Origin of the sequence: Mangrovibacterium diazotrophicum, assembly GCF_003610535.1 — a bacterium.
GTDB classification, from domain to species: domain Bacteria; phylum Bacteroidota; class Bacteroidia; order Bacteroidales; family Prolixibacteraceae; genus Mangrovibacterium; species Mangrovibacterium diazotrophicum.
Window position 1 is genome coordinate 1,211,101 of the sequence record NZ_RAPN01000001.1, and the last position, 57,671, is coordinate 1,268,771.

44 protein-coding genes (2 of these 44 only partly in view) are annotated in these 57,671 nt (G+C 44.1%); 12 read left to right on the forward strand and 32 right to left on the reverse strand.

What is annotated here, in order from left to right; genetic code table 11:
• The 5 genes from BC643_RS04885 to BC643_RS04905 form a co-directional block, all read right to left on the reverse strand.
• Positions 1 to 453: the start of an acetylxylan esterase gene (locus BC643_RS04885; protein WP_120274148.1), read on the reverse strand. The gene continues 1,311 nt to the left of window position 1, outside the view; only the first 453 of its 1,764 coding nucleotides appear in the window; the start codon lies at positions 451 to 453; the stop codon falls past the left edge of the window.
• A 102-nt stretch (positions 454 to 555) separates the two neighbouring features.
• Positions 556 to 1,149: a DUF4369 domain-containing protein gene (locus BC643_RS04890; RefSeq protein ID WP_120272033.1), complete on the reverse strand. Its 594-nt coding sequence runs from the start codon at positions 1,147 to 1,149 to the stop codon at positions 556 to 558.
• Positions 1,150 to 1,215: 66 nt separating this feature from the next.
• Positions 1,216 to 2,091, reverse strand: a complete 876-nt coding sequence (locus BC643_RS04895) for a hypothetical protein (protein WP_120272034.1) — start codon at positions 2,089 to 2,091, stop codon at positions 1,216 to 1,218.
• A gap of 43 nt (positions 2,092 to 2,134) precedes the next feature.
• Positions 2,135 to 3,781 (reverse strand): RagB/SusD family nutrient uptake outer membrane protein, encoded by a 1,647-nt coding sequence (locus tag BC643_RS04900; protein ID WP_120272035.1) that lies wholly within the window; start codon positions 3,779 to 3,781, stop codon positions 2,135 to 2,137.
• Between the two features lie 18 nt (positions 3,782 to 3,799).
• Positions 3,800 to 6,943 (reverse strand): SusC/RagA family TonB-linked outer membrane protein, encoded by a 3,144-nt coding sequence (locus BC643_RS04905; protein WP_120272036.1) that lies wholly within the window; start codon positions 6,941 to 6,943, stop codon positions 3,800 to 3,802.
• A gap of 338 nt (positions 6,944 to 7,281) precedes the next feature.
• Here BC643_RS04905 and BC643_RS04910 point away from each other — a divergent pair, with 338 nt between their 5' ends.
• The gene (locus BC643_RS04910; protein ID WP_120272037.1) at positions 7,282 to 8,160 is read left to right on the forward strand and encodes an AraC family transcriptional regulator; all 879 of its coding nucleotides are present in this window, start codon (positions 7,282 to 7,284) and stop codon (positions 8,158 to 8,160) included.
• 65 nt (positions 8,161 to 8,225) lie between these two features.
• On the opposite strand, the gene BC643_RS04915 is transcribed toward BC643_RS04910, so the two are convergent.
• Complete coding sequence (locus BC643_RS04915; RefSeq protein WP_120272038.1) at positions 8,226 to 10,301, reverse strand: beta-galactosidase; 2,076 nt, start codon at positions 10,299 to 10,301, stop codon at positions 8,226 to 8,228.
• A gap of 104 nt (positions 10,302 to 10,405) precedes the next feature.
• Positions 10,406 to 11,944 (reverse strand): rhamnogalacturonidase, encoded by a 1,539-nt coding sequence (locus BC643_RS04920; protein ID WP_120272039.1) that lies wholly within the window; start codon positions 11,942 to 11,944, stop codon positions 10,406 to 10,408.
• Between the two features lie 227 nt (positions 11,945 to 12,171).
• Here BC643_RS04920 and BC643_RS04925 point away from each other — a divergent pair, with 227 nt between their 5' ends.
• From BC643_RS04925 to BC643_RS04940, 4 genes are all read left to right on the forward strand, one after another.
• The gene (locus BC643_RS04925; RefSeq protein ID WP_120272040.1) at positions 12,172 to 12,795 is read left to right on the forward strand and encodes a TetR/AcrR family transcriptional regulator; all 624 of its coding nucleotides are present in this window, start codon (positions 12,172 to 12,174) and stop codon (positions 12,793 to 12,795) included.
• Positions 12,796 to 12,797: 2 nt separating this feature from the next.
• The gene (locus BC643_RS04930; protein WP_120272041.1) at positions 12,798 to 14,156 is read left to right on the forward strand and encodes a TolC family protein; all 1,359 of its coding nucleotides are present in this window, start codon (positions 12,798 to 12,800) and stop codon (positions 14,154 to 14,156) included.
• 63 nt (positions 14,157 to 14,219) lie between these two features.
• The gene (locus BC643_RS04935; protein WP_120272042.1) at positions 14,220 to 15,320 is read left to right on the forward strand and encodes an HlyD family secretion protein; all 1,101 of its coding nucleotides are present in this window, start codon (positions 14,220 to 14,222) and stop codon (positions 15,318 to 15,320) included.
• Between the two features lie 22 nt (positions 15,321 to 15,342).
• Positions 15,343 to 16,920, forward strand: coding sequence for a DHA2 family efflux MFS transporter permease subunit (locus tag BC643_RS04940; RefSeq protein WP_120272043.1), 1,578 nt, complete (start codon positions 15,343 to 15,345; stop codon positions 16,918 to 16,920).
• Positions 16,921 to 17,014: 94 nt separating this feature from the next.
• On the opposite strand, the gene BC643_RS04945 is transcribed toward BC643_RS04940, so the two are convergent.
• Entirely contained in the window at positions 17,015 to 17,509 is a 495-nt protein-coding gene (locus BC643_RS04945; protein ID WP_120272044.1) for a hypothetical protein, read from the reverse strand.
• A gap of 299 nt (positions 17,510 to 17,808) precedes the next feature.
• Here BC643_RS04945 and BC643_RS04950 point away from each other — a divergent pair, with 299 nt between their 5' ends.
• Positions 17,809 to 18,123 (forward strand): DUF2878 family protein, encoded by a 315-nt coding sequence (locus tag BC643_RS04950; protein WP_120272045.1) that lies wholly within the window; start codon positions 17,809 to 17,811, stop codon positions 18,121 to 18,123.
• A gap of 472 nt (positions 18,124 to 18,595) precedes the next feature.
• Here BC643_RS04950 and BC643_RS04955 read toward each other — a convergent pair whose 3' ends face one another.
• From BC643_RS04955 to BC643_RS04965, 3 genes are read right to left on the reverse strand one after another with little or no spacing between them, the layout of a single operon-like run.
• Complete coding sequence (locus BC643_RS04955) at positions 18,596 to 19,168, reverse strand: hypothetical protein (protein WP_147377145.1); 573 nt, start codon at positions 19,166 to 19,168, stop codon at positions 18,596 to 18,598.
• A gap of 31 nt (positions 19,169 to 19,199) precedes the next feature.
• Positions 19,200 to 19,748, reverse strand: coding sequence for a hypothetical protein (locus BC643_RS04960; RefSeq protein ID WP_120272047.1), 549 nt, complete (start codon positions 19,746 to 19,748; stop codon positions 19,200 to 19,202).
• A gap of 57 nt (positions 19,749 to 19,805) precedes the next feature.
• Positions 19,806 to 20,288 carry a hypothetical protein gene (locus BC643_RS04965; protein ID WP_120272048.1) on the reverse strand — a complete coding sequence of 161 codons (483 nt, stop codon included), beginning with the start codon at positions 20,286 to 20,288 and terminating at the stop codon, positions 19,806 to 19,808.
• Between the two features lie 1,009 nt (positions 20,289 to 21,297).
• On the opposite strand from BC643_RS04965, the gene BC643_RS04970 reads away from it, so the two are divergent.
• Positions 21,298 to 23,700: a T9SS type A sorting domain-containing protein gene (locus BC643_RS04970; protein ID WP_120272049.1), complete on the forward strand. Its 2,403-nt coding sequence runs from the start codon at positions 21,298 to 21,300 to the stop codon at positions 23,698 to 23,700.
• 62 nt (positions 23,701 to 23,762) lie between these two features.
• Here BC643_RS04970 and BC643_RS04975 read toward each other — a convergent pair whose 3' ends face one another.
• The 10 genes from BC643_RS04975 to BC643_RS05020 form a co-directional block, all read right to left on the reverse strand.
• Entirely contained in the window at positions 23,763 to 25,109 is a 1,347-nt protein-coding gene (locus BC643_RS04975; protein WP_120272050.1) for a glycoside hydrolase family 88/105 protein, read from the reverse strand.
• A gap of 31 nt (positions 25,110 to 25,140) precedes the next feature.
• Complete coding sequence (locus tag BC643_RS04980) at positions 25,141 to 26,508, reverse strand: glycoside hydrolase family 28 protein (RefSeq protein WP_120272051.1); 1,368 nt, start codon at positions 26,506 to 26,508, stop codon at positions 25,141 to 25,143.
• Positions 26,509 to 26,865: 357 nt separating this feature from the next.
• Positions 26,866 to 28,818, reverse strand: a complete 1,953-nt coding sequence (locus tag BC643_RS04985) for a RagB/SusD family nutrient uptake outer membrane protein (RefSeq protein WP_120272052.1) — start codon at positions 28,816 to 28,818, stop codon at positions 26,866 to 26,868.
• Between the two features lie 30 nt (positions 28,819 to 28,848).
• Entirely contained in the window at positions 28,849 to 32,226 is a 3,378-nt protein-coding gene (locus BC643_RS04990) for a TonB-dependent receptor (RefSeq protein ID WP_170154454.1), read from the reverse strand.
• A gap of 172 nt (positions 32,227 to 32,398) precedes the next feature.
• A complete protein-coding gene (locus tag BC643_RS04995; RefSeq protein ID WP_120272054.1) occupies positions 32,399 to 33,418 on the reverse strand; it encodes a FecR family protein in 1,020 nt (339 codons plus the stop codon).
• Between the two features lie 67 nt (positions 33,419 to 33,485).
• On the reverse strand, positions 33,486 to 34,079 hold the full coding sequence (locus BC643_RS05000) for an RNA polymerase sigma factor (RefSeq protein WP_120272055.1): 594 nt from the start codon (positions 34,077 to 34,079) through the stop codon (positions 33,486 to 33,488).
• 128 nt (positions 34,080 to 34,207) lie between these two features.
• On the reverse strand, positions 34,208 to 35,203 hold the full coding sequence (locus BC643_RS05005) for an ATP-binding cassette domain-containing protein (RefSeq protein ID WP_211337987.1): 996 nt from the start codon (positions 35,201 to 35,203) through the stop codon (positions 34,208 to 34,210).
• Positions 35,200 to 35,895, reverse strand: coding sequence for a GTP-binding protein (locus BC643_RS05010; protein ID WP_211337988.1), 696 nt, complete (start codon positions 35,893 to 35,895; stop codon positions 35,200 to 35,202). Before BC643_RS05010 ends, BC643_RS05005 begins: the two co-directional genes overlap by 4 nt.
• 10 nt (positions 35,896 to 35,905) lie before the next feature.
• A complete protein-coding gene (gene tsaA, locus BC643_RS05015) occupies positions 35,906 to 36,409 on the reverse strand; it encodes a tRNA (N6-threonylcarbamoyladenosine(37)-N6)-methyltransferase TrmO (RefSeq protein ID WP_120272056.1) in 504 nt (167 codons plus the stop codon).
• The gene (locus tag BC643_RS05020; RefSeq protein ID WP_120272057.1) at positions 36,406 to 37,608 is read right to left on the reverse strand and encodes an ABC transporter substrate-binding protein; all 1,203 of its coding nucleotides are present in this window, start codon (positions 37,606 to 37,608) and stop codon (positions 36,406 to 36,408) included. Before BC643_RS05020 ends, tsaA begins: the two co-directional genes overlap by 4 nt.
• 452 nt (positions 37,609 to 38,060) lie before the next feature.
• Here BC643_RS05020 and BC643_RS05025 point away from each other — a divergent pair, with 452 nt between their 5' ends.
• The gene (locus BC643_RS05025) at positions 38,061 to 39,650 is read left to right on the forward strand and encodes a purple acid phosphatase family protein (RefSeq protein WP_120272058.1); all 1,590 of its coding nucleotides are present in this window, start codon (positions 38,061 to 38,063) and stop codon (positions 39,648 to 39,650) included.
• A gap of 207 nt (positions 39,651 to 39,857) precedes the next feature.
• Here BC643_RS05025 and BC643_RS05030 read toward each other — a convergent pair whose 3' ends face one another.
• A complete protein-coding gene (locus tag BC643_RS05030; protein ID WP_120272059.1) occupies positions 39,858 to 40,277 on the reverse strand; it encodes a TOBE domain-containing protein in 420 nt (139 codons plus the stop codon).
• 115 nt (positions 40,278 to 40,392) lie between these two features.
• Positions 40,393 to 41,109, reverse strand: coding sequence for a hypothetical protein (locus tag BC643_RS05035; protein WP_120272060.1), 717 nt, complete (start codon positions 41,107 to 41,109; stop codon positions 40,393 to 40,395).
• Between the two features lie 125 nt (positions 41,110 to 41,234).
• Between BC643_RS05035 and BC643_RS05040 the strand changes: the two genes are divergently transcribed.
• The gene (locus tag BC643_RS05040; protein WP_120272061.1) at positions 41,235 to 41,717 is read left to right on the forward strand and encodes a hypothetical protein; all 483 of its coding nucleotides are present in this window, start codon (positions 41,235 to 41,237) and stop codon (positions 41,715 to 41,717) included.
• Positions 41,718 to 41,756: 39 nt separating this feature from the next.
• On the opposite strand, the gene BC643_RS05045 is transcribed toward BC643_RS05040, so the two are convergent.
• The 8 genes from BC643_RS05045 to BC643_RS05080 form a co-directional block, all read right to left on the reverse strand.
• Entirely contained in the window at positions 41,757 to 43,085 is a 1,329-nt protein-coding gene (locus BC643_RS05045) for a BNR repeat-containing protein (protein WP_120272062.1), read from the reverse strand.
• A gap of 28 nt (positions 43,086 to 43,113) precedes the next feature.
• Positions 43,114 to 44,322: a glycoside hydrolase family 88 protein gene (locus BC643_RS05050; protein WP_120272063.1), complete on the reverse strand. Its 1,209-nt coding sequence runs from the start codon at positions 44,320 to 44,322 to the stop codon at positions 43,114 to 43,116.
• 42 nt (positions 44,323 to 44,364) lie between these two features.
• Positions 44,365 to 46,395, reverse strand: a complete 2,031-nt coding sequence (locus BC643_RS05055) for a BNR repeat-containing protein (RefSeq protein ID WP_211337989.1) — start codon at positions 46,393 to 46,395, stop codon at positions 44,365 to 44,367.
• A gap of 60 nt (positions 46,396 to 46,455) precedes the next feature.
• Positions 46,456 to 48,030: a glycoside hydrolase gene (locus BC643_RS05060; protein ID WP_120272064.1), complete on the reverse strand. Its 1,575-nt coding sequence runs from the start codon at positions 48,028 to 48,030 to the stop codon at positions 46,456 to 46,458.
• Positions 48,031 to 48,270: 240 nt separating this feature from the next.
• Positions 48,271 to 49,953, reverse strand: a complete 1,683-nt coding sequence (locus BC643_RS05065) for a RagB/SusD family nutrient uptake outer membrane protein (protein WP_120272065.1) — start codon at positions 49,951 to 49,953, stop codon at positions 48,271 to 48,273.
• 12 nt (positions 49,954 to 49,965) lie between these two features.
• Complete coding sequence (locus tag BC643_RS05070) at positions 49,966 to 53,145, reverse strand: TonB-dependent receptor (RefSeq protein WP_170154455.1); 3,180 nt, start codon at positions 53,143 to 53,145, stop codon at positions 49,966 to 49,968.
• Between the two features lie 337 nt (positions 53,146 to 53,482).
• Complete coding sequence (locus BC643_RS05075) at positions 53,483 to 54,487, reverse strand: FecR family protein (protein ID WP_120272067.1); 1,005 nt, start codon at positions 54,485 to 54,487, stop codon at positions 53,483 to 53,485.
• A gap of 87 nt (positions 54,488 to 54,574) precedes the next feature.
• Positions 54,575 to 55,165, reverse strand: coding sequence for an RNA polymerase sigma-70 factor (locus tag BC643_RS05080; RefSeq protein WP_170154456.1), 591 nt, complete (start codon positions 55,163 to 55,165; stop codon positions 54,575 to 54,577).
• A gap of 200 nt (positions 55,166 to 55,365) precedes the next feature.
• Between BC643_RS05080 and trhA the strand changes: the two genes are divergently transcribed.
• The 3 genes from trhA to BC643_RS05095 all read left to right on the forward strand — a co-directional run bounded on the left by trhA (position 55,366) and on the right by BC643_RS05095 (position 57,043).
• On the forward strand, positions 55,366 to 56,013 hold the full coding sequence (gene trhA, locus BC643_RS05085) for a PAQR family membrane homeostasis protein TrhA (protein WP_120272069.1): 648 nt from the start codon (positions 55,366 to 55,368) through the stop codon (positions 56,011 to 56,013).
• A gap of 149 nt (positions 56,014 to 56,162) precedes the next feature.
• Entirely contained in the window at positions 56,163 to 56,534 is a 372-nt protein-coding gene (locus BC643_RS05090; protein ID WP_120274152.1) for a methionine-R-sulfoxide reductase, read from the forward strand.
• A gap of 152 nt (positions 56,535 to 56,686) precedes the next feature.
• Entirely contained in the window at positions 56,687 to 57,043 is a 357-nt protein-coding gene (locus tag BC643_RS05095) for a NifB/NifX family molybdenum-iron cluster-binding protein (RefSeq protein WP_120272070.1), read from the forward strand.
• Here the strand turns inward: BC643_RS05095 and BC643_RS05100 are convergent, their stop codons facing one another.
• Positions 57,044 to 57,671: the 3' portion of a tRNA dihydrouridine synthase gene (locus tag BC643_RS05100; RefSeq protein WP_120272071.1), read on the reverse strand. It continues 368 nt past the right edge of the window; only the last 628 of its 996 coding nucleotides appear in the window; the start codon falls outside the window, past its right edge; it ends in the stop codon at positions 57,044 to 57,046.

Here is a 57,671-nt window from a genome sequence, read left to right on the forward strand (position 1 = left end):
TTTCACCAAACGTCCGTCGACAAAATAGTTTCGTTCTTCGTCGTGGTAACCTTTGTAGTCGGGCGGAAAACTGCTTGTTTTCCCAATAAGCTGCCCGTTAAAATAAACTTCGTCGGAACCTCCAAAACGTCCCAGGTGCAGCATTAATGCACCGGCCGACTCAAAAGCGTTTTTCAAACTATCCGACAAAACCACAGTTTGACGGTACCAGCCAAACGAATTCTCAGTTGTTTTACCCTGTTCCTTTAATTGTTTAAACGATGATACCGTATCCCAGGCTAAATCATTGTATTCAGAACTGGCCCACAGGCTATCCTTGCCCTCTCCAGGATTAAACATCCATTGTTCCGGGAGCGGTTGTGAAACAACCTTTTCATCTACTTTTACAAGATTCGTCTTGCAGGAAAACAGCATTGTGCTGATAACGATTGTGAACAAAAACAGTCTTGTCATTTTTTCTTCTTTTTTCGTTCGTTGCGCCGACATTTAGACGCAAAGAGTTCCGGTACTCCACAATATGGAGTAAAATCTAGATTCAGCCAAAAGGTTTCATCCTCAGAATCCGTCCTGAGCAACTGCCTTTTCGCCAAGCATATTTTTCAGTAGTTCGCCAAACGTATTCTCTTCATTCCGTTTAGCCGTTGCCAAATGAAACGCCCGCGTAGCTGTAATCAGAGAATCGAGTCTCTCGGTTGCCCTTTCACCTTCTGGTCCCGTTAATTGTCTTTTGGCTATTTGCAGGTTGTAAATTTCTTCGTCTAGTTTTTCTTTCTGGACCTTCCAGGCCTGTATTGAATCATTGGTTGGGGTACCGCCTACAAAGCTTCGGTCCCCAAGAGCCACCCATGCTTTCCCTTCCTCTTTAGCTACGATTGTTTCCTGAATTTTTACGCGCAGGGCGATCCGGGTCCGAAGAATATAAATTTGGGCCGAATCCGCTTTACCCTCAAAATGAAACGCTCCTCCCAAAATTGTGCACGAATCAACATTATCCGGAGTTGCACCAACCATTGGTACGAGATAAATTTGTTCTCCATCGTATTGACCTTCGGCAAACTTTCCGTCGATGCGGTAATGAAACTTTGAATTGCATCCGGCGGCTAACAACAAAATCAGGAAAATCAGACCAGGATAAAATTGTCTCATCATACACTTTTTAGGTTGAAAGAGAAACCACCTTTAAGGTGGCTTCTCTTTTGGGAGATAAACTGAGGTTTAATAGGTATATCCTTTGCGTTTAAACATATAGAACCAAGCAGTTCCCCAGGCCCAGGTGACACCCGGTTCGGGGAAAGCCAGCTGCAATTCGTCTTCCGTCAATTTCAGGATGTCGAATTTGTAATGCAATGGTTTTCCGGAGCTGTTTGGCTCGAAGCCAAGAGGAATTGTGTGGTTTGTGAAGACCATCTTTCCGTACGACCAAACTGCTGAACCGTCAGAGTTCATCAAATGGTTGTCATCGCCCAACGACATGTTGAAGGTACCGCTTCCATTGCCGGGAACAGGATCTTCCGCGTTCATTCCGGTCACTGCGAAGTTTAATCCTTCATTCAAGTCGAAGGTGATTTCGTCGGTTGCCGAACCACCTTGACCGGCGACATCAGCGATTCCCAGGGCCCACCATTCCGGTTTTAAACTGGCCAGATAACCACCATTACCCCATATTTTTCCACCGGGGATGTCGGTTGCCCAAACCCATGATTTTCCTTCGGTACCATTGGTCAGCATGTTCCAAAACGGATCGGCGAAATATTCAGGGTCATTTTCAGCAATTGTAAATTCTTTGGTTGCTGTAACCGGACCACCGGCACAATACGCGATCAGCGTTGCGGTGTAAGTTTTAGCAACCGGAATATAGAAATCAACAGAATTGGCATTCATCTGCTGACCAAAATCTGTTTTCCAGAATGAAATCACGCCCGGAGCATTATTGGTGCAGGTTGCCACGTTACCGTTCACCGTGACATCCATATAATTCAGCAATTCCGCCTCGGTGAGAACCTCACCTGCATCGTTGCGGTCTTCAATGGGGTCGCAAGCCGTAAACATCAGCGTGACTGCGACTACCAGATATACTATTTTGTTTTTCATTGTTGACTTAATTTAAAGTTTTAACATACAACTGTAAAACAGATTATTCCCAACCCGGATTTTGAACCAGGTTACCTTGCGATACTCTGATTTGTGATTCAGGAAGCGGAAGGAAAACACGGTCAGAATCGAAGGTGATCTTGTAAGTTGTATCCACGTTATCTGTTTTTACAGGAACTCCGTTGCTGGCATTGATCGCTGTTTCAGCATCTCCCCAACGCAGCAGGTCAAACCAACGAATACCTTCCAATGCAAACTCGTGACGGCGTTCCGCCTTCAATGCAGTCAGTGAATAAGTTACTGAAGGCAAACCAACACGGTCGCGTACATCATCCAGGTGGGTTTGAGAATTACTTCCCAGCTCAGCAGCCATTAACAAAACATCCGAGAAACGAATGATGATGTCATCCTGCATATTCCACAATTGCATGTTGTTAGTTCCACCGTAAAGGTCGTAATACATTCCGGTGTAAGTTCCGTCGCCATCAACATCACGAATAACAGCTGAATATTTTTTATTCCACAAACCGGTTTCGTCGCGGCAGTTCCATCCAGCCCAATTGTAGTTGTCGCCGTAAGTTGGTTCGTTCGAATCTTCGTTATCAATTACGGTTGACGTTTTACGTGGGTCGTTTGCTTCGAAACTGTCGCGCAATTCCGGGTTAACCGATCCGATACCCCATCCGAAACCGAAGGGAGGATAGTCGTAAGCACGAGGGCTTGTATACAAAACATACTCGTTGGCATAAGCCAAACGGCCTGTATTACCCCAGTCGCCCTGGTTGGTATATTGAACAGCAAAAACGGTTTCGGCACAACCATCACCAGCCCAGGTCACATTTTGCGCATAATAGTATCCGTCATCGTGATCATCATCGCTCAGGGAAGAGAATGGCCAGATGCTGGCGTAGTCAGTCAGCAACATGTGACCGCTATTTGAAATACAATCTTCCAACCAGGTTACCACATTCGCTTGTGTAATCGCTGTTCCTTCATTTGTTGGAAGTTCCGATTTTCCGTAGAAACCAGTGTAGAACAGGTAAACACGTCCCATCAATGCTTCAGCAGCCCATTTGGTTGCGCGGCCTGATTCGATATTCGTATATGTAACAGAACTCATACTGTCGATAGCCATTTTCAAATCGCTGGCAATCTGCGCATAGATTTCATCGGTAGATGCTTTGGGAAGATATTCCAATGTTGAAGACATATCCAAAGGAACTTCACCGAAGAACTCAGCCAGGCGGAAATAGAAGTACCCGCGCAGAAAGTAGGCTTCACCACGTGCTTGCTTGCGTGCAGTTGCATCGTCGTACGAGGCTTGGTCGAAGTGCTCCAGCAAACTGTTCAAAATAAAGATACCTTCGTAATTTCTTTTGTAGAATTCCAGGTACAAATCTTCGTGAGGATTCTCGAATTTGTCGGTACCACCTACTTCGATGTCATTAGTACCACCACCGCTGAAACAGTCGTCGCTCAAAAGGTTTGCCATCATAATCGGGTGGTTGGCACCACCATCAACAGCCAAACAGGAATAAGCTCCGATCAACGCTTCATTAACATCCGTCTCGTTGCGGTAATAGTTTTCCAAGTCTTTCTCGAACAGGTTTTTCTGATCGAGGAATTTGTCGCCACAGCCCGACAGGAGAGCCAGTATGCCAAACAAACTTATATAGATTATTCTTTTCATTGTTATTCAGATTTTGAATTAAAATTTCAGGCTTACTCCAATCAAATAAGTTCTTGCACTTGGGTACAAGCCCAGGTCGATACCAGATGCCCAGCTGTAGTCGAAACCATAACCGATTTCCGGATCCATACCGTCATACTTGGTAAAAGTGTACAGGTTTTTAGCCGTGAAGTAAATTTTGGCTTCGCTGAGGAATAGTTTTGTAACCAGTTTCTTCAGGTCGTAACCGACAGTCAGGTTGCTGATACGCAGGTAGTCGCCATCCTGGATGTACAGGTCAGACAAATTTTGGCTGTTGCGGTGAGGTGATGACAACAAACGTGGATACTTGTTTGAAGTACCTTCGCCATGCCAGCGTTTGAAAACGTCGGTGGTGTAGTTGTTTTTATAGCTGTCGGCAAATGAGCGGTACGATTTCGCGATCTGTTGTCCGAAAGCACCGTTAGCCGTTGCATTTAAGAATACTCCTTTGTAATCGAAGTTTAACTGGATACCCAAAATATAATCCGGGTTTGGATCACCAATCTGTACTTTATCCAATTCGCTGATCACACCGTCTTCGTTTTGGTCAACCCAACGCAGGTCACCGGCTTGTTGGTCGTCGAAATATTTAGCACCCGTTGGACCAACCCAAGCAGCAGCTTCTTCGTCATTTTGAATCACACCATCCGTTTGGTATCCCCAGAAATAACCGATTGGGTAACCAACCTGAGCCCGGAAAATTTCACCGGTACCCTGGCTAAGCACGTTGCTCGGGCCATGTACTATTCCTTCAGAGTTGGCAATTGCTGTTACCTCGTTTTTGTTGTGTGCTACCGATACGGTTGCGCCGTAGCTGAAATCACCTTTGCGATCATGCCAGCCTAAAGCCAACTCAACCCCTTTGTTTGTTACATTACCACCATTGATGGTCATACCATCCTGCCCGTTGTGAGAAGGAATCGGAGTCCATACCAACCAGTCCTTGGTGTCCTTTTTATACCAGTCGAAGTTGATGCTCAAGCGTGATGCCAACAAGTTTGCGTCGAAACCAATGTTCAACTGTTCTGAAGTTTCCCAACCAATGTCGGGATTGGGAATACGAGCTGGTTTTGAACCGATATCGCGCATAGTTTTATCATCGCCAAAACCGTACGACCAATTGTAGAAATTGTTTCCGCTATCCAGGTAGCCCATTGTTGAAGAATACAGGAAGGAAGAAATACGTTCGTTACCTACCTGTCCCCAGCTGGCGCGAAGTTTCAAAAAGTCAATCACTGTGCTGGTAGAAGACATGAAAGACTCATTGGTCATTACCCAACCGGCAGAAACTGAAGGGAAGTACCCCCAACGGTTGTCTTCAGGGAAACGTGAAGAAGCATCGCCACGCAACATCGCCGAAAACAACAAGGTTTCTTTGTAGTTATAGCTCAAACGGCCGAAATAAGACATCATTGACCAACCGAAGTCGTCGCGGCCACCAATTGAAGTGTTACCGGTTGAAGCTTCAGGCGTGTTGTCGATGTAGGCATGATCCCAATCTTCGAACAAACTGCTTTTGTTACTTAAACTCAGGTTCACGCTTTGAACTGTGCGTTCGATGCTGTTACCCACCATACCTTCAAAAGAGTGCTCTCCTATTTTATAACTGTAAGTCAACACGTTGTCCTGGATAATATTTCTACCGGTCCAGGCACTTTGCGAAACCTGATCTTTGTCTGTCACATAGCGAGGTCCGAGGTTGTAATTCGGTGTCCAGGCGCGGTTATTTCCCCAATACATATTGAAGCCCAGGCTGGAACGCAATCTCAAGTTTTTAATCGGTTCAACAACCAGATAGAAAGAACCAACCAATTGGTTGTTATCATTTTCACCGTACTTGGTTTGGTATTCCATCATCGCAACCGGGTTCGGGTCTGATGAGTTCCATTCGATTGTTTTGTGGTAGTCACCGTTTTCATCGTAAACCGGAAGGAACGGACTTGAAACAAGCGCGTTGTGCACGTCGTTCCAGTAGATATTCCCCTGGCGGATGGCGTTGCTGTTGCTGTTTGTGTAAGTCAGGTTTTCGCCAAAAGTCAAAATGTTATTGCCATTTTCTTTAATCAGAATGTGCTCTGAGTTCATGCGAACGTTCAAACGTTTGTAGAACGAGTTTGACTGTTTACCCACGATACCTTCCTGGTCGAGGTAAGAAACACCAAAGCTGTAGTTAGACTGAGCTGTACCGCCGGTGATACCAACGGCGTGACTTTGCACCGGTGCATCGTCAACCATCATTTCTTTAAACCAATTGGTCCCTTTCCACTCACCGCTTTGGATTTTATCCCAGTCGGGAACCAGGTTTGCATAGTTGTGAGGTGCGTTACCTGAGTTCACCAATGCTTCGTCCAAAATATTGGCATATTCCTGCGCATTCAGCAGGTCAGGTAATTTGTAAACGTTTTGAACACCATAGTAACCGTCATAAGTGATCACCGGTTTCATGTTGGCCTGGCCCTTTTTAGTGGTTACCAGGATAACACCGTTCGCACCACGAGAACCGTAAATAGCTGCAGAAGCAGCATCTTTCAATACGTCAATTGATTCAATATCGTTTGGACTCAGGTAATCAATACCATCCTGAACAACACCATCCACGATATAAAGCGGACGTGAGTCACCGGTAGTACCGATACCACGAATACTAATTTTGCTTGAAGCTCCCGGCTGACCGTTGTTTTGAGTAATTGACACCCCTGGCGTAACACCTTTCAAGGCGTCCATCGCCGTAGTTGTGTTCAATGCCTGGATGTCTTCACCTTTCACGTTGGTGTTGGCCCCGGTGAGCAACTTTTTCTTTTGCACACCATAACCAATCGCAACGACTTCTTCCAAGCCAATAGATTCTTCTTTGAGAGTTACATTGATTACGCTTTGGTTGGCAACGGGAACTTCCACCATTTCCATCCCTACGAACGAGATGACCAACACGGCGTCCGAAGGTACTTCGTTGATTGTATACCGACCATCCAGGTCAGTCACAGTACCTATTGTTGTTCCTTTAATAACAACCGTTGCTCCCGGCAAACCATTATTGCCCGAGTCGTAGACTGTACCGCTTACCGAACGCTGTTGCCCTTGGGCAATTACGCTAATAGTAAGCATGAACAGTGTGAGAAAAAAGAGCAGACTTTTTTTCATAAATACGCTGTTTTAGTTAAGTTTAATAAATTGTTGAATCTTGAATTCACCTAAATGAATTCGGATCAAAAGTACCCACCATTGCTATCACAACACAAATACTATTCTATCATTTTCGTGTATTTTTTCATCACAAAAGCAATACAACCGATTGCGCAAAACAAAAGACAAAAACATACTAAATACACATAAGGCTATACTACAATTACTTACACTACGTATTCAAAACAATAAGATCCTTAAAGAAACACCATATACTATTGTAAAGCATAAAACCATATTTTTAGTCATCATTCTTGACTTATCTTATAATATCTTTTAATTTTGAAAAGAAAAAAATGACTGCTCAGATCCACCGTGAAATAACTCCGTTGAACAATAACGATTGTTTCCTGGTCTTCGACAGGCAACGAATCGGCTTCAACTTCCCAATCCATTTTCACCCTGAATTTGAAATCAACTTTATACAGAATGCAGCAGGAGCCAAGCGTGTTGTTGGCGATCATATCAGCAAAATTGGTGACCGGGAGTTAGTATTGGTGGGCCCCAACCTTTACCATGGTTGGGAAAACTCACAGAATTCGATGTCGGAAACGATGCATGAGATAACGATCCAGTTTCCTCCCGATCTCTTTTCTGAAAGTTATCTGAATAAAAACATTTTGAAACCTGTCCAGGAGCTGCTAAAACACGCTTACAGGGGAGTTTCGTTTTCGGAAGATACCATTAAAGTTGTCGAAAGTAAACTGCTCTCACTGAGTTCGAAAAGAGGCTTCGACAGCTTCCTCGAATTTCAAAGTATCCTCTACGATCTGGCAGTCTCGAGAGGACAAAAGACGCTTACCAATATTTCGTTTTCCACGAAGGATAGTTTTGCGAACAGCGAAAAAATTAAGAAAGTTTATAATTACATACAGGCCAACTATAGTAAGAAGATAAAAGTTGAAGAAGTTGCCGAGCTGGTTGATTTGTCAGTTGTTTCCTTCAGTCGGTTGATCAAGCAGCGAACCGGAAAAACCTTTGTTGATTTTGTGAACGAACTGCGTTTGGGATACGCCACACGGTTGTTAATTGAATCGAACAAGACCGTGACCGAAATCTGTTATGAGTGTGGTTTTAACAACATCTCCAACTTCAACCGGATCTTCAAAAAGAGCCAGGGGCGCACGCCATCTGAGTTCCGTGAAAGCTACTCCGGCACTAAAAAAGTTATTTAAAAATCACTTCAGCTATAAAAAACAAAAGCCGCTTCGTGCGGCTTTTGTTAACCTTCTGGTTTCAATTACTTCAATTTCCAAACCAGCACGCCAGCTGTCGGGATTTGCTGTTCTCCAACCAGGATTTCAGCTCCCGCGGGTAATTGCATCTCATAAGGTTCATCAGCATAATTCATCGCAATACCAAAACCATCGCGATATTCCACAACAATACCTTTCGGATAATTCTCCACCGCGATTCCCAATTTCGTATAAAGTTTGGTCAAAACGGTCTGTTCCAGATCTCCTGAATTGCTGTCGGGACCAACATAGGTAACCGTGCCCTTTCCTAATTTATGGAAAGTTACAGCAGACTCGCCTGCGTAAAAATCATCTGCATAAGTCCCCCAGCTTTCCGTGCCGGCATTCGGCTTTAACACATCGCCCCAGCTTGTCCAGGCAAATTTCTGGCCGTCCACAACAACTGTGTCCGGGGCATAAGGGCGAAGCATATCGTAAAATTCTATTTCACCACCGATCAATGGCCAGATGGGTTCGGCATGTTTGGCTTCCCACAAATGTCCAAACTCATCCTGATGACCGGTTCGACAGGACATCACCAGGTTTCCGCCGTTTTCAACATAGCGGGTCAGCTTCGCAATCAGTTCACGGCTCATTTGCTGGTATGCCGGAGCAATAAGCACCGGGTATTTTGCAAAGTCCATGGTGTCGCGAATAAAGTCAACCGGCGCACCGAAGGACTTCAGCGGTTTGTAATATTTCAGCACGTGCTGCTCGGTATCCCAAACGGTTGTTTGCTTATTTTGATTGATCGCCACGGTGTTATCGGGATCGTACAAAATAGCTGTTTTGCGCTTCAGGTAATCAGCTGGGACAGTTGACGAAGCGTGCTTATCCCTCAACATTTTGACTTCTTCGATAAACTTCTGGTACTCCAAACCGCCGCGCGTTGGCGTCACTCCATCGGGGCCTAAAATGCCGTAGTGGTATTGCTCGTAACCATAAATCGGCGCGCGGAACCGGTAGGTACAGGTAAATTTGCTGCCACCGGCAAACACATGCCACAACCACAAGTGCACCGCACCCGGCAAGGGCTGCGAGTTAATGGTTCCCCAGTTTACTTGCCCGGGCTGTAGCTCCATACAACCGTATAGTGGTGAAAGCGGACGGAAATAATCGTTCGCCATGGCTATGCGCGAATACTCTCCCACGCGATAACCTTCACGACCAATTCCGGTGTGCTCGCCATAAACCATGTAACGGGTGTAGCTGATGAAGTCGAGTTCGCGACTGTCACCTACGTAACGGGCATCGTAGTAAGGAATATAGTTGGTCGTAATCCATTGATTCGGGCTGGCGTATTGACGGATTGTACGCGCTTGCTCATCCAGAAAAGTCGCCGTTTCCGAATCGCAAAAGCGACTGAAATCCAATCGCTGGTAAAGGTTCATCCCCCATTGCGAAACCTGCGGAATATCTATTTGATCAAAGTCGGTATAAGTGCCACTCCAGAAATTGGTTCCCCAGGCTTTATTCAGCGCATCGATCGTTTGGTATTTTTCCTTCAGGAAAGAACGGTAACGCTTTTGAGCATCGGCACCGTAATCCACATTGCTGGCCGGTTCATTGTCAAGCTGCCATCCAATAACGCGCGAATCGTTGCCATAATGTTTGGCTAATTCTGCAATCATCTTTTGGGAATAGGCGCGGTAATATTCATTCGAAAAAGAAGCGTGCTGCCGTGAACCGTGATCCATCTGTGTTCCATCTTCACGCATTTTCAGCACATCGGGATGTTTCCGAACCAGCCAAACCGGCGGCGTTGCGGTGGAGGTACACAAGATGACTTTTAAGTTGTGCTTGGCGGCCAATGCAACAGCGCGATCCAGCCAGGCAAAATCGTATTTGCCTTCTTCCGGTTCCAATTGCGCCCAGGCAAACTCCGCAAAATGCGTGAACTCAAAGCCCATATCCGCCATTTTTTTCAGGTCTCGATCCCATTGCAACTCATCCCAATGTTCGGGGTAATAGTAAGCACCAACAGTGGTTAATTCTTCGTTGGGAAACCATGTTTCCGGGCTTTGTGCTGCGCAATTAAAAGCCCAAGCCAACAAGAGTGCAATCGTAAATAGTTTTCTCATTTGGTTCGTTTTATTCTTGTTTTTAGTTTGATTTCGATAAAAAAACAGGCCGCTCCCGTCCTATTCAGAATTCTCGGTTGATATTATTATGCATTATCTTTTAATCACAATTGTAGGCTTTTCACCTCTTCCAACTGCTGATCTTCGATCTGATTTACGCGATGCAGGTCGAAGTTCGTAACGTCTTTCAGCTGAAAAGTCGGCACACCATCGGCCGGTTGAGCTTGAATATCGGAGAAGCTCGCACCCTTAACATCTTCCAGAATGAAAACAGGGCGGAAATCCGGCACATCAAACTCCAGGTTGATGTTGCTCATTCGAATATTCTTCGCATGACGGATGTAAAATCCCCACGCCGGGATATCGCCAAACTCCTGCGGATCGGGGTATTTCGTTTCCAGCTCGGGAACCTCAACCGACGCTTGTTCAGCCGGGGCACCGCCTTTTACTTTGATCCAAATATTCGAGAAGACGATATCTTCCACATCGTAGCCGGGAATCCCCATCAACATTGAGCCGTATTGCGGATTCGAAGCTGTGACAACAACATTGTCGACCAGCACCCGCCTGAATGAACCAACAGCCATGGTTTCGGGCCCTCGCATTCTCCGCCCCAAACGAAAAAAGAAAGGCGCATTCAGAATGTCGGTCATCACGATATTCGAGACCGTGATATTCTCCAGGTTCGAACCGTCGACTGTTTCCAAAGCCAATCCGCGGCAATGCTCAAAAGTACAATTGGAAATCGTGATATTCCGAAAATCGCCGTTCGACTCGGTTCCCAACTTGATGCGCCCGGTAACAACGCCTTTGTCCGGCGCTGCAACTTGGGTAGTTTGGTACGTACCATCCAGAAAAGTTCCCTCGTCAAAACCAAACACAGCGCAATTGGTAATGGTCACATTTTCACACGGTGCAGCATAGCCCAACGCGTAAGAAGCTTTTAGAACCAGCGCATCGTCATTCGGCGAATTCAAAGAGCAATTTGAGACGCGCACATGTCGGCAACAGTCAATATCAATGGCATCGCGGTTGGTATCAATTTTTAAATTATCGATGGTCAAATTATCAACTCCGGTGGTTATAATTGCAAAATGCCCTCCATGCAAAATTGAAAAATCACGTAAAATCACATTGCGGCACTTTTTCAATGCAATGGCTTTGTTTCCCAAACCGGGCGTCGGCCTGCCCCACTTCTGCAATCCGTTGCCATAGATCAAACCCGATCCGGTAATTGACACATCCTCCAATCCGTCACCCCAAATCAGGCTGTTGTGAAAATGACTGTGTCCAAAATCCTGGTAGTGCAACGAGTCGCCCCACATATTCGGCTCCGGATCATCATATTTCCCGTCGTGCTCCTCCATATTTGCGGCGACAATGGTTGCCCCGGCATTAATTTGCAGGTTGATATGGCTTTTTAGTCGAATCGAGAAGCACAAGTATTCGCCAGCCGGCACAACAACGGTTCCACCACCAGCATTCGACGCCGCATCGATAGCTGCGTTAATGGCGTCAGAGTCCAGTTGAACGCCATCTCCTTTAGCTCCAAAATCTTTGACATCATACATTCCGGCTTGTTGTGCCAAAATCGGATTCGAAAAAAATAACAGGGACAAGAGAATCAGCGAATTTCGTAGCATGGTTTGGTTGATTTGAGTTGCAGTTAATTGAGACTCACAAGTATAGTGACTTAGCGCTATTTCTGCAAGCTTTGCACCGGTTCTTACGTCTCAATCTTCTATTCAGATATTCAGACATGAATGTCTAATGTTAAGTATTTTCGGCTCAATGTTAAGTTTAAACAATTGTTTAAGTTTATTAATTAAACGCTTGTTTAAGTTCGATTTTTTTTACAAAACTTTGTGGTATGGAAACAAAAGACAAGAAACTCATCATCGTTGAAAAGGCAGAAGAGCTTTTCGCCAGCCAGGGTTTTTCGGGAACCTCAGTCCGCGAAATTGCCAAAGCTGCCGATGTCAATGTAGCCATGATTTCGTATTACTTCGGCAGCAAAGAACAGCTACTGATGGAAATATTACGGTACCGCTCGGATTATTTGCAAACGAAGGTCGACGATTTATTGAATAGTGCGACACTGAGTTGGTGGGATAAGATGGACATTCACATTGACTACTATGTGGAAAAGATGCGGGATAACCAGCACTTGCATCGAATCATCGTCCGCGAAGTCGACATGAATTCGGGATCAGAAATGTCGGAATTCATTCTTCAGCGAAAAAAAGCACATTTCGACCGGTTCTGCGATTTTATCAAACAAGGACAGGAAGCAGGTGTTTTTGCAACGGACGTTGACCTTTTGGGACTGTACACGCTCCTACCCGGGGTATCAAAACACATCCTGTTCAACCAGGACTTTATGCGTGTCATCATTGAAGAAAGAACGGGCAATACGCCTACGAAAGATGACATGCTTGACTTCGCTAAAGAATTCCTAAAAAAACTATTTAGAAAAAATCTGGAGATAATTTAAGTATGAGAACATTACGCAATGGTGTAGTAGCCATAGCTTTTACACTATGTTCCATCTCAGTCCTGCAGGCGCAGGATAGTAAATCGCTATCGCTCGATGAAACGATTGGATTGGGATTGGAGAACAGTAAACAACTGAAAGTAGCCTTATCAAAAAGCAAGGAAGCAGAGTTTGCCGTGCAGGGAAAGAAAATTGCGGTGGCGCCCGATCTGGACTTATCCGGGCAATACATGATGATCAACGAGCCCAACATCAGCCTGGGATCTGCATTGGCAGGCGACGGCTCCGACTCGGAAGGATCAGGCATGGGAGTTGCTCCAAAATACCTGGCGCTGGGAATGGCAACCGCCAAAATGCCTCTTTTTGCGGGCTTAAGAACACATAACGATATCCGATCGGCCGAATACCTTGAAAAAGCCGCACAATTGGATGTTGAAGATCAGAAAAGCGAAGTCATTCTCAACCTGGTGAATGCCTACGTTAACCTGTACAAAGCGCAGGAGACGGTTAAACTGGTTGAAGAAGATTTACAGGAAGCGAAAAAGCGTGTGAAGGATTTCACGAGCATGGAACAAAACGGCATTCTGGCCATGAACGACTTGCTGAAAGCACAGCTGCAGGAGTCGAACACTTCACTGGCTTTGCTGGACGCACAAAACAACCAACGCGTGGCCAACTACAATATGAACCTGCTGCTAGGGCTGAATGAGCAAACACAGCTACTTCTTGACAGCATCAACATTGACCAATTGCAACAGTTGCTTTCTGTATCCGACTTGCACGACAAAGCACTTACAGACCGGAAAGATTTGCAGGCGATCGACCAGCGTGAACAAGCCAGCGAAACAGCCATCAAAATTGCCAAAGGTGCCTATTGGCCATCAGTTGCGGTGTCAGGCGGCTATGCTGCGCTCGACATTGACGAAGTAGCAACTGTGAGCAACGCGTGGAACGTAGGACTGGGCGTTTCGTTCAACCTGGGCGAACTGTATAAAAACGGCTCGCATGTCAAACAGGCCAAGGAATCATACACTCAAACGCAGTTGATGCACCAGCAATTGACCGACCAAGTGAAGAGCGAAGTATTTCAATCTTTCAGCAACTACCAGGAAAGCCGTCAACGCATGGATGTGTATGAAAAAGCAGAACAACAGGCAGCCGAAAATTACCGCATTGTGAAGGACAAACACACCAACAGCTTAGCCACAACAACCGACTTACTGGACGCCGACATCGACCGTCTTCAGGCTGAGTTGAACCTGCGCTTCTCGAAAGCCGACATGCTAGCAGCCTACTGCAAACTTCTACAAGTAAGCGGCCAGCTGGACGTTCCGACCATTGAAGCACTTAACGCAAACTAAGCGGACAATTAACCAAACAGATACAACGAAGAAATTAACACAGAGCAAGAAAATCACACGACAATGAACGCAACAAAAGAAAAAAATACAGCCAAACAAAAGAAGAATAAACGATTCGGGGTGGTATTGGCAATCATACTGGTAGTTGGGGGTGCTGCCGGTGTTTACTTTTACGAACATGCCCTTCACCACGAAGAAACAGAAAACGCACAGGTAAAAGCCGACGTCAGCCAGGTCATTTCCCGGGTATCGGGTTATGTGAAACGCGTGATGGTACAAGACAACCAGGACGTGAAAGCCGGCGACACGTTGGTGGTGATCGACGAGCGCGACTACATCGTTAAAGTGAAAGAAGCCGAAGCGGCTCTGGCCGTTGCCAAAAGCAACCTCGAAGTGGCCCGCCACGGTGTGAACGTAGGTAAAAACGAGGTTGATGCGGCACAAGCCAATGTGTTGGCTGCCGACGCCAGCATTGAAGAAGCCAAAGTTCGCCAATGGCGCGCACAACGCGACTTCGAGCGCTACGAGAACTTGTGGAAAGACCACACCATTACCGAGCAGCAGTACGAGCAGGCTTTAGCCGAAAAACAAGCTGCCGACCGTCAATTAGAGCTGCTGCAAAAGCAACGTGAAATTGCCCAACGCCAAACGAAAACCAGTAATGCGCAAAGCACTGTTACCAGCTCACGCGTAGCTGTTGCAGAAGCAACGGTTGAACAATGTGAAGCGGCATTGGAAGCAGCAAAACTTAGCTTGTCGTACACAGCCATCATCGCCCCTTACGATGGCCAGCTGTCGGCAATTGATCTGGAACCCGGACAAATGATCCAGGCAGGCCAATCGCTGTTCAACCTGGTAAATACCGAAAGCTACTGGGTAGTGGCCAACTTCAAGGAAACGCAGCTCGAACGCATGGAAGTCGGCCAAAATGTAGAGATCGTTGTTGACGCTTTCCCAAGCCATGATTTCGAAGCTGAAGTAAGCTCAATCTCTCCGGCAACCGGCAACACCTTCGCCTTGCTTCCGGCCGACAATGCCACCGGAAACTTTGTAAAAGTGGTTCAGAAGATCCCGGTAAAAATTGTGTTCAAAAACTCGCAAGACCCATTCCTGAAGAAAATTAAAGCAGGAATGAATGCTGAAGTCGACGTTCACATCAATTAATTCATAGTAAGAAAAAGACTTTATGAGCGATTCTGATTCTCTGGTAGAATATGGATGGAAGCGGGCAATTATTACAATTACCGCCATCCTCTGTGCGCTGCTGGAAATTATAGATACCACAATTGTTAACGTGGCCCTCAACGATATGCAGGGTAACCTCGGTGCCACGCTGAGCGAGCTGGGCTGGGTGATCACTGCCTACGCGATTGCCAACGTTATCATTGTGCCCATGACAAGCTGGTTGTCGCAGCAGTTTGGTCGCCGCAATTACTTTGCTGCCTCCATCCTCATCTTCACCATCTCGTCATTTTTATGCGGAAATGCCACCAATATCTGGGAACTGGTCTTTTTCCGGTTTATTCAGGGTTTGGGTGGTGGTGCCTTGCTGGTAACGGCGCAAACCATTATCACCGAGACCTACCCGCCCGAAAAGCGTGGTATGGCGCAAGCCCTGTACGGCATGGGTGTGATCGTTGGCCCAACACTGGGACCTCCGCTGGGTGGTTATTTTGTCGATAACTACTCGTGGCCCTACATCTTCTATATTAACATTCCGGTGGGTATTGCTGCTTTTCTACTGACACTGCAATTTGTGAAAAGTCCGAAATACAGTAATAAGAAATCGGTTAAAGAGGTCGACTGGTGGGGAATTCTGTTCCTGTGCATGGCCGTTGGTTCGCTGCAGTATGTGTTGGAAAAAGGACAGGAAGACAACTGGTTCGAAAGTACCGCTATTGTTATTTGCAGTGTCACCGCATTTATGGGCACGTACCTTTTCTTTTGGCGGGAACTGACCTACGAGCACCCGATAGTAAACCTGCGGGTATTGCGGAATAATAACCTGGCAATCGGGACCATCATGACTTTCGTACTCGGCTTCGGTTTGTTCGGTTCAACCTTTATCATTCCGTTGTACACCCAGTCCATCATGGGATGGACTGCCACGCAGGCCGGTTTGTTGTTGATTCCAAGCTCGCTGACAACCGGTTTGATGATGCCGATTATCGGGCAATTGCTGCAGCGCGGCGTGCCTCAAAAATACCTGGTTGCCCTGGGCTTCCTGATCTTCTTCGGGTACAGCCTCGGAAGCTACCTGATCCTGACACCAAGCACCGGTGAGGAACACTTCTTCTGGTTACTGATCATCCGCGGTGTTGGTTTGGGATTACTGTTCGTACCGATTACAACCCTTTCACTGTCTACATTGAAAGGAAAAGAAATTGGCGACGGCGCTGCCTTCACCGGTATGATGCGCCAACTGGGTGGTTCATTCGGGATTGCACTGATCACCACTTATATTTCGCGCCACAACATGTTACACCGCGCCGATTTGGTTTCGCACCTCGACCCGACTAAACCGGAAGTACAAAGCCGACTTGAAGGTCTGACGCAAATGTTTATGGGAAAAGGTTCGGCCTACAATGTAGCACATGAGCAAGCCCTGCAAATGCTGGATTTGTCGGTAACCAAACAAGCCGTGGTACTCTCGTACATGGATGTGTTCCTCGGTATCGGACTGGTATTCCTGGTGTGTGTGCCTTTTGTACTGCTCATTAAAAAAGGTGCCGGAAAGGTGAAAGCCGATATGGCCGCGCACTAACAAAACAGAAAGCCGTTTCAAGTAAACAATAATTCAGGAAACACTGATTTTAAGGTCGAAGCCCGCAACCGTGATGTTTGCGGGCTTTGTATTTTTACAGGGAAGTAGAATCCTTTATTTGCTGTCGGGCTATTTTAAGCACACTTTGCAAATCGGCCTTGCTGACCGAAACACAAAAACGTTCTGTTGAATTATCGCGGTAAGTAACTTTCAACCGACTCGACGTATCAACATTTCCTCCAGGTGCCAGGAATTCCATGATCTCCGCTTTCTTTTTGTGTAAACCTGTAATCCGGATGTTCTTGATTTCGGATAATTTTAGCTTGCGGCTTCGCGACAAAAAGGGGATTAGCGAAACATCGCGGATGTACAAATATACGCTATCAACAGCAACCTCCTGTTTGGGAATAAACAGCAACAGGATGACAGTTGCCAGGGCGATGGCATGTCGCAGCCACTCGTAATGGAAGTGACCTCCGGGATACAAATTCACGGCTAAAAGAACAAACAAAAATAAAGCGACCCGCTTCATCCACGTCCATGGTTTATGGAGGTTGTCGGTTTGATAAAGGATACTATCGGTATTCATAATGGTTTGTTTTATTGGTTCTCAATGTATTCTGAGCCAGCAGCGATCCCTGCATTCTTCAGCTAAAAACTCAATCTCATCTTTCGTAATTAACGAAATCAAAATTTACCAATTGATAAGCAGCAAACCAAATAATTCCCCCTTCAATCGCCCCCTCAAATCAGGTTCTTCAGCAGCTTATTGCTTCTTTTCCGTTTCAAACAAGTCCGAACATCCTCAATTCTGTTGATTTCGTTGATAACTTTATTTTTGGATTTGCGCGTTTGTGTGTATCATCGTGTGATCATTAAATTTACCGAATGAAAACGACACTGGTTGCCGCTCTTGCCCTGACATTGACTTGTATACTTTACCCCTACCCTTACCTCTTGGCGGCTTTACTTGCTGCACTGTCGGCGGTATTCCTGTTTTTGCATAAAAAGACGGCTTACTGGTATGTATTCGGTATTGCGGCTGTTGCAGGACCTCTGGCCGAAGCAATTGCCATTCATTTTGGTGTGTGGTCCTATGCTTTTCCCCAGTTTGTCGGTGTTCCGGTTTGGCTACCGATGGTTTGGGGACTGACCGGCGTCATTGTTGTTCGAATCTCGAATCGAGTAAACCGGGTTGGATAATTCACGCGAAAGACTTCACAAATCAGAAAGCACTGCCCACTCTATGCATGAAGTAACTCACGATAATGCATAACCAGGCATCAATAACCAAAGCCAAAGTATTGCCCAAACAAGTCCAATAGAATTGACAATTCGCAACCCGATGCTCCTATTTAGTTTGTTCGTTAAACTCAGGCAGGAAGTTACAAGTAATAAGTTTATGGAGACAGATACTGGCAAAACCAGGATACCAAAGCCCATCGGACCTCCGCTATTCTGAATGATGGTAAAACTTAACGGCACAAAATACAGATTCGTTAATGCAAGCAGGATTGCTATTAGCCAATTTGTTATTTTCAATTTTAGCACTCGTTTCGAATTGTTATTACCTGACTTTTAAAATTCCGGCTATTTCATCCGACATCATTAACATTCGCCCTTCCAGGAACATATTCACAAGATAAAGGAACAAGGAGGTTAAAGCGTCCACTCTCTACGATCGTATTGACAACAAATCTAACAACTTCATGAATTCCCGAGGATCAATCAGTCTGTCGTATTCAATTGTCATATTCCGCTTTTTGAGCGATATCTTTTGTAGGCCATTTACTTGATCAATTGCTTTTAAATGATTTTCGGAAATCGGCATACTAACTTTTCTCTGACCAAGAGGGCTGCAAACCAAGAAATTTGTATTGAAAGGTAGTTCTGATGTGTGTTTTCCGATATTCATAAAAAAACGATTGATTTTAGTCGGTTTATTAATATACCAATTACTCATTGTACTCTCCCAATTCGCGATATTGATTTTAGTTGATTCTGCGATAAATAAATGGTTATCTAAACAGCTACTAAAATGTGGATCGACTTGCCTTTTCCCATACACAACAACCAATCGGCTGCTGTAGTTAAATTCCATCTTGAATTCAATTACGAATCGATTCAAAATTCCGTTAATTTGTGCATCGAGTTTAGACGACAAACCCTCCCAAGGTTCAATGATTTCTTCATGAATCAGATAGTGCCTGTGTTTTTCTTCTCCTGTTACAATTACTCTTTCAATCATTTTTATTGTAGGAATAACGTTTGAATCTGTTTCATCGCAATACATCAATCCTTATTTTCCGATTTAGTTTCGGCCAATCTTTGACCAATTCTTTCAGCTCGTTATAATCATCAATCGAACCGACGTAAAATTCAAATTTATACTCGGATTGGTTAAAAGCAAATTGGAGTCTATTCCCTAATCCATTTAACGGATTCGAGTTGGGCAAGTATGCCGTTGCTATTACTTCTCTCGAGTCAACAAACCGGTTTTGCCCATCGAACCCGATAAGCTTTAAACTCAAATTATCAATATCCCTGATCAGGATCTCACGTTTCTCCCTCAATGTGTTTTCGATAATTAATCTGTCGGGGCAGAAGTCAATAAGTCCCAGACTAACGTGCTTTTTGATGGATAGATTAGGCACAATTTTAAACGCGACGAATAAAATTCCGGCAATGACAAATAAAAGTACAATCGCGAAACTTTCTTTCGGAATTTCACCCCAGGCAATAACGGATAAAGACAATACAAGTAATCCGATCAAACCGTAAATCAGTACTTCGATATAGGTTTTCTTTGCAATCTCAAATTTGGGCATTTTGTCAATATTATATTTCTCAGACTGTTCTAATTAGTATACCGCACCATCATAATTTCATATCCTATCCTTTTTTGACCGCCGCTTTTTTCGATTAACTTTCTCAACCAGTTGTTCAAGAGGCATTATTTGGTCTTTCTTTTTGTCTATCCTTCCATGAACAACTCCATTTTTCAACGGAAGGTAAGTGCATCCACACATACTGAAGACAAAGTCAGTATTCAACAGAAGCACATAGTCCGTATTGAATTTCAAACTAGACAAAAACTCGCGGCAATCAGTACCAACTCCAGCTATAATCTCAATTTCAGAAGTTTCAATCTCACCCTTTAGAACTTGCTGAACTCTAAATTTGCCTTTTAATCCGATTTTCCCGTAAAGTGGAACGGAATCAACCTCTGTTATTTTTACCAGTTGCCCGATAACTGCATATTCTGAGTATTTCAATGTTTTCAAAAAGTGCTTCAGATGCAAACAATCACAAGAAGACCCGCTATATACAAATCCTAAAAATATTAGTATGACTGCTAGTTTTTTCATTTCAAAATTCGGAATAACACCTGTTGTTTTATTTTTTCAATTTTCAATTTAGCATATCCAAACTAAACATATAACAAACGCACCGTAAACTTATTAACAATGGTTCAACATTTAGTTGCATAGCTAACTGGTTTTCAATCGACACTGATGACATTCAAAATGACTAGCCGCCAATAGTTGAAATGCCGTGACTATTTAGTTACGGGCTCCCTGAGCGTTGGGGAAGCTTTAACTATTTAGTCATGCCTCCACCAATGCGTTGGACAGACTTTAACTACTTTGTTACGCGTTCCCTGACGGTTGGGCGAGCTTTAACTATTTAGTTACGACTCCACCAAAACGTTGGACGAGCTTTAACTATTTAGTCACGCCTTCCCTGAGCGTTTGGCGGGCCTTAACTATTTAGTCACGGGTCTGTGTATACCCCATTCTTGAAATCTGAAGCAAATCAACATACACTAATAATCGTTTCTCAAAATTTGTACTCCCAAAATCTCCGATTACACTGCGGCTGAATTGATATTTATATTTAATTCCTCGAATCAATTTTACAATATGTGAAAACAGGCGTTTGCTAAATCTCACAAATCTGCAATCATAAAACCAAACATAAATTCATAACGACACAAGATTATTCATTAACTTGCATTTAAACGGCATTGACAAAGCCGTTACCAGGAGTACAGAAAGCCGCTGATCACAATCTATTTTTTATTTCTCTTTTCTAACTTTTAAAACTCTTATCTCGAATCTTCTCAGAAACAAAAAAATTTCTTCTGATAATTGCATTATTCGGATGCTGATGGAAATTTGCTTTTATCCAATTCTATTTGATCGGAAATCGACTTCCGTGCCATTCCCATTGTCCGCAGTATCCGAGATCCAAGAGAAAATGCTGGCCTAAATTCGAAAATATACGGTTTGAATATTTAAAAAGCAACAGCTGACAATCGCCTATAAAGCTTATTGACTCAGCAGCCAATTAAAAAAACCTAAAACCGTAAGAATTATGAAAAAAGCTACATTTTACAAAGCATTTTGTTTGCTAGTATTGACTATACTTACAAGTCAGTCTTTACGATCTCAAGTATATTATCGTAGTTTAACTCTTTCTTCTCAAGCTCAAGTTGATACTTTGTCTCCTTTCGATGTTGGTAGCTTAATAATTTCTGGAGATGATATTGATGATTTAACCCCGTTAAACTTCTTAACATCTGTAAGAAATCTGAGGATTTCCCAAAATAAGGCTTTAACCAGCTTATCTGGCTTAAATAACCTACACACTGTGGAAGAGAATTTGGTTATCACTGAAAACGCTTCATTGACCAGACTAACAGGATTGTCAAATTTGACTTTCATCAAAGACGACTTGACAATTAAAGGCAATCCCTCCCTTGAGTCCTTATCTGGTTTGGATCATATTGTAGATATTGGTGGAAGTTTCACAATATCAGACAACGACGGACTGACTAATTTATCCGGATTAAACAACATCACCTCTATTGGAGAATATTTAATTATTTCGGACAATAATGCATTGAGAAGGCTATCCGGATTGGAAAAACTAAAGTCAATCAAAGGACAACTAAATATCGCTAATAATGTCATATTGAGACGACTATCGGGATTGGATAATCTCAGGTCTATAGGTCGTACAACAGGAATCATTACCGGAGGTCACCAGCATTATTACACCTGGAAAGCCATAGATATCACAAATAACGATGCATTATATGATTTAACAGGACTGAATAACCTAGTAACCGTGAACGGGACAATAAACATTTCAAACAATGATGCATTGACCAACCTATCAGCTTTAAGTAGCTTAACTATGGTAAGCAACAATTTAGAAATTACCCAAAATTACTCGTTAAACAATTTTTGTGGAATATATCCTCTCTTTAGCAACGATGGACTGAAAGGAAGACATTTCACTAATAATCGCAATGCCTTAAATCCAACCACACGAGAAATTATCGAAAATGGAGCGTGTATTCCTGAACCTACGGAATATGTGTTTGAGCTTATCACTATTGGAGAACATTTGTACATCTTTACTAATGATACACTCCCAAGCTTATCTGAACTAAACAGCCCTTCAAATTTACGTAAATATCTAAAAAGCAACCCCATAAAAGCCCTATTAAAATTAAATAACATTACCGAAATCCAAGAGTTTTTAGATGATACTGCTCTACCTGACCTATCAAAACTAAACAACCTTAATGCTTTGCTAAAGTTTTTAGCGAATACTTCCTTGACTAGTATTTCAAAACTGGATAGCCTCTATCCATTGAAAAATTATTTGGCAAAAACCTCCCCCCAACTCTTGCTGGAACAGAATAACCTCTCCGCTTTAAGAGACTTTTTAACGGACAATTCCCTAAGTAGCCTTACAAAATTCGATAGTCTCACTTTTATCGGCGGAAATTTATATTTTCTCAATGATGCTATTTTAAACAAATTATTCGCTTATGAGACCCCTAACTCTATCGGAGACTTTGCGCTTATTTCGTCCCAAAATTCCTTAGCCAATACTTCCCAATTAGACAAACTACAGTCTATAACAGGGCATTTTTACATACTTACAGTTGACGAAGCGGCCAAAGTAAATAAACTTATAAATTTGCCATGTTGGTACCACCTTGGTTCACCCGATGTATTTAAATATTCGTCAGATATTTCGATCCGAAGGGCTATGCCGGTTACCGCAGTCCAGCCAGGTTCAATAGAGAGTATTTCCATTTACCAAAATGGGGGCACCGGGATCTTGAGATTAGGAGTATACGACGATGCATCTGGGGTGCCGGGGAAACTGCTTACGTTAACTCCGACCGTAACTACGAACCATAAAGCGGGATGGCAAACTGTTAATTTAGATAGCACTGTATCCATTTCAGCAGGACAAACAGTTTGGCTGGCTTTCCATATTGGCAATGGAGCAAGCATCAGATATGCCTGGCGTGGGCCTGCTAGGACATGCAATATCAACTATCCCAGTTTATATTTCCCAACCGATTTTGGACGTTCTACCGCCATTAACATTAGCTATTCAATCCATTGTTGCTACTCTCCAACTAATGTTCTAAAGAAATCATCACAAGTAGCATCTGAAGTTTTGCTGCCGGAGTACACATCCGCTGAGCATAGTGGATTAAATGTATATCCCAATCCTTTCAACGAAAAAGTGAAATTTGATTTTACGCTTGAGAAAGACGCAAATGTTGTTCTAGAAATTTATAACATGGTTGGACAAAAAATTGCAACATTAGTGAATGATCGTGTCGAAGCCGGAGTCAGAAATACAATTGAATATCTTCCGGAGACTGACATCTCAGGGATTTATGTTTATAAACTTGATATCGATGGAAAAATCCAAACCGGGAAGTTAGTTCGAAATAAAGAATAACACGCAAAACGGCCAGGCAATGCATCTGCACCACCTGGCCGTTCTATTAAAATATTCGTCGTTTATTTATCGTAGAATTGTACCGAGCTGTCGTTCACACTGGTTTTACTGTTTTTTACCAGCTCAATCATTTCGGCGCCTGCCAACAGAACAGGGCCGTAGCCATGAGCAGCATACACATTCACCGGGCGGTAATAGTAGAACGCCGGATCGAATCCCATGCCGGTTCCAACGCAGGTACCTTCAACTTCTCCTTTTTCGTTCACCTTGGAGGCGACTGCATTCCAGGCCAGGCAAACCATCGGGCCATACACTTTTGCATCAACATAACCGCGGTTAATAGCACGGGCAATGGAGTACGCGTAGATGGCCGTGGCCGATGTTTCGAGGTAGGTATCGTTGCGATCCAGCAGCTGATGCCAGAAACCGGTTCCATCCTGGTAGTTGGCCAAACCGCGAATGTGCTTCCGCAGTAAATCGAGAACTTCTGCCCTTCCGGCATAGTCTTCCGGCAGTACTTCCAGCAGTTCAACCATGGTCATCACGGCCCAACCGTTGGCACGTCCCCAGTGAAACTGCGGATGCTCGTCCATTCCCTGAATCCAGCCGTGCATGAACAGGCCTTTATCGTAATTAAACATGCGCTCGCCAAACTGGAGAACTTGTTTCACCGCATCGTCGAAATACTGGTTATCGCCACTGTAGGCACCCATTTGTGCCAAAGCCGGAACACTCATAAACAGGTCGTCGAGCCAAATGGAGTTGGGCTGCGGACGGTTGCGGGCCAGCGTGCCATCTTCCAAACGGAATTCCTTGTTGCTGATATAATCCATGTAGGTCCCGATCATTTCATCCTGCTTTTCGGCCACACCAGCCTGCGCCGCTTTGATCATGGCCGCGCAAATCGCACCGCAGTCATCCAGGGCATGCGGATGTAAGGTATGATAAAGCTGAAACTTCGTATCCGATCCTTTCTTCTCAAACTCTTTGAAGGCATTCAATGCTTTCGCCAGAAAATTTAGTCGTGTGGTGACGTAATCGGCGTACTTCGAATCGCCGGTTTCTTTGGCTGCCAGCAACATCCCGGCATAGGTTACGCCCCATTCGTAACTGGTCAAACGGAAATCGCCGGGTTTCATGATCGTATTTTCATTCACCTTCGAATAGTCCGTGATCTCGGCCCCGCTGTCCTTGTCAACCAAAGCAGCAGGAGTCGTCGCTTCCAGATAATCGTAAACCCGCGTCAATGTCGACTCGATATCCGCCACTTCCGGCGTTCCGTATGGCGTTGGATAATCAGGTTGCAACAGGTGAAGCGGCGTAGTGACGTCGTTCATTTTTTGTGCGTGACTGGCCGACCAGCTGAAGGTCACCAAAAGTCCCGCCATTACTAACGTTGATTTTTTCATTTGTTATGGTTTAGTTTTAGTTCTGTCGTTTTTATTCAAATTTCAGGTCTTCTACGTTTTCGGCAATATTCCGTTCCTCGCGGATCGTATCAGCATCAACATTTTTCAAGAAAACCCGTTTAACCGGCATCTCTTCCTGACCTAAAATACGGTAAGTAAATTTCACATTGTTGGCTTTAATGTTTTCGAGGTAGATATCTGAAATGGGCGTCAAACGCACTTCGTAGGTCGGTACCAGGTCGCGCCATTGGTAGAGCACATCGGTTTCGATACCAAGGATCCCATCGCGCATTTTATCAGCCTTGATATTGGTTACATGAATATTCTTCACGAAACCTCCCCTACGCTCGTTTGTTTTAATGAAAACCAAATTAAACATGCTGGCGCTATCGGCAACGGCGCAATTGTCCATCCACACATTCTCGATACCACCCGACAACTCGCTACCAACCGCCAGCAACTGGTGACCGTTGTTCACGAGACAATTCCGGATGATCAGGTTTTGATTTGGACTATTCAAGCGCCAGGCATCCTGGTTACGGCCCGATTTCACCGCTATGGCGTCATCGCCCTGGTCGAAAACACAATCCTCGATCAACATGTTTTGGCTCATCTCCGGGTCAACACCGTCATTGTTGTGGCCGTGGGCAAATACCCGCAGGTTACGGATCACTACATCCTTACACAGGTACGGGTGAATGGTCCAGAACGGGCTGTTGGTGATCTTCACGCCATCCAGCAACACATGTTGGCTACGGTTGAACTGGATGAAATGCGGGCGCATGTTAGCGGTATCGTTCACCATGTAGCGGTCCTCAACAGGCACGTTTTTAACAGCTGCTTCGTACAGCCACTTCAGGCTGTTCATGTGCCCAGCAGGGCGTGCGAACCATTTCCGCCAGAAGTCCATTTTAGCTTTCAACTCCCCTTCGCCGGTAATGGCCACATTCTGGCACTCGTAGGCATAAATTAAAGGCGAATAATTGTAACACTCCAGTCCTTCCCAGCTGGTGTGAACAGCTGGCAGGTAATCCTCCGGATTATCGGAGAACAACAGGGTCGCGCCTTTTTGTAAATGCAAGTTGACATTGCTTTTGAAGTGAACTGTACCGGTTAACCATTCGCCCTCGGGAATAATCACTGAACCGCCACCTGCTTCGTTTGCGGCGTCAATAGCTTTGGCAATAGCTTCGGATGTTTTTTGCTGATCGCCGGGAACGGCACCAAAGTCGGTAATTACAAATTCGGGGCAATCGCTGAAATCCGGGTAAGAAATGGCAGGCATCTCAAAGGGAGCCTTCACTTCAACTGTTTTAATTATCAATTTATTTTTCGATCCGGAACACGATGTTAATCCAATCGCACAGGCCAGTGCGACAATCTGCAGTAAGTTTTTCATTGGTTTTTGTATTAATTAAGTAGTAATCGTTCGTGATTATTCAATTATTTCAATTCTGTCGGACACACTAATCTTTTGATTAGTTCGCCACTTTCATTCTTTTCAAATCTCAGAGAATTGGCACCTTGCTGCGTTGGAGAAGTTCTTTTTCTTCGCACGGATTGAAATCATTCCCAAGGTTTGTCGCTCCCAAATCGAGCATTTCTCCCAATCAAAGACGAATATTCTATAGGGCTACCCTATACTCGCCGACTAAAGCTTGTCCCTGAATTCAACGACTCTAACTTAAATCAATAAGGTGGAAAAGAAAAATACAGGGGAAAGCTCCCCTGTATTTTCATATAATCAGTCGAGTAATTAATAACCCGGATTTTGCATCGCTGATTTCTCATCAGCAGTCAACGGACGTCCCTCGGTATAAATACCATCCAGGAAGGTCTGAGGAATTGGTCTTAAGTTGTGATAATCCTGAATATTTGCCGAAGCTTCAGGGTTGTAGGCACGTACCCTTGCAACCAACGTTTTAGTACGGCTCAAATCTTCCCAACGAAGCCATTCACCGCAAAGTTCACGGGTGCGTTCGTTCAACACCAGGCACATCATGCGGTCATAGTCACTTGAATAGCCCAATGTTGTGATGATCGCTTCATCTTCGTCTGGCAAGGTTGAAGTACTGTTAATCGTCAAACTTGTAGCAGCGGTTGTTTCAGAAATGTTGTTCGACTCGTAATAAGAGTTTTCATTCATATACGAGTTGTCACTCAGCGGCTGAGAATAATCAGAAGTAGGATAGGATTCGGCACCATCCATATAGTAAGAACGATCTTCTCCGCTTTTGTAAGTTGCACGGCTGCGAACGGCATTAATATAAGGCAGAGCTTCTGAATAATCTCCCATACGGATTTTCGCTTCGGCTGCCATCAAATAAGTTTCGGCTGAACGCGCCAAAATTTCATCACGCATACCCCTGTTATCATTGATCGCTGTACGGTCGGATTCGAAGTGTTTGGACAAAGACGGCCATCTCGGGTTTGCCAAAAGCCCCACACCGTCGGCAGCATGTGCCACATAAACGTGAGGTATTGTTTTTCCGGTTTCGCTGTACAAAATACTTGGATCGTTGTTATTAACCGTTTTCGCAAAACGAGTGTCGTCGGCAGAGTTAATCACGTACATGATGCCCAGGTCAACACCTGCAGTATAGGCGATTCCTCCAGATTCGCCACCTCTGTTTACCCGGTGTTTCGTCCGGAATGTTTTCCAGAAACGGGAATCGTTGATATGGTCGAACACATCGTAAGTAAAATAAGTACATGCCATACGGCTATATGGACGCATACCGGTCAGGTCACGTTTCATCATGGCGAGGTCATCATAGCGAGCCGTGAAGTATACGTGACTTTGGTTATAAGTATCCAATGCTGCATCGCGGCTAAACGATGCCGACAAGATTAATTCAGGAAGAGACTCATTCGCTCCATCTGGTTGCGTGTAATACCAAAGATCCTGGTAATTGCCGGCCAGCGGGTGATTGGCAATCACTTCGTCTGATAAATCCAACACCTTTTGAAGGTCGGCAGTTTTTGTGCTTGAGTTCCAGGAATCATTAATTTCGCTGGCACGGGTCAAATAAGCTTTTGCCAGGAAGTGAGCAGCGGCATCTTTCGTGATTTCGTTGGGAGTAGAAGCCGAATTATCCAATAAATCATAAGCCATCTCAAAATCGGAAATTACCTGCGCCAATACCTCTTCGACGCTGGCCCGTGTGAACTCCAACTCAACACTGGTACTTGGTTCCAATTTCAATGGAACGCCACCATATTGGCGAGCTAACTTCAAATAGACGAAAGCACGCAAAAAATATCCTTCACCCAAAGCCGTCTTTTTAATAGCATCGTTTGTTGATTCAATGTCAGTTGCTGATTTGATCAATTGATTAGCGTATCCGATACCCAAATAAGCATTATCCCAAGGTTCTTCGGCAGTTGTACGGATTGTTGTAATACTGGAATTGAAACGGCTGTCGTAATTATTCCATTGGCTGTTGGTATCGTCACCTCCAACATGAAACTCGTCCGTACCATAGTTGGTTGTACCAAACTGAACTTCGCTGGCAAATGGCTTTGTAAAAACATAATAGTAGGTACCAATAGCCAATTCCTGAATACCTTCTTCTGTATTAAAATAGGAAAGGTCTCGTTCAGTTTCCAGTGTTTCTTTCAGAAAGGAATCCTGGTTACATGAAGTTACACCGACTGTTAGGGCCAAAAGCGCTATCAGATGTGTATATATTTTTATATTCTTTTTCATAAGTCTCATTCTTTTTGAATTTAACATGTCTTAAAATTGAAGATTAACTCCCATTACAAAACCTCTGTTTGCGTAATGCGCTTTGGTATCCATGTCTCGGAACGACACTTTATTGAATACATAGCCGGGATTCAACGCCTGTACATAGAAGCGTAACTTGGAAACTCCCAGTTTATCGGTTAGCATATTCGGCAAGTTGTAGCCTAACGAAATATTTCGAATTTTCAGGAAAGAACCACTTTCAAATCCGAGTGATCCGTAATATTGATCACCATAACCGGCTGAGTAAATTGGCTTTTGATAGTCAGAATTGGTGTTGTTTGGCGTCCAGTAGTTAATCTTGCGTTGCTGATAACGTCCAACCAAACCTTCACCTCCGGCATCATAAGTATATCCGAAACGTCCGTACATAAAGATTGACAATTCTAAGCCCTTATAAGTAAATGTGTTTGTTAAACCCAAGATATATTTAGGAATCTCGCTACCGATGATGACACGGTCGTTGTTTGCATCGATTTTATAGTCACCGTTTTGGTCAACCGGACGAACGTTACCTGCCGTAAACGTATGGCCATTCGCATTGAATTTTGCCATTTCTTCGGCATCTGATTCCTGCCAGATTCCGGCAGCTTCGTAATCGTAGATGATGTCCTGAGATTCTCCGATGAACCACTCGTTGTTGATGTCGTCTTCTTTACCATTTGCCAGCGAAACAATTTTGTTAGTCTGGTAGGAAGCGTTCAAGGTCGTTGTCCATTCAAAACCATTGGTTGTCACGTTGACCGTGTTCACGGTTAAATCGATACCACTGGATTTGGTTTCACCAATATTCGCAAAGGTGTCTTCATAACCGGTAACCGTTGGGATTGATTTCTGCATCAACAAATCGGTTGTATGTGAGATATAACTATCTAAACTACCTGAAATCCTTGAGTTAAGGATTGAGAAATCCAAACCAATATTATACTGCGTGGTTTTTTCCCATCCCAAATCTTCATTCGCAAGAGTTGGATCAGTATATTGACCAGCAGTTGTGGTACTTCCGATTGGGTAGAACACAGCTACTAATCGACCTTTTGTTTCGTAAGGATCGATCGCGGCGTTACCGGTAGCACCAACCCCCAAACGTAATTTCAGTTGGTTTACCCATGCGGCACCAGACATAAAATCTTCCTGGTCTATACGCCATCCCAAAGCCGCACTGGGGAAGAATGCCCACTTGTTACCCTCAGCCAACTGAGAAGCTCCATCATAACGACCTGATGCCGTTAACAGGTATTTTCCTTTATAAGCATAAGTTAAACGGGCCATATAAGAAAGCAATGATGACTTCGTAATATTAGAATCCCAACTTTTCAGAGAACTAACAGCATCAAAGGCATTCCATTTTTGGCTTTCCAGCGGAATGTTGTCTGCTGACATCAAGCTTCCTTCCGATTTAAATTTGGTCTGACTCTGCAATAACGTCAAGCCAAAATCATGTTCGCCTACGGTCTTGTTGTAAAGCAACAAGTTATCGAGCGTGTATGACAAACGTTGACTTTTTTGCAAAAGAGCAAAAGCAGATCCACTCCGGATCACTGATTTTCCGTCGATATAAACACCGTTACGCCAGTTTTCCATATCGGGACCGAAGTTGATGCGGTATTTCAAACCGTCCAACACGGGCAGAATGCTGCCAATATCAACCATACCATAAAAACTACCGAAGGTACGCACGGTGGTCCGCTGGTCTTGTGAATATTTGTCTTCGTCGATGATTGTCTTTACCGCGATATCACCACCAGGATAGTCAATCTTGTTGCCATCTGAATCATAAGGCAGCGTGTAAGTGAAAACACTGTATGCCTGATCGTACAGGTTGTCTCTTACGGACACGGCAACGTTACCTGCCTGTGATTGACCAAATTCCTGGATACTGTAGGAAGAATTCAACTTAACACCCATCTGGAACCAATCGGTCGGAGTAACATCAACACTAACACTTCCGTTGTAGCGTTTATAGCTTTGTCCCTTCACTACACCCGTATTATCGGTATAACCAAAGGAACCGTAAGCCGTCATTTTCTCCGTACCACCACTGGCGCTGATCGTATTGGTTGTGGTAATCCCGGTGCGGGTAACAAAATCAGTCCAGTTTGTAGTGGTTAATTTTGAACCATCCCAGGTACCGCTTGCCCAGCCTTTTTCAATATTTGCAAAGGCAGTTTCATCACCGGTAAAGATTTTAGCATCATTTTCCAAAGTAGGTTCATCTCCTCTTGGATAGGTCCCGGCAGATGCCAGTTCGTAATATTTTGCCCAACGACGATATTCGACATACTCACCTGCACTAAACAAAGGAGCATATTCGTGTACTTTTTCAATCGTCACTGAAGAGTCGAAAGTCAGGGTAAACTTACCGGCTTTCCCTTTTTTGGTAGTAATCAAAACAACACCATTGGCTCCCCGTGATCCGTAGATCGCTGTTGCAGATGCATCTTTCAGGATGTCAATCGATTCAATGTCATTTGGGTTCAGGTTATCAATTCCACCGAAGGTAAATTCGTTATTGTCGTCGCCTTGAATATCTGCTGTTGAAGAAACCAATGGAATACCATCGACAACGTAAAGCGGCGAGTTTGAGGCGGTTAATGAGCGTACACCACGGATGGAAATACTTCCAACTGTACCTGGACGTTCGTTGGAAGAAATATCGATACCGGCAGCTTTACCTTGCATCGCAGCAACAGCATTCGTCACCGGACGAGAGGTGAGTTCTTCTGCTCCAACACTAACTGTGGCACCGGTAACATCCGATTTCTTTTGAACCCCGTAACCGATTGCCACAACTTCCTCCAAACCAATTGTTTCTTCTTCCAACACGACATTGATTTGTGTTTTTCCGGCAACCGGAATCTCCTGCACTTTCATCCCAACAAATGAGACCTGCAGAACGGCATCGGACGGTACATTGCTGATGGTGTATTTACCATCAAAGTCGGTTATTGTTCCGTTACTTGTTCCTTTTACAACTACAGTGGCACCCGGAATCGGCTCGCCGCTACTCGACTTAACAACCCCGGTTATGGTACTTTGTTGCTGTAATTCGGCAAAACGGCTTTCGCTGTTATCATTCATCAGAATAATCTGGCGATCAGCGATCTTATAATTAACATCTGTTCCTTCGAAAATTTCGGCCAGGATTTCTTCGATATTGGCATTCTCCAATGTTAAGGTCACATTCCGGTTAACATCAATATCTTCATTGGTATATAAAAAGAAAAATTCACTCCGATCTTCAATCGATTTCAGAACCTCGCGGACCGTTGTGTTTTTAAAGGATAAATTCAGCTTGGTTCGCTGAGAATAGACGCTTGCACTTAAGTGCATACATGTAACTAAGAGCAGGATAGTGGTCAGTTTCATAATACGCAACCATTTTTGAAGAAGGCATAGCTCTCCCTCTGTACTAAACAATTTTTTTTTCATAAGTTTGTAGTTCTAGTGTTACAATTTTCCCTTTTTCAGGGGTTTGTTACGCAATACATGCACCGCATGAAAATAGAAGGGAAGTGGTTCCAGCACTTTCCTTTTTTTCTTAGCGATGACTAATAAATACTTGGTCTTCGTTTATTTCATAGTTCATTGGTGTTGTATAGGACAATAAATTCAACATTTCACGTAAACTTTCCGTTTTAATGGTCATTGTATAAAGTTTGGTGACGTTTAGGTTCCTTTCTACTGTTATATCAACATCATACCAGCGCTCCATTTTCTTGACAACTTCTTCGAAGCTGGCATCCTGAAAACGCAAGAGATTTTCTTTCCATGAAGTGTATAAGTCGGTATCAACTTTTCGCTGAGTTGATTCACCGGTTGAAATATCCATCGAGAGCTGATCGCCAGGGAGTAAGTCGGCTTCTTCATGAGTCACATTGTTAACCGCCAATATTTCGCCATCTTCCAATGTTGCAGTAACGTTTTTGTCTTCAGCATAAGCATTCACGTTAAACCGGGTGCCCAACACCTTTATATCTACCTTACCCGGTGTACTTACAATAAAAGGTTTACCGTTATCTTTACGTGTAACATCGAAAAAGGCTTCACCATCCAAAAAAATTCGTCTTTCATTCTTCGAGAAGGAAGTTGGAAACCGGAACCGAGTTCCTGAATTCAACCACACTTTGGTACCATCGTAAAGCACGATTTCAGACCGCTCTCCCTGAGGAACAAAGATTTCATTCGACGCAACAACATCGACTGAATCAACGGAATAAACAGTTTTATATCCCCAAGCACCAATTAGGAGTGCAATGATAAAAATGGCTGCATAACGCATGAAATGTATAAGGCGCAGAGAGCGTTTCTGTGCTGCTTGTGTCCTGACATTAGCCCAAATGCGTTTGATTTGTTCCTGCGAAGCTGAAGTTTCCGAAAGGTTCTCAAAACCCTGTAATACAAAAATCGCCTGATCGATTTCAGCTTTCTTTTCAGGATGACGTTCCAAAAATACCGGCCACTGTTCGGATTCGTCTCCGGAGTTCTTACCCAAAGCCCAGGCTCTGAATTCTCCGTCCATCACGAAATCATCGGTCGTATATTTGCTGTACTTTTCCATTTTTTGGGGGTTACATAACTAGATAAGGCACCCAAGTAGAAAACATCATCACGGAAATAGAAAAAAATTAATCTTTTTTTAAGATACCATAAATAAAGAGCATTGCCGCGGATAAGGATTCTTCCTCTAGCATTTGCCGGATGGACTTAACAGCCCGGTAGATCAGGTTTCGGCAGGCCTCTACACTCATTTCCATGATTGCTGCCACTTCATCGTAATCGAGTTCTTTTTTGAAGCGGAGATAAACCGCTTCCCGCTGTCGATGACTCAACCTTTCCAAGGCTCTATTAAACCGGATCCATTTCAACTGTTCTGATTCGCCCAGGATCAAATTATCCTCCGGAGAAAGATGAATGCCAAAATTGATTTCAGAGCCAGACTCTTCGGTATACCGACTTTCCTTTTTTAGATGCCGAAGTAATTTTCGGCGAAAAGACTTTAGTAAAAACAGTTTGATGTTGTCCGTCGCACCAATGGTCAACCGGTTTTTAAACAGGTCTGCAAAGAGATCCTGAACAGCGTCTTCGATCAACTCCTGATTTTGAGTGAAACGGAAGCCATATTGATAAAGGATTTGGAAATATTGATGATAGATGCGGGAAAATGCCTCTTCATTCCCTCGCTTAAACTCATCCCATATTATGGAATCTTGTCTTACCAAATAGTTAGTTTAGTTTGCTAGTAGTTAGTACGTTTACATCTCAACAAAACATTGAGTTTTATGCAAACTTACGCTAATTTTCAGAAAACGCAAGTGGCCCAAACAATCAAAGGAGCGCTGCTTCCTGGTTAGAAGCTACCGAAGTACTCATTTCCAAGACGAAAAAAATTTCTCGCTTTCTGCATTTTTCGGTCCAGCTCAAACAACTCGTGGTAGTAGGCTTTTTCCTGTTCGTTGGTGGTGATGATCTTGTGCATACCGCCGTTTTGAATCACGACACGTCGGTTGGCTTGAAGAATGAGTAAAGGATCGTGCGTGGCCATCAGCACAATCTTTTCCTGGCTAACCAGCAACTCCAAGGCTTTGCGTTTATCTACGCCGGCATTCTCAATCTCGTCGATCAGCACAATGGGAGCCTGACCAATGCAGGCTACATCGGCAATCATCAGGGCGCGGGACTGGCCACCGCTAAGGAAAGTAACCGGTGTGTCGGGTTGAAAACCTTCTCCGGAAAGTTCGTTGGCCAATGCAATCACTTCGGCTACTTTTTCTTCGGCATTTTCCAGGAAGCGGCTTTGTGCATGCAGCAGCAGAAAGCTTTGCACATCCATATCAAGCACAAAATTCATGTTTTGGGTGATCTGGGCTATGAGTTTACCGCCGAAACTGCTTTTCAGGTTTTCATCGGGCAGCACACCGTTCAGCAGCACTTTGCGTTTGGTGGGCGTATCTTCGTTGGCCAGCCACTCAATATCGGCCAGCAGTCGGCTTTTGCCCGATCCGGTGGGGCCAACAATGCAGGTGATCTCCCCTGGCTTGATCAATAAACTACAAGCTTCCTGTTCACCTCGTTTATTCTGACCAGACAGCACTTCGAGCGAATGAATCTGTTGCACTGCTTCGACCTCCAGAATCCCTTCTACCAAATCGAGAAACTGCCCGGTCAGTTCTTCAGCGGAGGTTTCAAAGTCAGTCCAAAATTCAACCGGAAGTTGAGCAACTGTTTCCCTAAAACTGTGGCCGTTCACCACCAGACCGTAAACCTGCAGAAAGTCACTGACCATCGGACATTCCGTTACTACTTTAGACAAAGGTTGATCGATGATATCGTGGGATGCACTCATGACAGTTTAATTTTACGATTTAGCCCGACCTGGAAATCCTCTCCCACACGGGTCTCGCCTAAACAATAGGAACACAAGGCGGCCGGCATAGAGAACCGAAGCTTCAGGCTTTCGGCATTGCTAACCGATTTGGCCAAACCAATCATGCGTGCTAGTTTATCGGCTCCCTGACCGGTGATGCCGTTAATGAAAAGTACAGTTGCTTTGGGATTTACCTGCTGAATCTTATAGCGAAACACTTCGCGCTCCGCCTGTGAAACGAGATCGCTTTTGGTCACCACAACCACATCGGCTAATTTCAGCATGGGCCCGGTTTTCAGGGGCGTATTGATGCCGCTCAGGTTATCGAGCACACAAATGGCCATCATTTCTTTCAGGTGCGGTGCACAACGATTACACAAACCGGCACTCTCGGTGATCAGGGTATTGAATTGATTTTCTTTCGCCCAGGCCAGACAAGCCTCGATATTCGACACAAAATAATGATCAGGACACAGGTTTCCGGCAATTCCCGTTTGAGCAGTGATTCCTGCTTGCGTGTAGCGCTCCTCGTCCAGTGAGCTGATACAGTCGAACTTAATGACTCCACACTGGCATTTCAGGCCCTCCACACTTTCGATCATTTTCAGAATAACCGAAGTTTTTCCCGACGAGGGTGGGCCGGCAATAGTGATCAGTCGAATTTCATCCATAGCTTATTCCTTATTTGGTGAAACGATCGTCAGAGCGTTGGCTGTGTGCCATGCGCTCGTCTTTTTCATCCAGCCACCCGGACACTGCATCAGGTCGGTTATCAGTTTGGCGAAAGAAAGGCTTCATATCCAGCAATGGCGTTCCATCCAACATGTCCGCCCCTTCAAAGTAAACCTTGTTGCCTTCAATTTTCACCAGTTTCACCGTCGACAAACCGATGGCACAAGGACGTTTGGGCGAACGGGTTGCAAAAATGCCATGCAGCTTGTCGTCCATAAAAGGCTTCACCATCAATTCGTGTCCTTTCACTTCATGCAGGTGATAGATTAGCGTGACATGTGAAAAGCCGTCCAGATCAGTCAAGCCTTGCTGCAACTCGGGTTTCAGCTCAACAAAGCCTTCCAGTCCATTGGCGCCAACCGGTTGAATCGGCATATTCACCAAACTCTGGTGAGGCGTTCGTATCAACCCAATAGGGTCAAAGTATATTTTATTCAATTCGTTTTCAATCATACAACTGCCTTTTGTTTCCACACTTCCATAAACACGTCGCGGATTTCGTCCTTCAATTTACCAATGTCGTGCTTATTCAGGAAATCCCAACCCAACCATTTTACTGATTCCGGTAAGGTATTTTCCACTTCGGGGTGAATTGCCGGGAAAAAGCGACTGACGAGCAGTTCGCCGGTTTCTTTCGACAGCAGGAAATTTAGCAGTGAACTGTGCTTTTCCATGGCCGATTTACGGACCATCATAAACACCGGGCTGGCAATTGCACCGTCCTCAGGCCACAGCAGTTTCACTTTCGGGTTCTTAATCTTCTTGGCGAAAAAGTAAGGCATGATGTAGACAGTCGCAGCATCTTCCCCACCCTTGTCGGCCAGCTTTACCATTTCGGCGGGGTGTTTGCCGGTGCGAATGTTTTGCGCCATCTGCCGGATGGCATAAAAACCATGCTCCTTGTAAAATGGCAACATGATCGCATTGCAAAAGAAATCATCTTCGCCCCGCATGATAATCTCGTCCACAAAAGCTTCAGTAAGCAAATCGGACCAAACCGTTGGCATCGGGATCGACCCAAGCCGCTCGGTATCCACGGCCATCACCAGCATGTTGGCTGTAAGCATGGTGTAATTGCCCGACGGATCGGCAAACCCCGCTTTTTCCAGGTAAGGATTCGGTGTGTACGGGGTGAAAGTCTCAAAAATTCCTTTACCTACGAACCGTTCCTGAAACGGCCGGTGAAAGAAGTTATTCACATCGGAGGCCAGCATGATGTCCGGCAACTCATCTGCCGACGACACATGATCGAGCATCGGGTAATACGACAGCTCGTGGTTCACATTTCCTTCGGTCAGGTAGTCCAGTCCCGCGTATTCTGTTGGATGCTCCAACACGTGAGCCTCGATAAAATCCTTGAACGGGTTACGAAGCCCGCAGGGCAACATCGCCATAAAATGCAACTGATCGAGTGGTTTATCACTCTCAACCGAAGCCGTAGTATCGGTCAATGACTGGTTCAACATAGCGATAAAAGTATCCACATCCAGTTTTGAGGAGCGCAATAAAGTTCCAAGCCTGGTAAAACGACCTATCTTTTTCAGGTTGGCCGGAGTAAAGTAGCTGCCTAAGCCATTCTTTTCGAAAACCGGAACCAGCTCCGGATGGCTTTCTGCAATATTCTGTATGGTATCGTTTGGAGTAATCAGCATAAGTGATCTATTTTATGAAATTGGATCTCGGAAAAAACAGGCTGTTTCTTCTAAAATCGGTTCTTCAAATTCAATCAATGTCAATTGTTGTTATTCATAAAACAGATAACGCGCCAAAAAACAAAAGGCACTAATGGCAAACTGATGATCAATCAATTACAAAAAACCACTTTTCCAGATCATACATTTTGGTAGGATTTCCAAAACAAAAATCAACTAAAATGTATGGGAAAGAGGTTACAATCCAGTTAGGTTTTGCGTTCAATCCGAATGTGATTACCGGAGACCTAAATTTGTCAAATCAGCCCCCTGCAAAGTAATCGTTTTGTAACTAGTCATTGATCGTGTGGTTACAGGCAATTGTTATCCTTGCACTCCGGTTCCGGCCAAGTAAATTTGGGAAAGTCTTGCCGGAGACTACGATTGATCAAAACAAATAATCCGACTCCACCATGGCACGCCATCTTATCAAATTCTCGTTATTTTTTTGTCTTTGCATTTTTCAGAATGCATTAAGTGCACAAAAACCGGTGGTTTACCACGCTCCCAAATACGAACCAGCATGGATGGCTCCCACTGTTCACCCAGACCGCATAATGATCAACTATGGAGCTGATCCGACAACAACTGCCAGTGTATGCTGGAGAACTAATGAGCAGATTACAGAAGCTTTTGCCGAGATCGCCAAAGCAACCCCAGCACCTAAATTCTGGCGTAATTCCCAACAAATTAAGGCTCGGACCGAACACATAAATGGACTGGAGGTGAAAGATGCAGGCTTTGCTGCCAACTACCATTCCGTTACTTTCGACGGGTTGGAGCCCAACAGCCTATATGCATACCGGGTAGGCGACGGTGAACACTGGAGCGAATGGATTCAGTTTAGAACTGCTTCGACAACGAACGATCCCTTTTCGTTCCTGTATGTAGGCGACGCACAGAACTACATTCTCGAGCTTTGGTCCCGACTGATCCGTCAAGGTTTTCAACAAGCCCCCGATGCGCGTTTCATCATTCATGCCGGCGATTTGGTATCGACCGCGCACAGCGAACAACAGTGGGAGGAATGGTTTCGCGCCGGAAGCTTTATCCACAGCATGGTTCCTGCTATTCCGGTTGCCGGAAATCATGAGTACGAACCGCTCTACGAGGGTCAGGACAATGATCAGGAGGTGCTCTCAATCCAATGGCGCCCTCAGTTTGCCTTACCAGAAAACGGACCAACCAATATCGACGAACTGAAAGAAACCACATACTTTACCGACTTCCAAGACGTTCGGATAATCGCCTTAAACTCGAATATTTACCACGAAGAACAAGCCAAATGGTTGAAAACCATTCTATCTAACAACCCGAATCGCTGGACCATTATTACTTTTCACCACCCGCTTTACTCAGCCTCGCAAGGCCGGGATAATGAGGAATGGCGTAATTTGATGAAACCAATATTCGACGAATACGGCGTTGATCTGGTTTTACAGGGCCATGACCACAGTTATGCCCGCGGTCGGGTATCACCGGATGAATACAACCTGACATCGGGCGTAAACAAGCGCGATCAAACCGGATCCGTTTACGTGGTATCGGTAAGTGGCGGCAAGATGTACAAATTGCGCGAAAACGGCTGGGAAAACTGGGAAGCCGACCAGGAACGAGCTGCAGAAAATACGCAGCTGGTGCAAACGATTACAGTCAATAAAGACACTATACACTACCGGTCGCTGACGGCAACGGGCGATCTCTATGATGCTTTCGACCTAGTAAAGCACAAGAACGGCCCCAACACATTGGTGGATCTTCAGGAGCAGGCAATCGCCGCCCGTTACCATCACAATACCATTTCTTATGACGACAAACTACCGCTCGATATCAAAAATGATATCAGCAATAAGTACCCTGACTTTGAAATCAACAAAATCGATATTCGCGAAAACGAGGAAGGTAATTTGTTTTACGATATAAGGCTCCAAAACGGAGAATTGAAATTTCGGCTCAAGGTCGGAGAACAGGGACAGGTTTTAGAAGAAAAGCAACAAAACTAAATTTTAAAACACTGAAATTTAACCACTTAACAAATATACCTTATACCGGCGCCGGCATCAAAACGCACAACATGTGTTCAAACAAAAGCCCTACGACAAAAAAGATGAAAAGCTATACCAACGACAGCAATTCTAAAAAACGATAAAAATTCAGTTACAATACCCGAAACCTTTGGATAAGTACGATGCCTATGTTAACGGAAGAGTTTATTCAACGCCTAACACAACCGAAGATGCCTTAATGATGGCCGACACTTCTTTCCCAACGGCTAATTCCAAATGGTCGACCGACGATTTTGTAATAACTGATGTAAGTTTAACACCGCCTCCCAAGTCCAGTTCCACCTGGCTATTGACGATACCATCCTTGATGGCACTGATTTTCCCGGGAAGTACATTTCGGGCACTAACCTGAAAATCACCAATACCAATCATCACATTCGACGCTTTCATAAAGGCAAAAGCCGCCGCATCGCGTTCCAGACCCAAGCTTTCAACGGCACTGTTGGTAATCACCGCAGCAATGAACATTCCGTTATCCAATTCAATATCAACTTCCGAATTCACCATTCCCTCGGTGATGGCAACAATGACGCCTTTAAGCTGATTTTGCGAACTTATTTTCATACAATCTTTTTTTAAAATCGTGCGTATTTGTGTCCAAGATAGTTTAAGGCAGTTAATATTCCCCTCTTCAATTAGCTGTTACAGAACTTAAACGAAAAAAAATCAAGCGTGCTTTCTAATTTTCCAGGTCGAAGACAAAGCGGGCATTCGCATATTCGGCCGCCACTTTATCGCGGGTAAAGAGCTCGATTTCGTTGAGTTTCTTTTTAAAATCGTCAGACGATTTACCACCAAACTTACTCACATTCAAAATAAACTTGAAGGAAAGACTCTTATGGTTCTGGACATTATTGGCCGAGTCGAAGATCAGGCGTTGGATGTCGTAAAGCAATCGAGTCTCATTCATATTACCAACCAAAAAGACGATGGCTTTTCCACCTTCAATCTCTTCGTCGGTTTCCATGGCGTTGGCCGAACTTTCTTCAAAATCCGGCGCCTGATGCAGCAAGAAAATATTGGTTTCAAGGTTGCTGAATTGAATCCGCCCAACCTTTCTTAAATTTTGCTCTTCGATAGGCTGGTAATAAACCATGCCTTTGTCAAGGCCGACGTGATAGCCTTTATACAACCAATAGGTTAATTTACGATCCTTTAAATCCGTTGTTGCTAAATCGGTCATAACAAACGACGTAGCTTCCGGGTATTTGGCCAAGGTTGCCAATACGAAGTCATTGGAATATTCATCCATTGCTTTTTCTGCGAGTAGCTTTCCACCGGTAAATAGAAACATACTGTTTTTATGGTCTAATACGGTCGACTCTTTTTGAATTTGCAAATGGTTCACCTTGCGAATCAGCTGTTTAAGCTCCAAGGCTGCTTTTAGATAGATCATGGCGAATGAGGTTTTGCACTAAATTATTCAAAAATGATAGTCGAGCGTTCAATTTTAATAGGATGATATAAAATGAAAACCAAGTTTTAACGTTGTATTAATCAGAAAAGATTAGAAAAGGCAGAATGCAGAGAAACGAACAAACAAAAGATCTACCGATCTATAAAAAAGGAGAAGAGATTTATGAACTGGTTTCCAAGATTGTAGATCTGATCCCGGAAAACAACACCGACCTGCAAATGGTAAAAAAAGAAATTTTGACCGACTCCCTTTTGCTCATGGTAAAAGTTGCCGGTGCTGAAGCGGGTGCCTTATACGATGTTAAAATGGAATGCGCCACCATCATCCGGAAAGCAGCGCACAACCTGATTGTGCAATACCACAACCTGGAAATGTTTAATTTCGAAGAAGTTGAGTATTACAAGATGGTACGCGATCTGGTCGAAGAATACCGCTTGCTTTTTATTGATTGGGTGGCGTCGTTCGATCAAAGCAACTACATGATCGACCGCTGGGGCTTGTTCAACCCTCCGGGAGTCAACCCGGACGATGCAGGACCGGATGATGACATCCCTTTCAATCCCGACGATTTTAACTTCGAAGACTAAAAAAAAAAATCCCTCGCCAAGCGAAGGATTTCTATATCATTAATTCATTTCGAGTTCAAGAATTCCGACCGGTTGCGGAGGCAAAGGAACTGTTGTTTCAGCCTGACCCTGGGCAACCCGCTGAAAATACAGCTGAAGTTTATTCTGATCTTTCAGCAGCTCTGTATCATAAGACGGCTCCCAGCGATCAACCGGGTAAGGACTGACAATTTGAGTCGACCATTCCAATTGATCCGCCAATTCCGACGTTGACAACACGACGTTATTATCGACTTCCTCATCGCGGTAAATCAGCACTAATTGCTGCGCTTCTCCCGATTTCAGAATCATAAGTTGCGGGCGGCTGATGGGAATACTGCGTGACCCCACACCTCCCAATTCAAAATCGAGCGTGCGCTTAGTCGCGGCCGATGCTTTCCACTCACCCTTTTGCCGGTAAATAATGTAAAACTGGGTACAACTGTCGCCTACCTGTTTGAAGTAAGTCGCAATAAACGGATTTCCATCCGCATCTGTCGTCATCGATGTTTGATTGATCAGATTGCTGCCTTGCGGAATGGCTTTGACAATTTCAGCGGAAGCCATTGTAATCGGCAACTGGTATTCTTCGCCGGTCGATTTCTGCCAGGTCAACCCACCATCCTTTGAACAGGCGTAACACATATCGTGGTTGGAATGCACATCGGGTGTTTCGCGCCAAACCCAGGAAACATGAATCGTCCCCTGCCGGTCGACAAACAGCTGCCAGTAAGCATTACGCTGGCTTTCACCATCAATCAGGTTGGTCTGCAAGCGCGACCAGCTTTTGGAAGTCAATTCGTAGCGGTTTAGTACCAGGTTACCATTCCCCGAGCCGCCATCGCGATAGGCAAACAACAAACCACCGTCGGCCATTTTGTAGAACTCGGGATAAGAAACCACCTGCTCATTTTCGCCAACCATCGGCACCATCTCTCCCATCTCCAGGCTTTCCGGCTCCAGGCTGCGGCAATAATGCAACGGATTGTTGTGGTGATCCCAACTGAGATGCAAATATCCCTCGCCATCAACCATCAGGCTGATCACATTGTGGGCATCGCGAATATTTCCGGTGTACTGGGTTCGGTAAACTTCGCATTTTTCAGTGTTATGCTCCCGGCGCGCCAAAACAACATGAGCGGTGCTATCATAGTAAGCTACGAACTGGTAATTAGCCGATGAGACCACTGAATTTTTGCGAAAAATTGTGGCATTAACACTATTCTCAGCCCATCCCTCACCTACCGGAACCAGTTTGGAGGTAAACGCAACAACTGGCTTTTTTTCCGGAGCACATGCAGCCAATGCAACAATTAAAATCAAAAGAAACAACTTGCTACTAAACTTCATTTCTGATCAATTTACAAGATCGATGGATCTATTTATTCAATAACTTTTTCATTCGTAAGAGCGCCTCAACATAGTAGTAATCGGCATAAGTTAACGGCACATCAACTTCAGTGCCATTCGGCATGTGGCCAACACTGTGTTCGAGAATGAAATTGCCGTTTTCACCCAAATTCGCTTGGTAAGCCGGAGAACTCAGGCTGCGCAGTTGCATTTCAGCAACACTCAAATAAGCTTTTGATTTTTCAGCTGAAACATATTGACTCAACTCGATTAAAGCCGAACAGATAATTGCTCCGGCAGATGCATCGCGTTTGGCATTGGGAATGTCCGGGGCATCAAAGTCCCAATAGGGAATTTTATCCTCAGGTAGATTGGGGTTATTCAGGATAAAGTCAGCGATATTTTCTGCTTGCTTCAAATACGCTTCGTTGCCTGTCTCGCGGTACATCATGGTGTAACCATACAAGCCCCACCCCTGCCCTCGTGCCCAGGCTGAATCGTCAGAATAGCCCTGCGCGGTATTTTTCTTTTCAGGCTGTCCGCTGATCGTGTCGTATGAAACGACGTGATAGCTACTGAAATCGTCTCGAAAATGATTTTTCAGCGTTGTGTTGGCATGGGTTTCAGCAACATGGCTATAAATGGTATCGTCAAAAGCTTTGGAGGCCCACTCCAGCATTTCGAGGTTCATCATGTTGTCAATGATGACCGGGTACTGCCATTTAGCACTCCACGGCGCATAATCCCACGAACGAATACATCCAATCGTTGGGTTGAAACGCGTAATCAGCGAATTCGAAGCGGTGCGGATCACATCACGATAAAGGGTATCACCGGTCAACCGGTAGGCATTTCCGAAGCTGCAGAAGATCATAAAACCAACGTCGTGATTGTCGGTAGTGTACTTTTGATCCTCCACCCGCATGGTGTAGTTGGTTGCCCAATCTTTCAGTGTATCAGTTGGCGTATTTTCATACAAATACCAAAGCACACCCGGAAAGAAGCCACTCACCCACCAGGCCGAGTTACAGGTTACCAACTTCCCTTCTTTATCGATTGTTTGCGGTAATCGATCCGGCTGGTCTTTCAAAGATTCTGCCATCAGCAAGCTATGTTGTGTCGCAAATTCAAGCGACTCGTCGACCAGCTGACCGAGCGGTTTTTCCTTTGGCTCCGGCGTTGCGCAACCGTTAAAAAGCCCGAGTAAGAGTAAAAAAGATAGGAACTGTCTATACATAGTTTGAATATTTATATTGATCGTTGATTATTTCATCTTTCGTCAATTGCCCGAAAGACGGCTAATTTCGGTAAAATTTAATTTTCGGTTGTAAATCCGGCAAAGCTTTATTTTCGAAGCTAGATTGCCAACTTCAAACTGCACTTCGTGAAAATCGCTCAGCGGCACAACCTGATTAAGAAGCCCGTTCACATAAACAGAAAGCACGCCGTCTGCATACACCAGCGTTAACAATACCGACGGATATTTTACTGGCGCACACCAGCGTCCATTGGTTGATCGGGCGTTCTCCATCCAACTATCAGAGGTTCCGAGCAGGTTGTTGCTACGATAAATTTTGCCATCAAAACGGACGTAGGTTTTCATACTTCCTTTCTCAATACCATATCCAAGCTTTTCCCACGAAAGCAGCTCTCCGCTGTATGTTGCCGAATCCAGATCCAAATCCAGGAATACCGAGAATTCTGTGGCTTCGGACAGATAAAACGAGCGATGTTCGTTTCCATGAACCGGATCAGCTTCGTAATGCGTGACTCCGGCATCCAAGTCAACCTTTTCCCCTTTCAAATTGAAGTCGGTATAAATGGAGGTATTGAAACCAAGCGGACGCTCGCGGCTCACAATCCAGTCGTAATAGTTGCCGTACATCCATGTCAGTTTCAGTGGTGTTTTGCGACGATTAGGAATGATAAAAGGTCGCACATTATTGAACTCCGAATCTTTCGTCAGCGTATCCGTCCGACTCACATTCCCTGTGTCGTCTACGGTATATTTGATCAACTCGTACACTTTGCCGTGTTTTCCTTCAACCGGAACCGTGCAATAAACTTCGTTTGGATTCTGATCATCGATGGCCAAACCGCCACTGTAGCATTTTTCAATGTCGGGCGATTGGTGAAAGTGGGCACCAGCATTCGTCAAAAAGGTCTTTTGCCATTCACTTCCGGTCCACCGCGCGTAATAATAATCGTGCGAGCTTTTGTCTTCGCTGATCCGCACCATGGCAATCACCGGCTTGCCGTCTTTATCCATGGTAACCTGCCATAGCCAATCCCGCAACTGCGAGTCATCAACAACAGCACTCGGATATTCGGCTTTATACTCCTGTGTCGCTGCAACATGGTGAAGGCCTTCACCAAGCTTGGAAATTACCTTACCGGTTACATCCTCCAACTCCATCGAATTGATATCGATAAAATTGAAATATAACCAGTTGGGGATCGTGGGATCCGGATGGCCGGTGGTATATGCCATGCAGATTTTATCCTTGCCATTGCTGGTATATTTGGCGTACGGCCGGGCGGCAGTCGATTGCACGATTTGTTTGGGGCCCCAAACAATTTCAACATGATCTGCTTCGTCGGGCAAGGTCAGCTTCGCAATCGTCGGGTGCCAGCTGATTCCTCGCCAACACAAATAGAAATGATCGGGATCATCCGACAAAATGAAAGGCGACGGATATGTTGTATTATTTTGAGTTTCAATCTTCATCTCTGGCCCAAGATCCGTGATATCACCCGGCTGCTTCGAAACACGATAGTAGAAGCAGGGCTCGTCGGTGTGTCGGGAGTAAAAGATCATCACGCGCTCATCAGGCAGTACCAAAAAGGTTGGATTATCATGATCGTCAGGTTGAAACCAGGATCGTACCAGAACCTCCTGCGTCTCCCCGGTTTTGAAATCATGCTGCGCTGCTTTTATGTTCCCGTGAATATCGATGTAGCCAATATAAGTTTTGTTGATTGTGCCGGCTTCATTCTCGTAATGCAATGCCCGCGGATCGGCAAACCAACACCAGGCACCTTCTTTTGCTAGTTGAAAACGTTCAGTCAACTGGTTAGCAGCTCGTTCCTTTGTTTGCGTACAGCTTAGCAGTAGTATTGTCAAAAGCAAACCGGTTATTGATTTCAGCAAATTTGCCGAGGCTCGTGTTTTCAATCGTTTCTTTTGTTTAAACATGGCTGTTCTTTTTGTCTGGTAATCCGATGCACCAAGATCGGTGCCTTTAAATTTATCTCCAAATTCCGGATTAAAGAAAGAAGGCTGCCCGAAATAACTCGAACAGCCTTTCATTTCAAATTATTGAACCACTAACTGATCTGAAAAATGCAATAAAGATCTTAAATAAGCCATTTAGTTAACTTCTAGAACAACAGTCATTACTGAGTTCCCCGGAAGAGTTATCGTGTCTCCTACACTTCCGGAGTTAACCAATTTTAAATTCTCGTCATTGCCCGAAGAGGTCAGATATGCTTTGAAATTGTAGTCATCCACATTGTCAACAGACAACTGGAATTCGTTAGCTATTGGTTTATAATTTTGAATAATGAAAACGAACTGTTTTCCATTATCTGTTTCATAACCTGAAAACTCCATACTGCTCACTTCGGAATCATTCACCTCGATACGCTTCATGCCCGGCCGAATAAAGCGAGAATAATTTCCCAACACCCAAAGCATTTTTGAGTCCGAAACGGCACCATCATTTTCGTTTCTATCAATATATATCAATCCATCTTTGTAATCATAGGGGCTAATAGCAGTCCACCACTGCCAGGAAGATGCATTAGCCTTTGTTAAATCTGCATGAATTACTCGTGCCAGATATAAAGCAGCGGTCATACTCAGATCTTTTCCAGAGCCTTGAATCATGTCGTTATCCTCCAGAATACAGTATTCGCTCATCCAATATTCTAACGAAGGGTCCACCGTATTTATCTTTTCAACCAACGTCTGCCGAACGTCATCCCTGTGATCAAAATCCCAGGTTGAAAAATAACTATGCCCTGCTATTTTATGTGCAACACGAGACAGATTTCCAACATAATTTTCACTCGACGAACTAAAAAATTCCTCTACTTGATTTCCTCGCCCCTCTTTATCGGAAGTCTCAAACAAATAATCGATCTGAGCCGTTTCTGGGATCTCAATCTTAGTGGAACTGCTCTGACCTTCGAGCTTGTCATTCAACAACCTGGTTAATGCAGCAATCTCGCTGTTTTGTGCAGGTGTACCTTCCTGTCCGGCTGACATCCAATCCCATTGAGGTTCATTAAACGGACTAATATAATTAAAATCAATTCCTTCGTCATTGGAGAAGTGCTGCAAAACCGTTCCAAGAAAATCAACATAGGCTGCATAATTTTCCTCGGCCAGGTTATATTGATCAGGCGATGATGAGTATGCTTTGCCGTTTTCTGTCAACAACACTGGAGGACTATTCACAAAAGCAATAAAGTCCTCAACTCCTCTTACCTTCGCAGCCTCAAGAAACCACCGTTGACCGGCTTGTTTGGTCCAATCGTACTGATCCGGGCCGGTTAGAAAACTTTCTGCTCTTCTCCAGGAATCCTCGATATCACTTTCACTTCCCTGCTCTGTACTTCCTCCTCCAATATTGAAACGCCATACCGAAAGACCAATCCCCTTGGGATTTCCATCAATATCCGTATCTGAACTAAACAACCAATCGGCTATTTGTTCCTTTTTCTCATCTGCCCAGTTTGCACCGACAAACTGGCAAGCCCAAGCATCTGAAGCACCAAAACCCTGAACTGTTTGGTACTCCTGATTCGGCTTAAGTGTGTAAACTAATGGTGATTCGTTTTCACTTTCGTCATTATCCTCCGATATGCCGGCGGAGCAGTTTAGCAAGCCAACAAAAGCGAAGAACAACATGAAGTATCTTATTTTTGAATATTTTCTCATATCGATTGATTAATTTGCATTGAACCTGTCCATTGCATTTCCTGATTCGACTCTTCAGATTTCACATCGACCAGCAATGAATCTGCATTGACGCTTTTTGCAGCGACCAGGCTACGACCTTCCTAAAATTTTCGTGAATTATACTTAAATGATTCCAACGACTCATCATCTGAAATCGTAAAATTGGCGATAAAACAAAGAGCCCCCCGTAAGTATCGGAGGGCTCTTGGGTATGTATAATTAGTAGTTTGGATTTTGTTCCAGTTGATTATCGGAAGCTAATATTTCTTCACGAGGAATTGGCAACCAATAATGTTGCGTTTCGAAACTTCTTCCGGTAAGCGCCACAGTACGCTCGTAGGTATATGAATCACCATCCTTTGTAATTCGAATACCATATCCGGGTTCATTCTCAACTACATCTGCTGTCATCCAACGACGAACATCATAATAACGATGTTCTTCGAAGGCTAACTCTACCTGACGCTCATTCCGAATCCGATCGCGCATCTCTGACTGAGATAACCCTGTGGGTAAATCGGGCATTCCGGCACGTTCACGAATCTCATCAATAGCGTCATACACCGACTGATCCGGCCCTACTGCTTCATTTTGAGCTTCTGCATAGCTTAACAGAACCTCTGCATAGCGGATATACGGCCATGGTTGCAATCCGGCAACGTTCCAGGGGTTATCAATCGGATTGTCATCATCCATCCATTTTCTCAGGTAATAACCCGTTTTGGACGTATTCCAGTTTGAACTTCCGTCTTTACTGTCTTTGCCGCCTGGAATGAAAGTTTCTACCTCGCGGCCCCTGTATTCAGCACCATCGTATAAAATCGTTGCATAAAAACGGGGATCGCGGTTCACATAGGGATTCTGATCATCGTAACCGGATGATGCATCATCAATAGGTAGACCATTACTCATTTCATAGGCGTCCACCAGGTTTTGGAAAGGAGTAACACCTCCCCAACCTCCGTAGCCATTCGGACCATACGCAATCTCAAGGCACACGTGACGCGCACCGGTGACATAATAGCGGGAAAAAATACTTTCATCATTATCTTCAGACAAAAACAAACTCCCGTAGTCTGAATACAAGCTATAGATGTTTAAGTCCATAACAGCTTTCGCAGCTGCAGCAGCAACTGTCCATTTTGACGTTACGCTACCTCCATCATTGTATAAAGGACTGGCGTCGTAAAGCAACATACGAGCTTTCAATGCTAATGCTGCTCCTTTTGTTGCCCTTCCTTTTTCCCATGTTGACGTATAGGTAGAAGGCAGATCAGATGCAGCTTCGGTTAACTGTGCAACAACATAATCAACACCATCCGATAAACCCGACTTTTCGTAAATCTCTCCATCCGAGAAGTCATCACCTAAACCATAAACCTTATCTCCCAAAAGGACAACTTCTCCGTAATTCCTGACTAAATCGAAATAACGATAGGCGCGAATAAATTTCAATTCTGCTTCTAAACGAGTTCTTGAGCTTTCCGATATCTCTACGTCTGGTAAAATGGACAACGCGTAGTTGCATTCACGAATACTTCTATAGCTACGTCCCCAAATTGTCCCGGCAATACCCAAGTTTTCCGGGCTTAGTTGCCCGCGTTGAATTAGCCATGTATTATCATCGTTCGTGTACATAGATTCATCCGTAAGAGCGCTCCACAGGGCATATTCAAATCCACGTCCAAAACCGGGATTCGTCCCTTCTCCCTCTTTGTTTTGTAAACGAACACCCAAGTACCGATTGATTACGAAGTCTTCAAATAAAGACGAGTCTGCGATCAACGTTGTCTCTGCAATACGATCTGTTGGCGTGATATCCAGAAAGTCACTTTCACAGCCGGCCAATGCGATAAACAGCAGGAATGTTGCCGGAAATATCTTTGAAATTATATTTTTCATAGTTCGGTTCAATTAGAATTTAACATTTATACCAAAGTTGAAGATTTTCTGTTGCGGGTAGAACTGGCCACTCTCGCTGCTTCCTTCCGGGTCATAATCTTTGACCCCTGTAATTGTAAACAGGTTGAAACCACTTACATAAAAGCGAACATCTTTGATATTGATTTTAGACAGGACAATGTTAGGCACTGTATAACCTACTTCCAGGTTTTTCAGACGAACGAATGAAGCATCATTCAACCAGAAATTGTTTTGATATAGTCCACCATTGATTGAAGAAGAAGCTCGTGTATCAACGCGAGGATATGATCCGTTAATATTGGTAGGACTCCATCTATTGTCTGCCCATGAACTATAGAAGTTCCCCACTGTACCTGACTCCGGCAAAACATATTGTGAAACTTTAGCCTGCCCTGCAAATACCATCGAGAAATCGAAATTCTTCCAGTTCGCGCTTAAATTCAAACCAAAAGTAATTTCAGGAATATTGCTGTATTTTGACCGGACTTGATCATCTGCTGTAATTTCGCCATTCTTATCGTAGTCTTCATAGATCAAATCACCAAGTTGAGCTCCTGACAAATGTGGATTATTGTCTAAATCATCCTGGGTTCTGAAAATACCGATCACATTATATAGCAGGTAACTGTTCAGTGTTTTCCCAGTTTCTTTCTGGTAATCTAAAGTACCGGCTGCTTCGTCAACAAAAATCACTTTGTTCTTTGCATAAGTCAGGTTACCTGCGATATTATAAGAAAAGTCTCCCTGACGATGCTTATAGCCCAGATTTAATTCAAAACCTTTATTGTCGATCTTACCGATGTTCTCGTAGGGGACAAGCGGATCTGCATCATAACCATTTACAATACCGGAAACGGAGGGAATTGACGCATTTTTGGCAGCCAAAATGTTTGAACGGTTTTGTTGAAAATAAATGAACTCAAACGAAAAACCGTCAAAAAGCAAGCCTTCAAGAGCGATATCTGTCTTTTTAGCAACCTCCCAGGTTATGTTGGGGTTTGCCAGTTTTACCAAGTCGATCCCTTCATGAACGTCCGATCCAATTACATATTGATTGTTGAATGAGAAGTTATTGTAATACTGGAACTGATCGACGTTATCGTTACCCAATTCTCCGTAAGAAGCACGAAGTTTAAGGTTCTGCATGAAGTTTACATTATCAGCAAACCAGGATTCCTGAGAAATCCTCCAACCGGCAGAAATTGCCGGAAAGAAACCATAACGCTCCCCTTCCGGGAAAATTGAGGATCCATCTACACGCATTTGGCCTTCCAACATATATTTTTCTTTATAGTCGTATGCCAGACGTCCGAAGTAGCTTCGACGAGTGTACTTATAGCTGCTACCCGATATTTCCTTATCTGTTGAAGCAGATCCTCCCTGCGACAATTCCGGTGTTTCCGTTGTGGGGAAATTGTAAGCTATCGCTTCAAATGTTTCCTGTTTATTCTCACTTTGCTCATAACCGGCTAACGCTTTAATTTGGTGTTCACCCCAGCGTTTTTCGTAGTTCAATTTTAAACTTGCTGTTGTTAAAGACGTATTTTCCTGTCCTTCAGTCAACATGGCCTTTCCTGCCGAACCTCCCGTAATTGTTTCAGAATAAGAATCGCTTGATGAATCATAATCATAAACCGAATAGGGTTTAGAAAAGGCTTTACTGAACGACCACGAGTTATCCAACGCATAAACGCCATCAACGGTCAAACCCTTGATTTTGGGAATCTCATAGGACGCCTTCAAGATCGTATTAAGCACGTAAGTCGGATTGTTATTTACACCACCAATATCCGTCGCCATCAGGATTGGGTTATTGTTTTCAATACCTGAAGTCGGTAAACCGTTCGGGAAACGAGCAGCAACAGTTGGATAGGCTCGATAGATGGAGCGGAAGATATCACCAGCAGACGCGATTGGATATCTTCGATCTTCTTTCCGCCCGGAGATACTGACACCGAAGGTCAATCTGTCGGTGATGTCCGCATCGATATTTGTGCGAATATTCGATTGTTCATATTTAGTCACTCCGTCTTTATACAGACCGTCCTGAGATAGCCGACCGATAGAAACAAAATATTTCAGGCTCTCACTACCTCCGGTCAATGAAATATTATGCTTGGTTTGAGGAGTGGCATTTCTCAACGTTTCTTTTGCCCAGTTGGTATTTGGATAGTTGAGTGGATCTGAACCATCCCTAAACTTTTGAATCTCCGCCTCGCTATAAAACTGATTCATTCCTCCGTCGGGATTATTGTAATAATCAATTTCATTCATGATTTCAGCGTAAGTGGCAGCATCGGCCATATCAGGAAGACGAGTTGGCAGGGAAAGACCGTAATTGAAACTATATGTCAAGGTTGGCTTTCCGCTTTCCCCTCGTTTTGTTGTTACCAAGATAACACCATTGGCCGCCCGACTACCATAAACTGCCGCTGAAGCATCTTTCAGGATTGTCAAACTCTCAATATCATTGGGATCCAGACGAGACAGACCTCCGATCTGACCAGGAACTCCATCTACAACAACCAATACATCGTTGTTCCCAGTAGTGGCCAAACCACGAACGTAGAAATTAGAATCGTCGTATCCCGGTTCACCACTACGGTTGTTTATAATTACACCTGAAAATTTTCCTGCAAGTGAGTTCGACAAGTTTGGCTGAGGGCTCCGTTTAAGTTCTTGTCCTTTCACCTCGGCGATTGAACCCGTCAATGTCGCGCGTTTTTGTGTGCCATAACCAATAGCTACAACTTCCTCTAAACCAATTGTCTCATCCTGAAGAGTTGCATCAATGGTTGATTGTCCCATGATAGGAATCTCTTGAGAACGCATCCCAACAAATGAAAAGACCAGTATTCCGTCTCCTGGAACATCATCGAGGGTGTAAACTCCGTCAAAATCGGTAATTGTTCCCTGGGTTGTACCCTTTATCATTACGGTAACACCTGGCAAGGGCTGCCCCGATTTATCGGCGACCTTACCTGTAACCTTGACACTTTGCTGCATGTTGGAAGAATGGGATTCGTTAGCAACAAGCATGATATGACGATCGATGACTTTGTAAGACACATTAGTTCCTGCAAAAATATCTGCTAATACTTCGTCGATATTTTTTCCTTGCACCTCAATACTCACACGTCTGTTAACATCGACCTGCTTATTGTCATACATAAAAGAGTAGTTAGATTGATCTTCAATCTCATTCAAAACATCCTTAACTTGTCTGTTTTGAAGTTTTAGATTTAGTTTTGAGCTTTGAGCAAAACTCCCTCCGAAGACGGTAAACGTCGAGAGTAGGGTTAAAATTAGGGTAAGCTTCATAGATAAAAGCATTTTTTTTGTGCACGAATATCTCCTGCACCGATTCAAACGTTTTTTTTTCATAGTTTTACACGATCAGTTATGAATCTGTTTTACAGTCCTATTTAGCGGTAAGTCTTGTAATCCGGATTCGGTTTGACAATTGATATATAAGCAGGAAAGGTGGCCGCCTTTCCTGTTTTTATTTTTAAGATCTTTTCGACTTTATGAATACCTTCTCTCCATCAATATTGTATTGAATTGGTGTGATTACGGAGATTAACTCAAGAACCTCACGTAAACTTTCAGTTTTTACTTTAAACGTAAAGCGGTGATTATTGTGTAGCGATTGATCGAGTTGGATCGTTACGCCGTACCAATTTTCCAGGTAGCTAACAACTTCTTCAAAAGGTTGATCTACAAAAACAAGTACTCCCTGCGTCCAAGCAATGAGCACTTTGGGATTTTCTGCTTTATCAATCCGGTATTTGTCTCCTTTTAACGTCAACTTTTCACCAGGACTTAAATAAGATAAGGATTTGTTTTCGGGACTCAACACTTCAACTTTGCCTTCAACAAGTGTAACCTCCGATTGCTTTGTTTTGGAGCTTTCCTTCACATTAAAGTGCGTGCCGTATACTTTAACCTGCAAGTCATTCGCGTGAACAACAAATGGTTTGCGGGCATTTTTCGCCACCTCGAAATAACATTCGCCGGTCACATATACATCCCGATGTTCCTGATTGAAGTCAGAAGCATATTTTAACTCAGAGTCGGTATTCAGCCACACTTTAGTACCATCGGGTAACATCATGTGGGAGCGCTCGCCTGGTTCGGTGGACAAAGTGGAATAAAGTTGAGATAGGCCGACATTAGCATTCTCACCAGAGTGCTGAATTTTGCCAACGAGAAATGCCAGCACAATTGCTGCTGCAATAGCGGTGTATTTCAAATAAGGCATTAACAAACGCTTCGATTTTTTCTGAACCGGCTGTATCCGTTCAATCAACTCGCCCCATAGTTTTTCGGTATTTGGCTGGTAACGATCCGTTTTCTGTTGTGTCAAATAACGGGTATCAACAATCTCTTTAAACTGCCGAACATTTTTAGGTGATTGTTTCAACCATTCTTTGACGATCGCCTCGTTCTCCTTATCCGACCTGTTATCCAGATAAGCTCCTATTGCTTCCCATGGTGTTTGAGTTTTTTTCATAAGCTTTTTGTTATAGGTATGACGCCAGCCATGAAAAAATCCCTCAATGAGATCTATCTTTTTTTAGAAAATTTCTCTTAGATACAACTAAAACCCTGATATACAGAGAAGAAAAATTTGCCTATAATAGGGACTTAATTGTTCGCGAAGTTTACGAAGGGCTATTCCAACATGATTTTCGACTGTTTTAGGACTTAAATCCAACTTTTCGGCAATTTCCTTATGCGAAAGATTTTCTTCCCAAGCTAACTGATATATTTTCCGACTTTGCTCCGGCAAAGACGCGATTGCACGATTAATCAATTCCCGCAATTCTTTATTTTCGAGGTACTGTTCCGAACTCAAATCAGAAATCGTAGGCTGATCTTCAACATCTAGACTCGAAAGCAGATGTTGCTTGGACCGCCGAAATATACTGATTGCCTTATTTTTTCCAGCTGTAAAAAGGTAGGCTCTTATATTTGTATGAACATGGAGTTGTTCCCTTCGTTCCCAAACAACGGCGAAAATATCCAAGGCAACTTCTTCAGCAAACGATTTATCCCGAAGATAAATCAAAAGGAAATTACATAGCTCTGCAAAATACTTGTCAAATAAACACCGATAAGCACCCAAATCTCCTTTCGCTATTTGCTCAAGAATATCGTTGTCATCAAGGTATTTCGTATGTACCGCCAATTTTATCTTTAAATTTGTTCTGAAATGCGAACTTAAATTATTTTGTCCACTTTCATATGCAATATTAAATATAAAAACCGACACTACAGATCAACTAACTCATCTACAACACCTTCAAGTATATTTATTGATTACGGTGTTCGAAGGGCGCAATCAGGAATTTCCTTTTTATATTTTTACAAGCGTAAAAACCACCTCAAATGAACCTGAAAAGACTGAAGTTAAAAAAGGCGGAAGAGATTGCGAACAGTATCTCTCATGGTATCGGCGTGGCATTGGCAATTGCCGGGGTGGTGTTGCTGAATGTGTTCGGCGCGCTTTACGGCAACGTATGGCACATCGTTAGTTTTTCGGTATTTGGTGTTAGCATGATTCTGCTATACCTGGCATCAACGCTCTATCACGGTGTCAAAAAGCCTCGACTGAAGGAGAAACTGAATAAATTCGATCACTCTGCCATCTATATTCTAATTGCCGGCTCGTACACGCCAATCACCTTAACTTCGCTTCGCGGTTGGGTTGGCTGGACACTTTTCGGACTAATCTGGTCGCTGGCCATTGCTGGAATTGTCTTCAAAATGTGGTTCTACAAACCACGTTGGCGCAACATTTCAACCTTGCTGTATATTATTATGGGCTGGCTCGTCATCGTAGCAGCAGCTCCAATGATCAAATATGTGCCCAATACCTCGCTCTGGTTTCTGCTGGCCGGAGGTTTAAGTTACACAACCGGAGCTATTTTTTACCTTTTCCCCAAAGTTCCGTTTTTCCACCTGGTCTTTCACTTTTTCATCCTTGGTGGTTCGGTTTGTCACTTTTTTGCCTTTCTCTATTTACTCCCGATTTAATCCCGCTAGATTTCAGTGCTGCTAGAACAAAAGGGTGCCAAAGTTTGTCGTACAGTGAAAAATACGATGAAGTGTTCACTTTTGATTTCGCTCGCGCTGCAAAGCCGTGTTTCCCGCAGCCGAACAAGTCAAACACAAAAACAGAAGCGATGGAATACAATCACTTAAACGATTTTGAACGTTTTGTAATTCAGGAAAAAGGAACGGAGCGCCCTTTTACCGGGAAGTACTACAATTACCACGAAGACGGAACTTACACTTGTAAACAATGCAACGCTCCACTTTACAAATCAACCGACAAATTTGATTCGGGTTGCGGCTGGCCGAGTTTTGATGATGAAATACCGGGAGCAGTCAAAAAATCGGTTGATGCAGACGGCCGGCGAACCGAAATTACCTGTGCCAATTGCGGTGGCCACTTGGGACATGTGTTTTACGGCGAAGGATTTACCAAGAAAAATACGCGCCATTGCGTGAATTCGGTGTCGTTGAACTTTACGCCAGAGGAAGAAAAGGAATAAACCCTCCACCAGGTATGCGCTGCTGCAAACGCATTTATCAGCATCAGAATTCTAAATGTTAAATTTTATTCGAAATAAACTATTTTGAACTTTTGTTCTCTATATTTGCGCAATAAATATTGATCGCTAGTTCAAATTAAATTATTTCAGATATGAAAATAGCAATCCCGACAAAGGACAACCACGTTGATAACCACTTTGGTCATTGTGATTATTTTACGGTTTACGAGTTAAATGACAAAAACGAGATTGTTGCTGAAAGTCAACTGACAACATCAAAAGAATGCGGATGTAAATCGAATTTAGCCGAAGAATTAGCGGCACAAAATGTGAACGTGATGCTTGCTTCGGGTATTGGTGAAGGCGCTATTCGCAAACTCCAACATCAAAACATTGAAGTTGTTGCCGGTTTCAAATGCTCAATACAGGAAGCTTTGGATCGCTATATTCGCAAGGATTACTTCAAAAACTTTACAATCTGTACCGAACACGGCGAGTGTTCACACTAATCAGACTGTGCAATCACTGTGGACGTCAACAATACGATAAACCTCGTCGTAATTGTTGGCGTTCATTAGTTCCGCCCTCATCTTTGAAGCACCCGCGAAACCGTTGGTGTAGATTTTATAGAATCGCTTCAAGATATTGAAATTCTTCTTCCCGTTCCAGTTGCGTTCAAACAACTTGGTGTGCAGAACGAGTTGCTCCAACTTTTCTTCTTTTGACCGCTCCGTTTCCTCGGGATTGAAAAACCAGGGATTGTGAAAGATTCCACGTCCAATCATGATTCCATCCAGACCGTACTCGGAAGTATATTGACAAGCCTGTTGATAAGATAGCACGTCACCGTTCCCGAGGAAAGGTATTTCAGGTGCCAGTTCATCGCGCAAACGGGCTGCTTTGGCAATCTCGGTCCAATCTGCCAAACCATCCGATTGCTGCTTCTGTGTTCTTCCGTGAAGCGTAATAGCCGCCGGTTTCGTTTCAATTACCTGGCGAATCCAGCGGTCTGTATCGTGTTTTTTAATACCAGTACGTGTTTTTACAGAAACCGGCAAATGAGTGGCTTCTTTCGTTGCCAAAATGATTTCCTGCGCTAAAGTTGGCTGGTCAATCAGCGCGCTACATGAGCCTTGC

Excerpts from the sequence above, each read along its gene's own strand:
- BC643_RS04975 (WP_120272050.1), bottom strand. The coding sequence starts at position 25,109 with ATGAAAAAATCAACGTTAGTAATGGCGGGACTTTTGGTGACCTTCAGC.
- BC643_RS05005 (WP_211337987.1), bottom strand. The coding sequence starts at position 35,203 with ATGAGTGCATCCCACGATATCATCGATCAACCTTTGTCTAAAGTAGTA.
- BC643_RS05010 (WP_211337988.1), bottom strand. The coding sequence starts at position 35,895 with ATGGATGAAATTCGACTGATCACTATTGCCGGCCCACCCTCGTCGGGA.
- BC643_RS05090 (WP_120274152.1), top strand. The coding sequence starts at position 56,163 with ATGGAATACAATCACTTAAACGATTTTGAACGTTTTGTAATTCAGGAA.
- BC643_RS05035 (WP_120272060.1), bottom strand. The coding sequence starts at position 41,109 with ATGATCTATCTAAAAGCAGCCTTGGAGCTTAAACAGCTGATTCGCAAG.
- BC643_RS04955 (WP_147377145.1), bottom strand. The coding sequence starts at position 19,168 with ATGATTGAAAGAGTAATTGTAACAGGAGAAGAAAAACACAGGCACTAT.
- BC643_RS04910 (WP_120272037.1), top strand. The coding sequence starts at position 7,282 with ATGACTGCTCAGATCCACCGTGAAATAACTCCGTTGAACAATAACGAT.
- BC643_RS04950 (WP_120272045.1), top strand. The coding sequence starts at position 17,809 with ATGAAAACGACACTGGTTGCCGCTCTTGCCCTGACATTGACTTGTATA.
- BC643_RS05095 (WP_120272070.1), top strand. The coding sequence starts at position 56,687 with ATGAAAATAGCAATCCCGACAAAGGACAACCACGTTGATAACCACTTT.
- BC643_RS05030 (WP_120272059.1), bottom strand. The coding sequence starts at position 40,277 with ATGAAAATAAGTTCGCAAAATCAGCTTAAAGGCGTCATTGTTGCCATC.
- BC643_RS04970 (WP_120272049.1), top strand. The coding sequence starts at position 21,298 with ATGAAAAAAGCTACATTTTACAAAGCATTTTGTTTGCTAGTATTGACT.
- trhA (WP_120272069.1), top strand. The coding sequence starts at position 55,366 with ATGAACCTGAAAAGACTGAAGTTAAAAAAGGCGGAAGAGATTGCGAAC.
- BC643_RS04935 (WP_120272042.1), top strand. The coding sequence starts at position 14,220 with ATGAACGCAACAAAAGAAAAAAATACAGCCAAACAAAAGAAGAATAAA.
- BC643_RS04980 (WP_120272051.1), bottom strand. The coding sequence starts at position 26,508 with ATGAAAAACTTACTGCAGATTGTCGCACTGGCCTGTGCGATTGGATTA.
- BC643_RS04990 (WP_170154454.1), bottom strand. The coding sequence starts at position 32,226 with ATGAAACTGACCACTATCCTGCTCTTAGTTACATGTATGCACTTAAGT.
- BC643_RS05040 (WP_120272061.1), top strand. The coding sequence starts at position 41,235 with ATGCAGAGAAACGAACAAACAAAAGATCTACCGATCTATAAAAAAGGA.
- BC643_RS04945 (WP_120272044.1), bottom strand. The coding sequence starts at position 17,509 with ATGAATACCGATAGTATCCTTTATCAAACCGACAACCTCCATAAACCA.
- BC643_RS05070 (WP_170154455.1), bottom strand. The coding sequence starts at position 53,145 with ATGTATGACAATAAGCAGGTCGATGTTAACAGACGTGTGAGTATTGAG.
- BC643_RS05020 (WP_120272057.1), bottom strand. The coding sequence starts at position 37,608 with ATGCTGATTACTCCAAACGATACCATACAGAATATTGCAGAAAGCCAT.
- BC643_RS04965 (WP_120272048.1), bottom strand. The coding sequence starts at position 20,288 with ATGAAAAAACTAGCAGTCATACTAATATTTTTAGGATTTGTATATAGC.
- BC643_RS05055 (WP_211337989.1), bottom strand. The coding sequence starts at position 46,395 with ATGAAAGGCTGTTCGAGTTATTTCGGGCAGCCTTCTTTCTTTAATCCG.
- BC643_RS04905 (WP_120272036.1), bottom strand. The coding sequence starts at position 6,943 with ATGAAAAAAAGTCTGCTCTTTTTTCTCACACTGTTCATGCTTACTATT.
- BC643_RS05075 (WP_120272067.1), bottom strand. The coding sequence starts at position 54,487 with ATGAAAAAAACTCAAACACCATGGGAAGCAATAGGAGCTTATCTGGAT.
- BC643_RS05060 (WP_120272064.1), bottom strand. The coding sequence starts at position 48,030 with ATGAGAAAATATTCAAAAATAAGATACTTCATGTTGTTCTTCGCTTTT.
- BC643_RS04930 (WP_120272041.1), top strand. The coding sequence starts at position 12,798 with ATGAGAACATTACGCAATGGTGTAGTAGCCATAGCTTTTACACTATGT.
- BC643_RS04890 (WP_120272033.1), bottom strand. The coding sequence starts at position 1,149 with ATGATGAGACAATTTTATCCTGGTCTGATTTTCCTGATTTTGTTGTTA.
- BC643_RS04940 (WP_120272043.1), top strand. The coding sequence starts at position 15,343 with ATGAGCGATTCTGATTCTCTGGTAGAATATGGATGGAAGCGGGCAATT.
- BC643_RS04915 (WP_120272038.1), bottom strand. The coding sequence starts at position 10,301 with ATGAGAAAACTATTTACGATTGCACTCTTGTTGGCTTGGGCTTTTAAT.
- BC643_RS05025 (WP_120272058.1), top strand. The coding sequence starts at position 38,061 with ATGGCACGCCATCTTATCAAATTCTCGTTATTTTTTTGTCTTTGCATT.
- BC643_RS04925 (WP_120272040.1), top strand. The coding sequence starts at position 12,172 with ATGGAAACAAAAGACAAGAAACTCATCATCGTTGAAAAGGCAGAAGAG.
- BC643_RS04920 (WP_120272039.1), bottom strand. The coding sequence starts at position 11,944 with ATGCTACGAAATTCGCTGATTCTCTTGTCCCTGTTATTTTTTTCGAAT.
- BC643_RS04900 (WP_120272035.1), bottom strand. The coding sequence starts at position 3,781 with ATGAAAAGAATAATCTATATAAGTTTGTTTGGCATACTGGCTCTCCTG.
- BC643_RS05045 (WP_120272062.1), bottom strand. The coding sequence starts at position 43,085 with ATGAAGTTTAGTAGCAAGTTGTTTCTTTTGATTTTAATTGTTGCATTG.
- BC643_RS04895 (WP_120272034.1), bottom strand. The coding sequence starts at position 2,091 with ATGAAAAACAAAATAGTATATCTGGTAGTCGCAGTCACGCTGATGTTT.
- BC643_RS04985 (WP_120272052.1), bottom strand. The coding sequence starts at position 28,818 with ATGAAAAAGAATATAAAAATATATACACATCTGATAGCGCTTTTGGCC.
- BC643_RS05050 (WP_120272063.1), bottom strand. The coding sequence starts at position 44,322 with ATGTATAGACAGTTCCTATCTTTTTTACTCTTACTCGGGCTTTTTAAC.
- tsaA (WP_120272056.1), bottom strand. The coding sequence starts at position 36,409 with ATGATTGAAAACGAATTGAATAAAATATACTTTGACCCTATTGGGTTG.
- BC643_RS04995 (WP_120272054.1), bottom strand. The coding sequence starts at position 33,418 with ATGGAAAAGTACAGCAAATATACGACCGATGATTTCGTGATGGACGGA.
- BC643_RS05065 (WP_120272065.1), bottom strand. The coding sequence starts at position 49,953 with ATGAAAAATATAATTTCAAAGATATTTCCGGCAACATTCCTGCTGTTT.
- BC643_RS04960 (WP_120272047.1), bottom strand. The coding sequence starts at position 19,748 with ATGCCCAAATTTGAGATTGCAAAGAAAACCTATATCGAAGTACTGATT.